Origin of the sequence: Paracoccus haeundaensis (assembly GCF_006239215.1) — a bacterium.
GTDB classification, from domain to species: domain Bacteria; phylum Pseudomonadota; class Alphaproteobacteria; order Rhodobacterales; family Rhodobacteraceae; genus Paracoccus; species Paracoccus marcusii.
In genome coordinates, this window is the sequence record NZ_VDDC01000024.1 from 1 (window position 1) to 55614 (window position 55614).

The 55614-nt window shown below is 69.9% G+C and carries 56 protein-coding genes and 1 tRNA gene (1 of these 57 only partly in view); 31 read left to right on the forward strand and 26 right to left on the reverse strand.

Going from position 1 to position 55614, the window contains the following annotated elements; genetic code table 11:
* The 3 genes from nagA to FHD67_RS13265 all read right to left on the reverse strand — a co-directional run.
* On the reverse strand, positions 1–979 hold a 979-nt coding region (gene nagA, locus FHD67_RS13255; RefSeq protein WP_139598968.1), incomplete at its 3' end, for an N-acetylglucosamine-6-phosphate deacetylase.
* Positions 976–1809, reverse strand: a complete 834-nt coding sequence (locus tag FHD67_RS13260; RefSeq protein WP_139598969.1) for a glucosamine kinase nucleotide-binding domain-containing protein — start codon at positions 1807–1809, stop codon at positions 976–978. The genes nagA and FHD67_RS13260, both read right to left, overlap by 4 nt.
* Before the next feature lie 122 nt (positions 1810–1931).
* Positions 1932–2016: transfer RNA gene (locus FHD67_RS13265), tRNA-Leu, on the reverse strand.
* A 197-nt stretch (positions 2017–2213) separates the two neighbouring features.
* Between FHD67_RS13265 and FHD67_RS13270 the strand changes: the two genes are divergently transcribed.
* The 5 genes from FHD67_RS13270 to gltB all read left to right on the forward strand — a co-directional run bounded on the left by FHD67_RS13270 (position 2214) and on the right by gltB (position 10975).
* Positions 2214–3197 (forward strand): complex I NDUFA9 subunit family protein, encoded by a 984-nt coding sequence (locus FHD67_RS13270; protein ID WP_139598970.1) that lies wholly within the window; start codon positions 2214–2216, stop codon positions 3195–3197.
* Positions 3197–4000, forward strand: a complete 804-nt coding sequence (locus FHD67_RS13275; protein WP_139598971.1) for an undecaprenyl-diphosphate phosphatase — start codon at positions 3197–3199, stop codon at positions 3998–4000. Before FHD67_RS13270 ends, FHD67_RS13275 begins: the two co-directional genes overlap by 1 nt.
* 150 nt (positions 4001–4150) lie before the next feature.
* A complete protein-coding gene (locus FHD67_RS13280; protein ID WP_045982537.1) occupies positions 4151–5635 on the forward strand; it encodes an NAD(P)-dependent oxidoreductase in 1485 nt (494 codons plus the stop codon).
* A gap of 10 nt (positions 5636–5645) precedes the next feature.
* Positions 5646–6440, forward strand: a complete 795-nt coding sequence (locus FHD67_RS13285) for a hypothetical protein (RefSeq protein WP_139598972.1) — start codon at positions 5646–5648, stop codon at positions 6438–6440.
* 2 nt (positions 6441–6442) lie between these two features.
* Positions 6443–10975 (forward strand): glutamate synthase large subunit, encoded by a 4533-nt coding sequence (gltB, locus tag FHD67_RS13290; RefSeq protein ID WP_176695132.1) that lies wholly within the window; start codon positions 6443–6445, stop codon positions 10973–10975.
* 37 nt (positions 10976–11012) lie between these two features.
* On the opposite strand, the gene FHD67_RS13295 is transcribed toward gltB, so the two are convergent.
* Positions 11013–11453, reverse strand: a complete 441-nt coding sequence (locus tag FHD67_RS13295) for an MliC family protein (RefSeq protein WP_084693875.1) — start codon at positions 11451–11453, stop codon at positions 11013–11015.
* Between FHD67_RS13295 and mtgA the strand changes: the two genes are divergently transcribed.
* The 3 genes from mtgA (at position 11445) to queG (ending at position 14015) form a co-directional block, all read left to right on the forward strand.
* On the forward strand, positions 11445–12164 hold the full coding sequence (mtgA, locus tag FHD67_RS13300) for a monofunctional biosynthetic peptidoglycan transglycosylase (RefSeq protein WP_064503569.1): 720 nt from the start codon (positions 11445–11447) through the stop codon (positions 12162–12164). The two genes, FHD67_RS13295 and mtgA, sit on opposite strands and share 9 nt — an antisense overlap.
* 77 nt (positions 12165–12241) lie before the next feature.
* Positions 12242–12928: an FtsZ-binding protein FzlA gene (gene fzlA / locus FHD67_RS13305; RefSeq protein WP_045982541.1), complete on the forward strand. Its 687-nt coding sequence runs from the start codon at positions 12242–12244 to the stop codon at positions 12926–12928.
* 49 nt (positions 12929–12977) lie between these two features.
* Positions 12978–14015 carry a tRNA epoxyqueuosine(34) reductase QueG gene (gene queG / locus FHD67_RS13310; protein ID WP_255352890.1) on the forward strand — a complete coding sequence of 346 codons (1038 nt, stop codon included), beginning with the start codon at positions 12978–12980 and terminating at the stop codon, positions 14013–14015.
* On the opposite strand, the gene FHD67_RS13315 is transcribed toward queG, so the two are convergent.
* On the reverse strand, positions 14012–17524 hold the full coding sequence (locus FHD67_RS13315; protein ID WP_246071297.1) for a calcium-binding protein: 3513 nt from the start codon (positions 17522–17524) through the stop codon (positions 14012–14014). The genes queG and FHD67_RS13315 overlap by 4 nt on opposite strands.
* A 133-nt stretch (positions 17525–17657) precedes the next feature.
* A complete protein-coding gene (gene cobA, locus FHD67_RS13320) occupies positions 17658–18401 on the reverse strand; it encodes a uroporphyrinogen-III C-methyltransferase (RefSeq protein ID WP_139598974.1) in 744 nt (247 codons plus the stop codon).
* A 148-nt stretch (positions 18402–18549) separates the two neighbouring features.
* Here cobA and FHD67_RS13325 point away from each other — a divergent pair, with 148 nt between their 5' ends.
* Together FHD67_RS13325 and FHD67_RS13330 are read left to right on the forward strand one after the other, a co-directional pair.
* Entirely contained in the window at positions 18550–19926 is a 1377-nt protein-coding gene (locus tag FHD67_RS13325) for a cryptochrome/photolyase family protein (protein ID WP_139598975.1), read from the forward strand.
* On the forward strand, positions 19923–20591 hold the full coding sequence (locus tag FHD67_RS13330) for an SDR family NAD(P)-dependent oxidoreductase (protein WP_139598976.1): 669 nt from the start codon (positions 19923–19925) through the stop codon (positions 20589–20591). Before FHD67_RS13325 ends, FHD67_RS13330 begins: the two co-directional genes overlap by 4 nt.
* On the opposite strand, the gene FHD67_RS13335 is transcribed toward FHD67_RS13330, so the two are convergent.
* Positions 20592–21128, reverse strand: coding sequence for a glutathione peroxidase (locus FHD67_RS13335; protein ID WP_139598977.1), 537 nt, complete (start codon positions 21126–21128; stop codon positions 20592–20594).
* A gap of 27 nt (positions 21129–21155) precedes the next feature.
* On the reverse strand, positions 21156–21962 hold the full coding sequence (locus FHD67_RS13340; protein ID WP_246071298.1) for a tryptophan-rich sensory protein: 807 nt from the start codon (positions 21960–21962) through the stop codon (positions 21156–21158).
* A gap of 60 nt (positions 21963–22022) precedes the next feature.
* Between FHD67_RS13340 and FHD67_RS13345 the strand changes: the two genes are divergently transcribed.
* Entirely contained in the window at positions 22023–23045 is a 1023-nt protein-coding gene (locus tag FHD67_RS13345; protein ID WP_046001216.1) for a LacI family DNA-binding transcriptional regulator, read from the forward strand.
* On the opposite strand, the gene FHD67_RS13350 is transcribed toward FHD67_RS13345, so the two are convergent.
* Both FHD67_RS13350 and mobA read right to left on the reverse strand, forming a co-directional pair.
* Positions 23042–23899, reverse strand: a complete 858-nt coding sequence (locus FHD67_RS13350) for a hypothetical protein (RefSeq protein ID WP_139598978.1) — start codon at positions 23897–23899, stop codon at positions 23042–23044. The two genes, FHD67_RS13345 and FHD67_RS13350, sit on opposite strands and share 4 nt — an antisense overlap.
* Positions 23886–24494, reverse strand: coding sequence for a molybdenum cofactor guanylyltransferase MobA (gene mobA / locus FHD67_RS13355; RefSeq protein ID WP_139598979.1), 609 nt, complete (start codon positions 24492–24494; stop codon positions 23886–23888). The genes FHD67_RS13350 and mobA overlap by 14 nt, the downstream gene beginning before the upstream one ends.
* Before the next feature lie 158 nt (positions 24495–24652).
* Between mobA and exbB the strand changes: the two genes are divergently transcribed.
* Genes exbB through FHD67_RS13370 form a run of 3 tightly spaced genes read left to right on the forward strand, consistent with a single transcriptional unit; the run spans position 24653 to position 27075 of the window.
* Positions 24653–25696, forward strand: a complete 1044-nt coding sequence (exbB, locus tag FHD67_RS21075; RefSeq protein WP_046001218.1) for a tonB-system energizer ExbB — start codon at positions 24653–24655, stop codon at positions 25694–25696.
* Positions 25697–25699: 3 nt separating this feature from the next.
* A complete protein-coding gene (gene exbD / locus FHD67_RS13365) occupies positions 25700–26161 on the forward strand; it encodes a TonB system transport protein ExbD (RefSeq protein WP_046001219.1) in 462 nt (153 codons plus the stop codon).
* Positions 26158–27075, forward strand: coding sequence for an energy transducer TonB family protein (locus FHD67_RS13370; RefSeq protein WP_139598980.1), 918 nt, complete (start codon positions 26158–26160; stop codon positions 27073–27075). Before exbD ends, FHD67_RS13370 begins: the two co-directional genes overlap by 4 nt.
* A 170-nt stretch (positions 27076–27245) precedes the next feature.
* Here the strand turns inward: FHD67_RS13370 and FHD67_RS13375 are convergent, their stop codons facing one another.
* The 4 genes from FHD67_RS13375 to FHD67_RS13390 are packed head-to-tail and all read right to left on the reverse strand — an operon-like array spanning position 27246 to position 30817.
* The gene (locus FHD67_RS13375) at positions 27246–28004 is read right to left on the reverse strand and encodes an iron ABC transporter ATP-binding protein (RefSeq protein WP_046001220.1); all 759 of its coding nucleotides are present in this window, start codon (positions 28002–28004) and stop codon (positions 27246–27248) included.
* On the reverse strand, positions 28001–28957 hold the full coding sequence (locus FHD67_RS13380) for an iron chelate uptake ABC transporter family permease subunit (RefSeq protein ID WP_052715321.1): 957 nt from the start codon (positions 28955–28957) through the stop codon (positions 28001–28003). The genes FHD67_RS13375 and FHD67_RS13380 overlap by 4 nt, the downstream gene beginning before the upstream one ends.
* Positions 28950–29918 (reverse strand): ABC transporter permease, encoded by a 969-nt coding sequence (locus FHD67_RS13385; RefSeq protein WP_046001221.1) that lies wholly within the window; start codon positions 29916–29918, stop codon positions 28950–28952. The genes FHD67_RS13380 and FHD67_RS13385 overlap by 8 nt, the downstream gene beginning before the upstream one ends.
* On the reverse strand, positions 29918–30817 hold the full coding sequence (locus FHD67_RS13390; protein WP_046001222.1) for a siderophore ABC transporter substrate-binding protein: 900 nt from the start codon (positions 30815–30817) through the stop codon (positions 29918–29920). The genes FHD67_RS13385 and FHD67_RS13390 overlap by 1 nt, the downstream gene beginning before the upstream one ends.
* A gap of 181 nt (positions 30818–30998) precedes the next feature.
* On the opposite strand from FHD67_RS13390, the gene FHD67_RS20470 reads away from it, so the two are divergent.
* The 9 genes from FHD67_RS20470 to FHD67_RS13435 all read left to right on the forward strand — a co-directional run bounded on the left by FHD67_RS20470 (position 30999) and on the right by FHD67_RS13435 (position 36454).
* Complete coding sequence (locus tag FHD67_RS20470) at positions 30999–31286, forward strand: DUF2218 domain-containing protein (RefSeq protein WP_052715322.1); 288 nt, start codon at positions 30999–31001, stop codon at positions 31284–31286.
* Between the two features lie 109 nt (positions 31287–31395).
* The gene (locus FHD67_RS13400; protein ID WP_127897359.1) at positions 31396–32010 is read left to right on the forward strand and encodes a ribonuclease D; all 615 of its coding nucleotides are present in this window, start codon (positions 31396–31398) and stop codon (positions 32008–32010) included.
* A gap of 39 nt (positions 32011–32049) precedes the next feature.
* On the forward strand, positions 32050–32994 hold the full coding sequence (locus tag FHD67_RS13405; RefSeq protein WP_139599006.1) for a KpsF/GutQ family sugar-phosphate isomerase: 945 nt from the start codon (positions 32050–32052) through the stop codon (positions 32992–32994).
* 2 nt (positions 32995–32996) lie between these two features.
* On the forward strand, positions 32997–33605 hold the full coding sequence (locus FHD67_RS13410) for a hypothetical protein (protein ID WP_139598981.1): 609 nt from the start codon (positions 32997–32999) through the stop codon (positions 33603–33605).
* 40 nt (positions 33606–33645) lie between these two features.
* Entirely contained in the window at positions 33646–34125 is a 480-nt protein-coding gene (gene lptA / locus FHD67_RS13415) for a lipopolysaccharide transport periplasmic protein LptA (RefSeq protein WP_046001226.1), read from the forward strand.
* Positions 34125–34859 carry an LPS export ABC transporter ATP-binding protein gene (gene lptB, locus FHD67_RS13420; protein ID WP_127897355.1) on the forward strand — a complete coding sequence of 245 codons (735 nt, stop codon included), beginning with the start codon at positions 34125–34127 and terminating at the stop codon, positions 34857–34859. The genes lptA and lptB overlap by 1 nt, the downstream gene beginning before the upstream one ends.
* Positions 34860–35038: 179 nt before the next feature.
* Entirely contained in the window at positions 35039–35614 is a 576-nt protein-coding gene (gene hpf / locus FHD67_RS13425; RefSeq protein WP_045984022.1) for a ribosome hibernation-promoting factor, HPF/YfiA family, read from the forward strand.
* Between the two features lie 104 nt (positions 35615–35718).
* The gene (locus FHD67_RS13430; RefSeq protein ID WP_046001228.1) at positions 35719–36183 is read left to right on the forward strand and encodes a PTS sugar transporter subunit IIA; all 465 of its coding nucleotides are present in this window, start codon (positions 35719–35721) and stop codon (positions 36181–36183) included.
* A gap of 82 nt (positions 36184–36265) precedes the next feature.
* Positions 36266–36454, forward strand: a complete 189-nt coding sequence (locus FHD67_RS13435) for a hypothetical protein (RefSeq protein ID WP_127897354.1) — start codon at positions 36266–36268, stop codon at positions 36452–36454.
* A gap of 43 nt (positions 36455–36497) precedes the next feature.
* Here FHD67_RS13435 and FHD67_RS13440 read toward each other — a convergent pair whose 3' ends face one another.
* Positions 36498–37364 (reverse strand): branched-chain amino acid aminotransferase, encoded by an 867-nt coding sequence (locus FHD67_RS13440; RefSeq protein WP_369799449.1) that lies wholly within the window; start codon positions 37362–37364, stop codon positions 36498–36500.
* 156 nt (positions 37365–37520) lie between these two features.
* Between FHD67_RS13440 and FHD67_RS13445 the strand changes: the two genes are divergently transcribed.
* From FHD67_RS13445 to FHD67_RS13465, 5 genes are read left to right on the forward strand one after another with little or no spacing between them, the layout of a single operon-like run.
* Positions 37521–38039 carry a MarR family winged helix-turn-helix transcriptional regulator gene (locus tag FHD67_RS13445; protein WP_046001230.1) on the forward strand — a complete coding sequence of 173 codons (519 nt, stop codon included), beginning with the start codon at positions 37521–37523 and terminating at the stop codon, positions 38037–38039.
* 7 nt (positions 38040–38046) lie between these two features.
* Positions 38047–38748, forward strand: a complete 702-nt coding sequence (locus tag FHD67_RS13450) for a response regulator (RefSeq protein WP_046001231.1) — start codon at positions 38047–38049, stop codon at positions 38746–38748.
* A gap of 27 nt (positions 38749–38775) precedes the next feature.
* A complete protein-coding gene (locus FHD67_RS13455) occupies positions 38776–39582 on the forward strand; it encodes a uracil-DNA glycosylase (RefSeq protein ID WP_139598982.1) in 807 nt (268 codons plus the stop codon).
* Between the two features lie 54 nt (positions 39583–39636).
* Positions 39637–40965 carry an efflux RND transporter periplasmic adaptor subunit gene (locus FHD67_RS13460; protein WP_139598983.1) on the forward strand — a complete coding sequence of 443 codons (1329 nt, stop codon included), beginning with the start codon at positions 39637–39639 and terminating at the stop codon, positions 40963–40965.
* Positions 40958–44308, forward strand: a complete 3351-nt coding sequence (locus tag FHD67_RS13465; protein ID WP_139598984.1) for an efflux RND transporter permease subunit — start codon at positions 40958–40960, stop codon at positions 44306–44308. Before FHD67_RS13460 ends, FHD67_RS13465 begins: the two co-directional genes overlap by 8 nt.
* On the opposite strand, the gene FHD67_RS13470 is transcribed toward FHD67_RS13465, so the two are convergent.
* Positions 44305–45105: a protein-disulfide reductase DsbD domain-containing protein gene (locus FHD67_RS13470; RefSeq protein ID WP_046001234.1), complete on the reverse strand. Its 801-nt coding sequence runs from the start codon at positions 45103–45105 to the stop codon at positions 44305–44307. The genes FHD67_RS13465 and FHD67_RS13470 overlap by 4 nt on opposite strands.
* Before the next feature lie 100 nt (positions 45106–45205).
* On the opposite strand from FHD67_RS13470, the gene FHD67_RS13475 reads away from it, so the two are divergent.
* A complete protein-coding gene (locus tag FHD67_RS13475) occupies positions 45206–45802 on the forward strand; it encodes a YqgE/AlgH family protein (protein ID WP_240542462.1) in 597 nt (198 codons plus the stop codon).
* 150 nt (positions 45803–45952) lie between these two features.
* Here FHD67_RS13475 and map read toward each other — a convergent pair whose 3' ends face one another.
* Entirely contained in the window at positions 45953–46750 is a 798-nt protein-coding gene (gene map, locus FHD67_RS13480) for a type I methionyl aminopeptidase (protein WP_127897348.1), read from the reverse strand.
* Positions 46751–46852: 102 nt separating this feature from the next.
* On the opposite strand from map, the gene FHD67_RS13485 reads away from it, so the two are divergent.
* Together FHD67_RS13485 and FHD67_RS13490 are read left to right on the forward strand one after the other, a co-directional pair.
* Entirely contained in the window at positions 46853–47593 is a 741-nt protein-coding gene (locus FHD67_RS13485; protein ID WP_139598985.1) for a competence/damage-inducible protein A, read from the forward strand.
* Positions 47590–48309 (forward strand): GNAT family N-acetyltransferase, encoded by a 720-nt coding sequence (locus FHD67_RS13490; protein WP_139598986.1) that lies wholly within the window; start codon positions 47590–47592, stop codon positions 48307–48309. Before FHD67_RS13485 ends, FHD67_RS13490 begins: the two co-directional genes overlap by 4 nt.
* A 98-nt stretch (positions 48310–48407) precedes the next feature.
* Here FHD67_RS13490 and FHD67_RS13495 read toward each other — a convergent pair whose 3' ends face one another.
* The 9 genes in view from FHD67_RS13495 to FHD67_RS13535 are tightly spaced (at most 50 nt apart) and all read right to left on the reverse strand, a layout consistent with a single transcriptional unit that may run on beyond the window.
* Positions 48408–49229 carry a tryptophan 2,3-dioxygenase gene (locus FHD67_RS13495; RefSeq protein ID WP_139598987.1) on the reverse strand — a complete coding sequence of 274 codons (822 nt, stop codon included), beginning with the start codon at positions 49227–49229 and terminating at the stop codon, positions 48408–48410.
* Positions 49226–50839, reverse strand: a complete 1614-nt coding sequence (locus tag FHD67_RS13500) for an AMP-binding protein (protein WP_139598988.1) — start codon at positions 50837–50839, stop codon at positions 49226–49228. Before FHD67_RS13500 ends, FHD67_RS13495 begins: the two co-directional genes overlap by 4 nt.
* A gap of 10 nt (positions 50840–50849) precedes the next feature.
* On the reverse strand, positions 50850–51245 hold the full coding sequence (locus FHD67_RS13505) for a RidA family protein (RefSeq protein WP_139598989.1): 396 nt from the start codon (positions 51243–51245) through the stop codon (positions 50850–50852).
* Complete coding sequence (locus FHD67_RS13510; protein WP_139598990.1) at positions 51238–51627, reverse strand: acyl-CoA thioesterase; 390 nt, start codon at positions 51625–51627, stop codon at positions 51238–51240. The genes FHD67_RS13505 and FHD67_RS13510 overlap by 8 nt, the downstream gene beginning before the upstream one ends.
* Complete coding sequence (locus tag FHD67_RS13515) at positions 51624–52754, reverse strand: acyl-CoA dehydrogenase family protein (protein ID WP_139599007.1); 1131 nt, start codon at positions 52752–52754, stop codon at positions 51624–51626. The genes FHD67_RS13510 and FHD67_RS13515 overlap by 4 nt, the downstream gene beginning before the upstream one ends.
* 50 nt (positions 52755–52804) lie before the next feature.
* Positions 52805–53617 carry an enoyl-CoA hydratase family protein gene (locus FHD67_RS13520; RefSeq protein ID WP_139598991.1) on the reverse strand — a complete coding sequence of 271 codons (813 nt, stop codon included), beginning with the start codon at positions 53615–53617 and terminating at the stop codon, positions 52805–52807.
* Positions 53614–54048 (reverse strand): MarR family winged helix-turn-helix transcriptional regulator, encoded by a 435-nt coding sequence (locus tag FHD67_RS13525; protein WP_046001243.1) that lies wholly within the window; start codon positions 54046–54048, stop codon positions 53614–53616. The genes FHD67_RS13520 and FHD67_RS13525 overlap by 4 nt, the downstream gene beginning before the upstream one ends.
* Entirely contained in the window at positions 54045–54770 is a 726-nt protein-coding gene (locus FHD67_RS13530) for an SDR family NAD(P)-dependent oxidoreductase (protein ID WP_139598992.1), read from the reverse strand. Before FHD67_RS13530 ends, FHD67_RS13525 begins: the two co-directional genes overlap by 4 nt.
* On the reverse strand, positions 54767–55614 hold the final stretch of the coding sequence (locus tag FHD67_RS13535; protein ID WP_139598993.1) for a bifunctional salicylyl-CoA 5-hydroxylase/oxidoreductase. The gene runs 1432 nt beyond the window's last position; the window shows 848 of its 2280 coding nt (coding positions 1433–2280); the start codon falls outside the window, past its right edge; its stop codon occupies positions 54767–54769. Before FHD67_RS13535 ends, FHD67_RS13530 begins: the two co-directional genes overlap by 4 nt.

Sequence of the window (55614 nt, forward strand, 5' to 3'; positions counted from 1 at the left end):
TCGCCAGCGCCTGCGCCGGGTCCGCGCCCGCCGCCACCGCGACGCGCACCGCGCGGTCCAGCCGCAGGTCCGCGCCGGCCAACGTGCCGTCCGCCAGCGTCAGCCGCCCGTCGCGCCGCAGGATGCGGCGGCCCTGCAACGGAAATTCGGTCTGCGTGGTGCCCGCGACCGCCATGCAGTCGCTGACCAGGAACAACCCCCCAGGCCGTGCGCGCAGCGCGATGCGCAGCGCCGCCGGGTCGACATGGGTGCCGTCCGCGATGATCCCGGCCTGCGCATCGCCCGACAGGACCGCGCCGACCAGGCCGGGCTGGCGGTGGCCAAGCGGGCTCATGGCGTTGAACAGATGCGTGGCGCAGCGCGCCCCCGCCGCAAAGGCCGCCTGCGCCTGGTCCAGCGTGCAGTCGCTGTGGCCAAGGCTGACGATGATCCCCTCCGCGGTCAGGGCGGCGATCTGGGCGGGGGTGGCGGCCTCGGGGGCCAGGGTCACCATCAGCGCGGGCAGGTCCGCGCGGGCGGCGATCAGGGCGGCCATGTCGTCATCGGTCATCGGGCGGATCAGGGCTGCGTCATGCGCCCCGGCGCGGCGCGGGTCCAGATGCGGCCCCTCCAGGTGCAGGCCCAGAAAGCCCGGCGTGTCGACGCGGGCGGTGGCGATCCCGGCGGCCAGCACGCGGGCCGTGACCTCGGGTCCGTCGGTGATCAGCGTCGGCAGGATGCCCGCGCAGCCCAGATCGCGATGCACCGCGCAGATGCGCGCCAAGGTTGCGGCGTCGGTTCCTGCGCCGACCATCAGCCCGGCGCCGCCGTTCACCTGCAGGTCGACGAAACCGGGGGCCAGGATGCCGGGCATCGGAACCACGCCTGCCGGGCGCGGCACGATGGCCTCGATCACCCCGTCGCGCAGGATCACCGCCATGTCGTCCAGCAGCTGCGCGCCATCGAACAGGGTGGTGGCGGCCAGGGTCTGCAGGGTCATGGCGCCCAGGCCCGTGCCATGTCCAGCGCACCGTCCACGCCGGTGCCGCGGGCGGGAACAACGGGCCAGTCCGCCGCCAGCGCCGCGGCATAGAAGGGGCCCAGCCCGCCGGTGCAGACCACTGGCAGGCGGTCGCCATCCTGCAGCACGCGCACCGCGTCGCCGATCTGGGCCACCGCCTGGTCCAGAATCGCGCGGGCCGCGGGATCGTCCGAGGCGACCAGGCGCGGGGCCAGTTCCGCAAAGCGCGCAGGCGCGGCGCTGGTGCCGAAGGCGATGATCCCCTCGAACCCACCGAATTCGTCGCGCAGCGCGGATAGCAGGGGCGTGTCCGGGACCAGCCCGTCGCCCGCCCGCATCGCCCGCGCCAGCAGGGTGCGGCCCAGGACGGCACCGCTGCCCTCGTCCCCCATCAGAAAGCCGCGCCCCCCGATCTGGCGCAGATGGCCGCCGCGCTGGACCGCCAGCACCGACCCGGTGCCCACCGCGACCAGGATGCCGTCATCCGCGCCAAGCGCGCCACGCGCGGCAGTGACGGCATCGTTCACCACCAGGCTGCGCGCGAAGGGCAGGCGCGCCTGCATCGCGCGGGCCGCGTCCTGCATGCCGCCCCCGGCCAGGCCCAGCACCGCGGTCAGGTCCGCAGGCGAGGCCCCGGCCTGAGCCATCGCCGCCGTCGCCGCGGCCAGCACGCTGGTCACCGCGCCGAATGGATCGGAATTGATGTTTGCCGGCCCGCCCTGACCGCGGCCCAGCACGCGGCCCGCCGCATCGGCAATGGCTGCCCGGCAGCCCGTGCCGCCCCCGTCGATCCCCAGATACAAGCTCATCACGTCCCCATGTTTCGCCAGAGGGAACGCGACCAGCGCGGAAATGAAAAGCCCCAAGGTCGGATCGTCCCGCCGGACAAGCAAAACCCCCGAAAACACGAGGTTTTCGGGGGTTTTGTTTTTGGTGCCCAGGAGAGGACTCGAACCTCCACACCTTGCGGCACACGGACCTGAACCGTGCGCGTCTACCAATTCCGCCACCTGGGCAGGTGGTATGAGCGGCTGATTAAAGCGAGTGCGGGGGGGCGTCAATGGGGGTCGTGAAAGTTTTTCGACAGTTTTTTGCCAAGACCTGCCAAGGCGGTGCGCGAAGCTGCCCGCGACCCTGCGCAGCCTTGCCCGGAACGCGCGTCGGGGGTAAGGATCACGCGACATTCGGCCTATCAGAGGGAGGCGAGACGCCCATGGCGAAACTGGTCACGATCTTTGGCGGATCGGGCTTTGTCGGCCGGCAGGTGGCCCGGCTGATGGCCAAGGAGGGCTGGCGCGTCCGCATAGCCGTCCGCCGCCCCGACGAGGCGCTGTTCACCCGCACCTATGGCGCGGTCGGGCAGGTCGTCCCCGTCATGTGCAACATCCGCGACGAAAACTCTGTCCGGGCTGCCCTGACCGGGGCGGATGCCGCGATCAACTGCGTCAACATCCTGAACGCGCAGGGCAAGAGCACTTTCAAGACCGTGTTCGAGACCGGCGCCGACAACATCGCCCGCCTGTCGGCGGAGATGGGCGTCGCGCGGCTGGTCCATATCTCGGGCCTGGGGATCGATCCCGAATCGGACAGCACGTACATCGCGTCGAAATCGCGGGGCGAGGCCGCGGTGCTGGCCGCGCGTCCCGATGCGGTCGTGCTGCGCCCGTCGGTGATCTTCGGTGCCGACGACAATTTCTACAACCGCTTTGCGGGCATGTCGCGGATGGGGCCGGTGATGCCCATCGTGGGCGGCAACACCCGGATGCAGCCGGTTTTCGTGGGCGACGTCGCCCGCGCGGCGGTGATGGGCGCCACTGGCACCGCCGCCCCCGGCATCTATGAGCTGGGCGGCCCCGAGATCCTGACCACCCGCCAGATCGTGGGGCAGGTGCTGTCCGCCGTCCACCGCCGCCGCGCGGTGGTGAACCTGCCGTTCCCGATCGCGCGACTGGCATCGGCCGCGATGGGCGTGGCGCAGGCGGTCACCGGCGGCCTGTTCACCAGCCCGCTGAGCCGCGACCAGCTGGCCCTGCTGCGCAAGGACAACGTCGTCACGCCCGGCGCCCGCGGTTTCGCGGATCTGGGCATCGTGCCCACGGCGGCCGGGTCCGTTCTGGACGACTATCTGGTGTGCTTCCGCCCGTCGGGCCAGTACGATTCGATCAAGCGGTCCGCCAAGAACCTGCGCGAGCACTGATGGACCACAACACGATCGTCGCCGCCGCCCTCGGGGTTCTCGAGGGCCTGACCGAGTTCATTCCGGTGTCGTCGACGGGCCACCTGCTGCTGGCCGGTCATTTCCTGGGCTTCGATTCGCCCGCCCGGTCCTTCGAGGTGCTGATCCAGCTGGGCGCCCTGCTGGCGATCCTGGGCCTTTACGCCGCCCGGCTGGTGCAGGTGGTGCGCGACGCGCCCCACGATCCGGTCGCCCGGCGGTTCATCGGCGCGGTCCTGCTGGCCTTCGCCCCGGCGGCGGTGATCGGCGCGATGGCGCACGGCTTCATCAAGACGGTGCTGTTCGAGACGCCGATGCTGGTCGCGGTCATGCTGATCCTGGGCGGCTTCGTCCTGCTGTGGGTCGACCGCCGCGCCGCCACCCCCCGCTATACCCGGGCCGAGGACATTCCTTTGTCGATGGCCTTCCGCATCGGCCTGTTCCAGTGCCTTGCCATGATCCCCGGCGTGTCGCGGTCGGGGGCCACCATCGTCGGTGCGCTGCTGATGGGCGCGGACAAGCGGTCGGCCGCCGAATTCTCGTTCTTCTTGGCGATGCCCACGATGCTGGGCGCCTTCAGCCTGGACCTGTGGCAGAATCGCGCGGTGCTGGATGCGGGCGCGATCAACGACATCGCCGTGGGCTTCATCACCGCCTTTCTGGCCGCCGTCGTGGTGGTGCGCTGGCTGCTTGGTTACGTGTCCCAGCACGGATACGGGCTGTTCGCATGGTGGCGCATCGTCGTCGGAAGCCTTGCGTTGCTGGCACTTGCACTGGGTATGTAAGTAATGCTGACCTAATATCGCGGGTGTGCGGACAAAAACTTGGCCCGCGCACCAAAAAAGTGGTGATTAGGTCAGTACTGCTGACTTTTCATCGCAAAAGCCTTGGTTTATTGCGGTTGCCGAAGTCCTTTCAGGGAAGGTAGCGCAGCCATGGCCACGCAGAAGATGCTGACATTCGTCTCGACCCCGCGCGAGATGCCCGAAAAACGCGCCGCTGCCGACCGCAGCGAGGATTTCCACGAGATCTATCGCGAATTCGCCGCAGCCAAGGCCGCCGAACAGTCCAGCCGCTGCAGCCAGTGCGGCGTGCCTTATTGCCAGTCGCACTGCCCGCTGCACAACAACATCCCCGACTGGCTGCGTCTGACCGCCGAGGGTCGGCTGGAGGAGGCCTATCGCGTCAGCCAGGCCACCAACACCTTCCCCGAGATCTGCGGCCGCATCTGTCCCCAGGACCGCCTGTGCGAGGGCAACTGCGTGATCGAGCAGTCGGGCCACGGCACCGTCACCATCGGCGCGGTCGAGAAGTACATCACCGACACCGCCTGGGACAACGGCTGGGTCCAGCCCTTCAAGCCCGCGCAGGAGCGTGCCGAATCGGTCGGCATCATCGGAGCCGGGCCGGGCGGCCTGGCAGCGGCGGACATGCTGCGCAAGCAGGGGTTCCAGGTCACGATCTATGACCGCTATGACCGCGCGGGCGGGCTGATGACCTATGGCATCCCCGGCTTCAAGCTGGAGAAGGACGTGGTGATGCGCCGCAACCAGCTGCTGGCGGACAGCGGTGTCGAGTTCGTGCTGAACTGCAACGTGGGCGAGGACATCAGCTTTGACGCGATCCGCGGCAAGCACGATGCGGTGCTGATCGCCACGGGCGTCTACAAGACCCGCGACCTGGACCTGGACAACGCCGATCACGGCGGGATCGTCCGCGCGATCGACTATCTGACCGCCTCGAACAAGGTCGAGTTCGGCGACGACGTTCCCGATTTCGACGACGGAGAGCTGAACGCCAAGGGCAAGCGGGTCGTCGTCATCGGCGGCGGCGACACGGCCATGGATTGCGTGCGCACGGCCATCCGCCAGGGCGCCCAATCGGTCAAGTGCCTGTACCGGCGCGACCGCGCCAACATGCCGGGGAGCCAGCGCGAGGTGCAGAACGCCGAGGAGGAGGGCGTCGAGTTCGTCTGGCTGTCGGCCCCCGGCGCCTTTGCGGGCCACGTGACCGGCATCGCCGCCGAGGCGCAGGAGCGTGACGTCGACGGCCTGCCGCAGATCGCCTCGGTGCGCATCCAGAAGATGCGCCTGGGTCAGCCCGACGTCACCGGCCGCCAGTCGCCCGAGCTGATCGAGGGCGCCGATTACGACGAACCCGCCGACCTGGTCATCAAGGCCCTGGGATTCGAACCCGAGGACCTGCCCAAGCTGTGGGGCGTGGACGGGCTGGAGGTCACGCGGTGGGGCACCATCAAGGCGAACTTCCAGACGCACCAGACTTCGATCCCCGGCGTGTTCGCGGTGGGCGACATCGTGCGCGGCGCCAGCCTGGTCGTCTGGGCGATCCGCGACGGGCGCGAGGCCGCGGACGCGATCGCGACCTTCCTGACGGGCGATGCCCGCATCGCCGCCGAATAGGGGCATGGCGATGGCGCACCACCATGACACGGGGCGTGCAGCGTGCGGACGGCGGCACGGGGCCGCGGCGGCGCGGGCCGTCCCCGCTGTCGGGATCATGTCGGGCCTGTTGACGCTTCTGGTGCTGGCGGGCGGGATGCTGGCGGCGGGGCAGGCGGGGGCGGCCAGCTTCACGCCGCCCGCAGGCTGCACGCTGAACGTCACGGTGCAGAACCGCAGCTGCACCGTCAGCCAGTACTATACCTGCAATGCCGATCCCGAAGGCTATCAGCACAGCGCCCATTTCGGGCGCGAGGGCCTGTACCACCTGTCCACTATCGACGCCGAGACCCGCTGGATCGAGAGCCAGAGCATGTCGTCCGGCCTGATCGACCGGCTGGTCGAGGAGGCCGACGACCATGCCAGCTTCAGCGAGTTGTTGGCCACGGGGCGCGATGATTTCGACTTCTGGACCCAGACCGATGACGGCCAGCGCCTGCACCACCAGGGCGCCGACACCCTGACCGGAGAGACCGTCACGATCGATGGCCAGGCACTGGAACGGACCCGCTTCCGGCTGACCACCCGCGACGCCGGCGGCGAGGTTCTGATCACCCGCGAGGGCAGCCAGTACATCAGCCGCGAGTTCAACCGCTTCTATGGCGGGACCGAGACCGGCAGCGACTGGACCGGCGCCAAGACCGAGACCGACGACAGCCCCGTGCTGTTCACCTTTCCCGGCGAGGCCGGGTTCGGTTCCACAACCCCACAATTCGACTGCGATCAGTTGCTGACGCAGATCCCGCAGGAAAGGGCCGCATCATGACCATGGACTGGCAAGCACAGGAAGAAGCCCGCCGCGCATGGATGGACCAGAACAGCCTGTACCGCGAGGAGGACGAGCATTCGTCTTGCGGCGTGGGCTTCGTGGTCGATCTGGACGGCAAGGCCAGCCGCCGGGTCGTGCAGAACGGCATCGACGCGCTGAAGGCCATCTGGCATCGCGGCGCGGTGGATGCGGATGGCAAGACCGGCGACGGCGCGGGCATCCACGTCCAGATCCCGGTGCCGTTCTTCTATGACCAGGTGCGCCGCACGGGCCACGAACCCGATCAGAACAAGCTAATCGCGGTCGGCCAGGTGTTCCTGCCGCGCACGAACTTTGCCGCCCAGGAGGCCTGCCGGACCATCGTGGAATCCGAGGTCCTGCGGATGGGGCACTATATCTATGGCTGGCGCCATGTGCCGGTGAACACCGCCGTGCTGGGCGAGAAGGCGAACGCCACCCGCCCCGAGATCGAGCAGATCCTGATCCGCTGCGAGAAGGACATCGACCAAGTCCGCTTCGAGCGCGAACTGTACATCATCCGCCGCCGCATCGAGAAGGCCGCCATCGCGGCGCAGGTGCGCGAGCTGTATTTCTGTTCGCTGTCCTGCCGGTCGATCATCTACAAGGGCATGATGCTGGCCGAGCAGGTCGCTGAATTCTATCCCGACCTGAAGGACGAGCGGTTTGAATCGGCCTTTGCGATCTATCACCAGCGTTACAGCACCAACACCTTCCCGCAATGGTGGCTGGCCCAGCCTTTCCGCATGCTGGCCCATAACGGCGAGATCAACACGCTCAAGGGCAACCTGAACTGGCTGCGCAGCCACGAGATCCGCATGGCATCGTCGGCCTTCGGCGACGCGGCCGAGGACATCAAGCCGATCGTGCCCGCCGGGTCGTCGGATTCGGCGGCGCTGGATGCGGTGTTCGAGGTTCTGGTGCGGTCCGGGCGGTCCGCGCCGATGACCAAGACGATGCTGGTCCCGGAAAGCTGGTCCAAGGCCACGACCGACATGCCCAAGGCCTGGGCGGATATGTACGCCTATTGCAACGCGGTGATGGAGCCGTGGGACGGCCCCGCGGCGCTGGCCATGACCGACGGGCGTTGGGTCTGCGGCGGCCTGGACCGCAACGGGCTGCGGCCGATGCGCTATGTCGTGACGGGTGACAACCTGCTGATCGCGGGCTCCGAGGTCGGCATGGTGCCGGTGGACGAGACCGGCGTGCGCGAGAAGGGCGCGTTGGGACCGGGGCAGATGATCGCGGTCGATATGTGGGACGGCAAGCTGTACCACGACACCGAGATCAAGGATCGCCTGGCCGGCAGCCAGCCCTTTGGCGAGTGGATCGAGAAGGTCACCGAGCTGAACGACATCATGCGCGACCTGCCCGAGGTCGTGCGGTACCAGGGCGACGCCCTGCGTCGCCGGCAGAGCGCGGCCGGGTTCACCCATGAGGATCTGGAGCATGTCCTGGCCCCGATGGCCGAGGACGCCAAGGAATCCATCGCGTCGATGGGCGACGACACGCCGCCTGCGGTCCTGTCGAACCAGTACCGCCCGATGAGCCATTTCTTCCGCCAGAACTTCAGCCAGGTGACGAACCCGCCGATCGACAGCCTGCGCGAGACGCGGGTGATGTCGCTGAAGACACGCTTCGGCAACCTCAAGAACGTGCTGGACGAAAGCAGTGCCCAGACCGAGATCGTGGTGCTGGAGAGCCCCTTCATCGCCAACGGCGAATACGATGAGATGGTCAAGATGTTCGGCGACACCGTCACCGTCATCGACTGCACCTTTGCCGAAGGTGCCGGGCCGGACGCCCTGGGCGAGGGACTGGCGCGCATCCGCGCCGAGGCCGAGGATGCCGTGCGGTCGGGCGCGGGCCATCTGGTTCTGTCTGACGACGCGCAGGGCCCTGGCCGGGTCGCGATGCCGATGATCCTGGCGACCAGCGCGGTGCATTCCTGGCTGACGCGCAAGGGCCTGCGGACCTTCTGTTCGGTCAACGTGCGGTCGGCGGAATGCATCGACCCGCATTACTTTGCGGTGCTGATCGGCTGCGGCGCGACGACGGTGAACCCCTATCTGGCGCAGGATTCGATCGACGACCGGATCGCGCGCGGACTGCTGACCGGGACCCTGGTCGAGAACATGCGCCGCTATCGCACGGCCATCGACGCGGGCCTGCTGAAGATCATGGCCAAGATGGGCATCTCGGTCCTGTCGTCCTATCGGGGCGGTCTGAACTTCGAGGCGGTGGGCCTGTCGCGCGCCATGGTCGCCGAATATTTCCCCGGCATGCAGTCGCGGATCTCGGGCATCGGCCTGCACGGGCTGCAGGCCAAGCTGGAGGCGCTGCACCAGGTCGCCTTCCGCACCGACAACGTGGACATGCTGCCGGTCGGCGGCTTCTACAAGCTGCGGCGGACGGGCGAAAAGCACGCCTGGGAAGCCAACACCATGAAGCTGCTGCAGGTGGCCTGCGAAAAGGCGTCCTATGACATCTGGAAGCAGTTCAGCGCCACGATGCGGACCAACCCGCCCATCCACATCCGCGATCTCTTGGACATCAAGCCCTTCGGCAAGCCGGTGCCGATCGAGGAGGTCGAATCGATCACCTCGATCCGCAAGCGCTTCGTGACGCCGGGCATGTCGCTGGGGGCGCTGTCCCCCGAGGCGCATATGACGCTGAACATCGCGATGAACCGGATCGGCGCAAAGTCCGATTCGGGCGAGGGCGGAGAGGACCCGGCGCACAGCCATCCGCTGCCCAATGGCGACAACCCCTGCGCCAAGATCAAGCAGGTCGCCTCGGGCCGCTTCGGTGTCACCGCCGAATACCTGAACGCCTGCGAGGAACTGGAGATCAAGGTCGCCCAGGGTGCCAAGCCCGGCGAGGGCGGCCAGCTGCCCGGCATGAAGGTCACCAAGCTGATCGCGCGTCTGCGTCACTCGACGCCGGGCGTGACGCTGATCAGCCCGCCGCCGCACCACGACATCTATTCGATCGAGGATCTGGCGCAGCTGATCTATGACCTCAAGCAGATCAACCCGCGCGCCAAGATCACCGTCAAGCTGGTGGCATCGTCGGGCGTCGGCACGATCGCGGCGGGCGTGGCCAAGGCCAAGGCCGACGTGATCCTGATCAGCGGCCATAACGGCGGCACGGGCGCCTCGCCCGCCACGTCGATCAAGTTCGCGGGTCTTCCCTGGGAGATGGGCCTGACCGAGGCGCATCAGGTCCTGGCCATGAACCGTCTGCGCGAGCGGGTGACGCTGCGCACCGATGGCGGTTTGCGCACGGGCCGCGACATCGTCATGGCGGCGATGATGGGCGCCGAGGAATACGGCATCGGCACCGCCGCGCTGATCGCGATGGGTTGCATCATGGTCCGCCAGTGCCAGTCGAACACCTGCCCGGTAGGCGTCTGCACCCAGGACGAGAAGCTGCGCGCCATGTTCACCGGGTCGGCGGACAAGGTGGTGAACCTGATCACCTTCTATGCCCAGGAGGTGCGCGAGATCCTGGCATCCATCGGGGCGCGCTCGATCGACGAGATCATCGGTCGTGCGGACCTGCTGACCCAGGTCAGCCGGGGTGCGGCGAACCTGGACGATCTGGACCTGAACCCGCTGCTGATCACCGTCGATGGGGCGGACAAGATCGTCTATGACCGCACCAAGCCGCGCAATGCCGTGCTGGACACGCTGGACGCCGAGATCGTCAAGGACGCCGCCCGTTTCTTCGAGGACGGCGAGAAGATGCAGCTGTCCTATGCGGTCCGCAACACCCACCGCACCATCGGGACGCGCACGTCGTCGCTGATCGTGCAGAAGTTCGGGATGCGCAACAACCTGCAGCCCGACCACCTGACGATCCGCCTGACCGGCAGCGCCGGGCAGTCGCTTGGTGCCTTCGCGGCCCCGGGGCTGAAGATCGAGGTCTCGGGCGATGCCAACGACTATGTCGGCAAGGGTCTGTCGGGCGGCACCATCGTGGTGCGGCCGCCGATGGCCAGCCCGCTGGTCGCGGCCGACAACACGATCATCGGCAACACGGTCCTCTATGGCGCGACGAACGGGCATCTGTTCGCGGCGGGCCGTGCGGGCGAACGCTTTGCGGTCCGCAACAGCGGTGCAAGCGTGGTGATCGAGGGCTGCGGGTCGAACGGCTGCGAATACATGACCGGCGGCGTGGCCGTCATCCTGGGTCGGATCGGCGCGAACTTCGGTGCGGGCATGACCGGGGGGATGGCCTATCTGTACGACCCCGAGGGGCTGGCGCGCGACTACATCAACCCGGAAACGCTGGTGATGTGCGCCGTGACCCAGGACCACTGGGAGGATCAGCTGAAGGGCCTGATCGAACGGCACCTCAAGGAGACCGGATCGCGTCGCGCCGACGAGATCCTGTCGAACTGGGACCGCGAGAAGGGCAACTTCCTGCAGGTCTGCCCCAAGGAGATGCTGCAGCACCTGTCCCACCCCATCGAGGCGGTGGACCAGACCCGCGCGGTTCCCGCGGAATGACATCCGGCGCGGCCCCCTTGCGGGGCCGCGCTGCGTTTTAGGGCCGGGCGGTGCAGGTGACGGGGTCCGCGTCCGACATGGCGTCGATGAACGTCACCTGGTCGCCCTTGGTCCACCATTCCAGCGCCCCGGAGACATAGCGCGCACCCGATGCCGCGATCACGTTGACGAAGATCCGCGGGCCGTCCTCCAGCGTGACCAGCGCCAAGGCATCGTCCCCCGACGTCACATAGGTCGCCGCCACCTGACGCCCGTCGTCGCAATCATGCGTGACGCTGGTCATGGTGGCATCGGGCGCCAGCGGCAGGGACAGCATCGGCTGTGCCAGCGCGGGGGCGGCAAGGGCCAGCAGCAGGGGCAGGATCGGCGCGGCATGTCGGGTCATGGCATCCTCGGGGCGGTTGTTCGCGGGCAGGGTGGCGCGGGGCCGCGCGGCTGGCAAGGTGCGCTTGACGCAAAGCGCCGCACCATGAGACATGCGGGCATGATCCTGCGCCGCGCCCACCCCCCCAAGACCGAACCGGCCCGATCCGCCCGCAGGCGCGGCAGGCCGATGTTCTGGCTGCGCTTTCTGGCGCTGCGGGCGGTGCTGGTGATGCTGGGGTCGGTGGCGATCTATGGCGTCGTGAACCCGCCGCATACCTGGACGATGGTCGGCGCCGCGCGCCAGCACCCGCTGACCCCGCGCGAATGGACGCGGCTGGCGGACATCGCCCCCGTGATGCGCCGTGCGGTGGTCGCGGCCGAGGACGCGAATTTCTGCAGCCACTGGGGTTTCGACATGGTCGAGATCCGCAAGGTGGTCGCGTCGGGGTCGTCGCGGGGGGCGTCCACGATCACACAGCAGACCGCCAAGAACGCGTTCCTGTGGCAGACGCGCAGCTGGCCGCGCAAGGCCGCCGAAACGATCCTGACGCCGCAGATCGAGGCCTTGTGGTCCAAGGCCCGCATCCTTGAGGTCTATCTTAACCTGGCCGAATTCGGGCCGGGCATCTTCGGCATCCATGCCGCGGCGCGCGACCATTTCGGCACCACCCCCGACCGGCTGACCCCCGTGCAGGCCGCGCGCCTGGCCGCCGTCCTGCCCAACCCGCGCCAGCGCAGCCCGTCGGGGCCGTCGGCGCGGTCGCGGGCCATCCTGGACGGGGCAGAGACGATCGCGCGGGACGGGCGGGCCGCCTGCTTCTGAGGGCTGCGGTTGAAAGCGGCGGGGTCGGGGCGTATCAACGGGGCGTTGCGACAATAAGAAGAAGGTCTCGAGCAGCCATGAACACCAACACGCAGACCACGCGACTGTACCACACCGCCCTGTCCCCGTTCTGCCGCAAGGTGCGGCTGGTCCTGGCCGAGAAGAAGATCGAGGTCGAACTGGTCGAGGAGCGGTACTGGGAGGGATCGCCCGATCTGAAGCGCCGCAATCCGGCGGGCAAGCTGCCGGTGCTGCGCTATCGCGGCAACCTGCTGGCGGAAAGCCAGGCGATCATCGAATACCTGGACGAGGCGGTGCCCGCCCCGTCGCTGATGCCGCAGACCCCGCTGGAGCGCCACGAGGTGCGCCGCCTGTGCGCCTGGTTCGACGACAAGTTCCACACCGAGGTCACCCAGCCCATCCTGAACGAGCGCGTCTGGAAGAAGATCACCCGGTCGGGGTATCCCGACAGCCGCGTGGTCAAGGATGGGCTGCGCGCGGTCAAGGACCACATTGACTATCTGTCGTCCCTGCTGGAGACGCGGCGCTGGCTGGCGGGCAACACGCTGAGCCTGGCGGATTTCACTGCGGCCGCGCATTTCTCGTGCCTGGATTACATCTCGGACGTGGATTGGGACCGGTCCGAGGGTCTGCGCGACTGGTATGCGACCATCAAGTCCCGCCCCGCGTTCCGGTCGGTCTTGGCCGACCAGGTGCCGGGCATCCATCCTGCGCCGCATTATGCCGAGCTTGACTTCGGCTGAGGGCGGGGGGGCCAGCCCCCCATCGCCTGGCGGCGATCCCCCCCGGGGTATTTGGGCAAAGCAGAAGGCCCGGATTCAGGCCGAGGCGCGCGCGGTGGGATTTGCCGCGATGGGCGTCATGCGCCCGGACGGCGTGCCGGAGCTGGCCGGGCGGCTGGCGGATTTCGTGGCCCAGGGGCGGCACGGGCAGATGGGCTGGATGGCCGAACGCATGAGCTGGCGCGGCGATCCGGCGGCGCTGTGGCCCGAGGCGCGGTCGGTGGTGATGCTGGCCGAGCTGTACACCCCCGAGGGCGATCCGCTGGCGGTGCTGGATCAGCGCGACCGCGCCGCTGTCAGCGTCTATGCGCAGGGGCGCGATTATCACGATCTGGTCAAGAAGCGGCTGAAGCGGTTGGGGCGCTGGATGCTGGAAACGGCGCCCGAGCCGGGGCACCAGATCAAGGTCTTTGTCGACACCGCGCCGGTGATGGAAAAGCCCCTGGCGCAGGCCGCGGGCCTGGGCTGGCAGGGCAAGCACACCAACCTTTTGTCGCGCGATCTGGGCAGTTGGTTCTTTCTGGGCGCGATCTTCACGACCATGCCGCTGCCACCGGACGCGCCGCAGGTCAGTCATTGCGGGTCCTGTCGCGCCTGTCTGGACGTCTGTCCGACCGGGGCCTTTCCTGCGCCCTATCAGCTGGATGCGCGGCGCTGCATCTCCTACCTGACGATTGAGCACAAGGGGCCGGTGGACCCCGACCTGCGGGCGCTGATGGGCAACCGGATCTATGGCTGCGACGATTGCCTGGCGGTCTGTCCGTGGAACAAGTTCGCGCAGGCAGGCTCCGAGATGCGCTATCGGGGGATCATCGATGCGCCGCCGCTGGCGGAGCTGGCGGGACTGGACGACGCGGCGTTCCGGGCGCGGTTTTCGGGGTCGCCGATCAAGCGGATCGGGCGCGACCGCTTTGTCCGGAACGTGCTGTACGCCATCGGCAATTCCGGCGACGCCGCGCTGGCACCCGTGGCGCGGGGGCTGACCGGGGACGCCGATCCGGTCGTGGCCGAGGCCGCGTCCTGGGCCGCGGCGCGGCTGGCGCGCTAGAGCAGGAAGTCGTCGCCGTCCAGCGACAGCCGACCGTCCAGCCGGATCAGCATGTCGGCCTGTCGGTCGCCGTTCACGTCGATCAGCAGGTGCGTCTGCTGGCCCACATGCTCCCACCGCAGGGATCGCTGGCCCTGATGCCCGCCCGACCCGGCATAGGTCAGGTTCATCGCGCGCAGGTCCAGCAGATCCTCGCCCGTCCGGAAATCGGTGATCAGGTCGGGGGCCCGGCGCGGGCTGTCCATCGCGCCGAAGAACCGGAACGTGTCGCGCCCCGCACCGCCCTGCATCACATCGCCGCCCATCCCGCCGACCAGCACGTCGTTGCCCGGCCCGCCCAGCATCCGGTCCGACCCCGGCCCGCCGCGCAGCAGGTCGTTGCCCGGCCCTCCGGACAGCCAGTCATTGCCCACGCCCCCGTCCAGCGTGTCGTTGTGCCAGCCGCCGTTCAGGCGGTCATTGCCCAGCCCGCCAACCAGCCAGTCCGCCCCGATGCCGCCATCCATGACGTCGTCGTCCGCATCCCCGAACATGCGGTCGTTGCCGGCCTCTCCGAACAGGCGGTCCGCCCCCGCGCCGCCGGACATGCGGTCGTTGCCGGCCCCGCCGCGAAGGATATCATTGCCCAGATCGCCGTTCATCCAGTCGTTGCCGCCGCCGCCCAGCAGGGTGTCGTTGCCCATGCCGCCGGACATGACGTTGTTGCCGCCCCCCCCCATCAGCAGGTCGAACCCCGTGCCGCCGAACATACGGTCATGCCCGGGGCCGCCGTTCATGCGGTCGTTGCCCGTCCCGCCATCCAGCGTGTCGTCGCCCGCTCCGCCCTGCAGGACGTCATTGCCCACCCCGCCGATCAGGCGGTCGCGCCCGATCCCCGCGGTGAGCGTATCATTGCCCGTGCCGCCGTCCAGCACGTTCCATCCGACCATCGAGATCAACAGGTCGTTGCCGTCCTCTCCGAACAGGCGGTCGTTGCCGGATCCGCCGAACAGGCGGTCGTCGCCCATGCCGCCGAACAGCATGTCATTGCCGCCCTCGCCGTTCAGGACGTCGTTGCCGCCATCGCCGTACAGCGTGTCCCAGCCCCAGCCGCCCCACAACGTGTCCTGGTCATCGCCGCCCCACAGCATGTCATTGCCGTCACCGCCCCACAGCACGTCATGCCCGGCACCGCCCAGCAGGCGGTCGCCCCCCGTCCCGCCGAACAGCGTGTCGTTGCCCTCGCCGCCGTCGAGCTGGTCGTCATCCTCGTTTCCCTCCAGGACATCGTCGCCGACCCCGCCCAGCAGGGTGTCGCGGCCGGTGCCGCCTGACAGGCGGTCTGTGCCGTCGCCCCCCTCCAGGTGGTCGTTGCCCGCCCCGCCGATCAGCAGGTCATCGCCGCCATCGCCGAACAGCCGATCGTCGCCATCCCCGCCCAAAAGCGTGTCGCGCCCGTCGCCCGCCTGCAGGCTGTCATGGCCTGCGCCGCCGTCCAGGTAGTCGATTCCGGCCCCGGCGATCAGCGTGTCATCACCGTCCCCGCCCAGAAGGCGGTTGTTGCCGGACAGATCCTCCAGCCAGTCGTTGCCCACCTCGCCGGACAGCACGTCGTTGCCGTCGCCCCCCGACAGCCGATCGTTGCCCGCCCCGCCATACAGCGTGTCGTTGCCCGAATCGCCATGCAGCGTGTCCGTTCCGTCGCCGCCATAGAGCAGGTCGTCGTCATCGTCGCCGTGCAGCAGGTCGTCGCCCGCATCCCCGAACAGCGTGTCGCGGCCCGGGCCGCCATGCAGGCTGTCATGGCCGTCGCCGCCGCGCAGATAGTCGTTGCCCGCCTCTCCGCGCAAGGTGTCGTCGCCCGCGCCGCCGGAGACGGTGTCGTTGCCCGACCCGGCCATGATCTGTTCGCGCCGGGCGCCGCCGATCAGGTGATTGGCGTCCGCCGTACCGAAGATCCACAGCGCCTCGGTCGAGGGGGGCGGGACGGGGGGCGTCACCACGGGGTCGGTCTCGGGTGCCAGATAGTGGCCCACCGGGAACAGCGCGTTCGAGAAATCGGCCGCGGTCAGGCCGCGCCCGGTGCGGGTGGTGATGTCCAGGATGGTGTCGCCATAGATGATCATCACCCCGTTCGCCGTGGGGATGAAGCGCAGCTGCCAGACACTGCGGATGTTGCCCAGCATCGACATGTCCAGCCGGTCCACCGCGGGGTCATAGTCCAGGATGGTGATCCGCCCGGTCACCCGCGACGGCACGAAGATGTCGGCCCCCGCGCCGCCCATCAGGGTCACCGGGCCCGCGCCCGCGACCAGGATGTCGTTGCCGTCGCCCCCCTCGATCCGGGTGGTGGCGGCGCCGGCGACCAGCAGGTCGCCCCCGGTGCCGCCACGCGCGGTGCCCGCTCCCGCCGTGGCCGTGGCCCCGATCGGGCCGGGCTCGAAGACCAGTTGCGTCACGCCCGTCTCGGTCCCGGAACCGACGAACAGCAGGATGCGGCCGTCGATCACCCGCGCCTCGATGTCGGTGACATCGGCCAGGGTCATCGCGTCGGTGTCGATGATGGTGGTCAGGTGCAGCAGCCGCCCGTCGGGCAGCATGGTGAACACGCTGATCCCGTCATCGGCCCCGCCCGCAAAGACGAAGGCCCGCCCGCCCAGGACCACGGTCTCCAGCGCGGTGGCGTTCTGGAACCGGGTCGTCCCCTCGTCCAGGACGTGATCGACGGTGGTCAGCCGCCCGTCGGCGGTCAGGCGGAACACGGTCAGCGTCCCGGACCCTGTCGCCGCCATCACCACATAGGTGCGGCCGCCGAACTGCACCGCATCCACGTCGGATGGCACGTCATAGCCGGTGCCGCGGTCCGCGCCGTGCACCATGCCCGGCGTCAGCGCGCCCGACGCCGACACCAGATGCGTCGCGATGAAGTTCCCGTTCCCCGAGATCGAGATCAGGATCCGCTGCCCGTCCACGCTGACATCGGTGATCTTGTCCAGGTTCGCGTCGGTCGTGCCCGCCGGGGTGGCAATGGTGGCCTGGCCTGCCCGGACCAGCGCGCCGTCCGCGCCCATCCGGTGGGTGGTCAGCGTCAGCCCGCCGCCCTGCGCCGAATACAGCACCTGCGCCTGGCCCGTGTCCACCTGGCCCAGGGCCGTCACCTGCGGACCCAGGCTGGTGCCGAACAGCCAGCCAAAGGTCGACATCGCCCCGATGTCGCCGCGCAGCGTCACGCCCAGGTTGCTGGCCCCGCCCATCTGGCCCACATGGATCAGCGTGTCGCCACCCATGTGGATCGCGGTGATCTGCGGCGGTCCCTGATAGGTGAAGTCGGCCAGATAGGGGCGGGTGCGCAGCATGGTGATGGGGGCCGCGGGGTCGCTGATTGCATAGGTGCTGATCCCGCCCCGGACCTGGTTCGCCGCCACCAGCAGCAGGCGGCCGTCGGCCTCGACGATCTCGAGGTCGGTCAGATTGGACAGCCAGCGTTGTTCCGTGACGCCAAAGGTCGTCACGTGGCGATACACGATCATGGCAATACTGCGGGTTGTCCGGCCATCGGCGCCGGGAACAGGGGGCAGGTGTTAAGATGGTCTTAACCGCGCCGCCTGGCCAGTCTTGCTTGACGTGCATTTTAGGCAAAGGCCCGCGCCGGGGCGGGAACCCTCAGGCGGGCAGCGCCAGCGGTCCATAGAGGATCAGCCCCGGCTGGCTGGCCGGCCCGTCGCGCGACAGAAGATCGGCCAGCGACGACACCGTTCCGGGCAGCAGGCGCTGGCCGGGATGGCCAACGGCCTCGGCCAGCAGGGCGGGGGTGTCGGGGGGCAGGCCGTGGTCGATCAACCCCTGCGCCATCTTGGGAAAGCTGCGCTGGCCCATGAAGACCACGGTCGTGGTCAGCGGGTCGGCCAGCGCGGCCCAGTTGATGTCGCCGGGCAGCTGGCCGGTGATGTCGGCACCGGTCACGAACTGCACCCGCCGCGCGGTCAGGCGCCGGGTCAGCGGCATGCCCATCGCCGCCGCCGCGGCACTGGCCGAGGTGACGCCGGGCACGATCTCCCAGGGGATGCCGGCGGCGGTCAGGGCCACCAACTCCTCCTCCAGCCGGCCGAAGATGCCGCTGTCGCCCGACTTCAGGCGCACGACGCGGCGCCCGGCCTGCGCATGCTGCACGATCAGCGCGTTCACGGCGTCCTGCTTGGCCGACGGGCGGCCCGCCCGCTTGCCCACGGCGATCAGGTCGGCCTGCGGACCCGCATGGTCCAGCACCGGCCCGGATGCCAGGTCGTCGAACAGCACCACGTCGGCATGGGCCAGCCTGCGCGCGGCCTTCAGCGTCAGCAGGTCGGGATCGCCCGGACCCGCCGAGACAAGCGAGACGAAGCCGGGGGGAAAGCTGGGATCGGACAAGGGCTGTGGGCCTTATGGGCGGGCGGGGTTTCAGCTATACCACCCCGGCCCGGTGTGACAATGCCGCGCGTTTTCTTTGCGCGCGGCACGGGCGATGAAACCATATCGCCGCTGGCGCGTGATCATCCGGGCATCAAGGGAGAATGCGATGACGGTCATCTGTTGGTTCAGGCGGGTTCTGCGGCTGGACGACCACCCGGCGCTGGTCGCGGCCGCCGCCGCGGGCGCGGTGATCCCGCTGGTGATCCTGGATCCGCGTGAGGCAAGCGACCGGCCCGCCAGCGCGCAGCGCCAGGCGATGGCGCTGGCGCCGCTGGACCGCGCGCTGCGCAAGATCGGCAGCCGGCTGATCGTGCGGCGGGGCGATCCGGCCCAAGTGCTGGAACAGGTCCTGCAGGAAACCGGGGCCGATGCGGTGTACACCACGGTGGGGTTTCCCTTCGCCTCAGACGACGGGCTGGCAGAGGTGGTCGAACGCGGCGGGGCGCGGCTGCATCTGCACGACCTGGCCGACCTGGTGCCGCGGGGGTCGGTACTGACCGGGTCGGGCGGGGTCTACAAAGTCTTCTCTCCGTTCTGGAAGGCGGTGCGACAGGTGGACATCGCGCCGCCCCTGGCGCCCCCGTCGCTGTCCGCGCCCGATGCCTGGCCCGACAGCGACGGCACCGACTGGCCCGAGGCCCGCGCCGCGATGGACCGGGGCTGGGATGTCATGGCCGCCCATGTCCGCGCCGGAGAGGAGGAGGCCCATGCCCGGCTGGAGGAGTTCATGTCGGGCGACGTCGCAGGCTACAAGCAGGACCGCAACCATCCCTGGCGTCCCCAGGCCACGTCGGGCCTGTCCGATGCGCTGGCCGTCGGAGAGATCAGCGCCCGGCGCATCTGGTCGCGCTGCCGCGGAGAGTTCGAGCAGGGCATCCCGGGGATCGAGCCGTTCCTGTCCGAGGTTTGCTGGCGCGAGTTCGCGCGCGAGCTGATGTTCGAGACGCCCGACATGGACCGCAGCTGCTGGCGCAAGGAGTGGAACGACTTTCCCTGGCGCGCCGACAATGACGACGCCGAGGCCTGGCGGCGGGGCCGCACCGGCGTGCCCATCGTCGATGCCGGGATGAGAGAGCTGTACGTCACGGGGCGGATGCACAACCGCGTGCGGATGATCACCGCCAGCTATCTGACGAAACATCTGCTGACCGACTGGCGCGTGGGGCTTGCGTGGTTCGAACATTGCCTGGCCGATTGGGACGCGGCGTCGAACGCCATGAACTGGCAATGGGTGGCGGGCTGCGGGCCGGATGCCTCGCCCTATTTTCGGATATTCAATCCAGAAACGCAGGCCGAGAAGTTCGACGGCAAGAGCCAGTACCAGGACCACTGGATGCGCCCCGACGCGCCCGGCGCGCGGGAATTCGCGGCGGCCATTCCACGGGCCTGGGACCTTGACCTGACGAAACGCGCCATGCCGCGGATCTCGCTGGCCGAGGGGCGTGCCCGCGCCCTGACGGCCTATGAGGAGGTGAAATCGTGACACGCGCGCTGATCCTGGGGGCGACGGGCGGCATCGGGCGGGCGCTGTCCGCGCGGTTGGAGGCGCAGGGGGCGCAGGTCACGGGCCTGTCGCGATCAGCCGACGGGATGGACCTGACACGGCCCGGCACGGTCGCGGAACACGCCGCGCGGCTGGCGGGGCAGTCCTTTGACCTGATCGTGAACACGACGGGCGCGCTGGTCATCGACGGGCACCAGCCGGAAAAGTCGCTGGACGCGGTCGATGCGGACGCCATGGCGCGGCAGTTCGCGCTGAACGCCACCGGGGTCGCGCTGGCGATCCAGGCCTTTGGTCCGCTGCTGGTGCGGGACAGGCGTGCGGTGTTCGCGTCGCTGTCGGCGCGCGTGGGCTCGATCGGCGATAACGATCTGGGCGGCTGGATCGGCTATCGCGCGGCCAAGGCGGCGCAGAACCAGATCATCCGCACCGCGGCCATCGAATACCGCCGCCGCAATCGGCACGCGATCCTGGTCGCGTTGCATCCGGGCACGGTCCAGACGCCGCTGACCGCGAAATACGCGTCCCGCTATCCGACCATCACCCCCGACCGCAGCGCCGAGGCGTTGCTGGCGGTGATCGACGGGCTGACGACCGACGATACCGGCAGCTTCTGGGACTGGAAGGGCGCGCGGGTGCCGTGGTGATCAGGTCAGATAGGGCGACGCGGCGCCGATGATCTGACGCCCGCCCGGCTTGACGAACGACCCCCAGGTGCCCGCGATGCGGCCCTGCGGGTCCAGCAGCACCTTGTTGAAGTTCCACTGCGGCACGAATCCCGTCTGCGCCCGCGCCCAGGCATAGAACGGGTGCACGTCCCCCTTGACCACGTGCAGGATGTCGGTCATCGGCAGGGTCAGGCCGTATTGCAGCTCGCAATATTCCTTGGCCTCGGCCCCGCTGGCCAGTTCCTGGTTGAAATCGTCCGACGGCACGGCCAGCACCACCAGCCCGCGTGGGGCATAGGCATCGTGCAGCGCCTGCATGTCGGCCAGCTGGCCCGCAAAGCCGCACATCGACGCGGTGTTGACGACCAGAACCGGGCTGCCGCGCCACTGCGCGGTGTCATAGCTGCCCCCGTCGACGGACGGAAAGGTGAAATGCGGCACGTCCTCTGCCCGCGCGCGGGTCAGGCCCAGGGCGGGCAGGGCGGTGGCAAGGAACAGGAAAAGGCGTCGTCTCATGGGCTTTCTCCTTGGGTGCGGGTCAGTTCATCGGGCGGTGGCAAGGCGACCCGCCAGCGCGGCGGCGCCAAGGGTCGCGATCAGGATCACGGGCCAGTTTCCGGCGCCCCAGTTGGCGACGACGATCCCGGCCAGCGCCCAGATCACCGCCGCGGAATAGGCCCATTCGCGCGGGCGCAGCGACTGGACCGCCAGCGCCAGCGCGCTGACCGCGATCAGGCACAGGATCGCGGCGGTCTGAGCCGACAGCCAGCCGTGGCCGCCCAGCCAGATCCCCACCGACACGCCCGACGCCGCCGTCAGCCAGCCCGCGTAAAGCGCGATGGGCCGCCCCTCCAGCCAGCGGTCGCGGCGACCGGCCCAGATCATCGCGACGATGGCACTGACCAGCATCGCGATGATCATCAGCGTGGCCAGCCCCGGCAGGCGCTGCGCCACCGGCAACCAGAAGAAACCGATGACCAGGCTGACCAGCAGCGGCGCCCGCAGCGGCAGCCAGCCCTCGTCGTCGGCACGGCGCCACAGGCCGAAGGCGGCGCCGGCGATCAGCCACAGATAGATCAGGCCCCAGATCGAGAAGGCCCAGCCCGCAGGCTGGATCGGCGGATCCGGCTGGGGAATCGGAAAGCGGTCGGGATCGTAGCCCGCAAAGCCCGGGAACAGCAGCGGAGAGACGGCAAAGGCCATCGCCGCCAGCAGGACCAGAAGGGCAAGTGTGCGGTTCGGCATGGGCAGGGCTTTCTGCTGGGGCGCGGGGTGCAGGTTGGCGCGTTGTGCGCGTTTGTCAACGTGCAGGGTGGCGCGGCGGTTGCCATGGGCGCGCGTTCGCGCCATGGATAGGGCCCCCGCATCCCGGCGCGACACCGCGCCGCAGCCCGATGGCCCGTGCAGACGATGAAGCTCAAGGATTTCGCCAAGCTGGTGGGCATGTCCGCGACCACGGTCAGCCGCGCCCTGAACGGCCACCCCGAGGTGAACGAGGCGACCCGCGCCCGCCTTGTCGCCGCCGCCCGCCAGCACGGCTATCAGCCGAACGCCCATGCGCGCTTTCTGGCGATGGGCCATGCCAGCACCATCGGCTGCGTGATCCCCATCGGCGGCCGGAACGAGATCGTGAACCCGATCTATGCCGATTTCCTGGCCGGGGTCGGCGAGGAATGCGCCCGCCGCCGGTTCGAGATCAACCTGACCGTCGTCCCCGAGGAGGATCAGCCCGACGCCTATCGCGCGCTGTCGTCCAAGGGTCTGATCGGCGGCGTGATCGTGCAGTTCCCGCGCCATGACGACCCGCGCCCCGCGCTGCTGGACCGGATCGGACTGCCTTACGTGGTGCATGGGCGGGTGACCGGGCATGACGGCCCCTACAGCTGGGTGGACGTGAACAACCTGCGGGCCTTTGAACGCGGGACGGGGTTCCTGCTGCAGCTTGGTCATCTGCGCATCGCGCTGCTGAACGGGGACGAACGGCTGGATTTCGCACGCCGCCGCCGCGACGGATACCTGCGCGCGCTGCGCGATGCGGGCCATGCGCCGCGGCCCGCGCTGATGACCACCGGAGAGATGACGGCCGCCTATGGCTATGCCCAGGCCCGCGCCCTGCTGGCGGGCCCCGAGGCACCGACCGCGTTCCTGTGCGCGGCCACGATGATCGCAACCGGCGTGCGCCAGGCGATCGAGGAGCGGGGGCTGGTCCTGGGCCGCGACGTGTCGGTGCTGACCTTTGACGACGACCTGTCCTATTACGCGAACCGCGATGCGGTGCCGGTGTTCAGCGCCATGCGGTCGCCGGTGCGGGTAGCGGGGGCGCGCTGTGCGGCGCTGTTGATCGACCGGATCACCGGCGGACCCGGTGATCCGGTGCAGGAGCTGCTGGAGGCCGAACTGGTCGTCGGCCGGTCCACCGCGCCGCCGGCCTAGGGCATCGGCCCGTCGCCCGTCCGGGGCATCGCCGCGCGCAGGGCCGCGTCATGGCCGAACCCCAGGATCTGCCCTTCGGCCGCCAGATCGGTGATACGGGGGTCGGGGGCCAGCATCGGCACCAGCGCGTCGCGGTCGTCCAGCGCGCGCAACGTGCGGGCCAGCAGCCCCACCTGCGCTGCATCCAGGCAGGGCCAGCCCGCGACATCCAGCCGCCCCAGCATCGAGGGATAGACCTCGGCCAACACCAGTTCCGCGTCCTGCCATGGCTGGAACGGCCAGACCGCCGTGCCCGCCCGCTGGCGCAGGCGGTTCAGCCAGGGGATGCCCGTCAGGCTCTGCGCGCCGACCGCACCCGCGCCGGCCAGCTGAAAGGGCGATTTCGGGCGCGGGCCGCCGGGGACCGGGGTTTCCGTCACACGGTGCGGTGCCAGGTCGGGATGGGGCGGGGGCCTCAGCCGCGGCAGGTCCGGCGTGGCCAGCCGTCGTCCGTCGCCCCAGAAGACCGGCGCATCCAGCGCCCGGTTCAGCCCCGCCGCCACGTCGCGATAATTGCTGCAGTTGCGCGCGTCGTCACTGTGCTGCGCGTCCAGGTGGTCCCACAGCGTCAGCGCGTCGGCCCGTCCGGTGATCTGGCGCGCCAGCCCCGACGGATGGCCAAAGGCGAAATCCGCCCCGATCAGCAGCCGCGTTCCTGGTTCGGCCAATCCCTGCAGCAGGTGGTGGGCCTGCATCCGCGTCGGCGGGTTGGCCAGCAGGCCGCGGTCGTCGCCGATCCAGATCGAATTGGCCCTTCGTGTCGGGCATCCCGCCGCCGACCAATCCAGGACCACGATCAGGTCAAAACGCGGCAAGACGCGCCTCGGCCAGGGCCAGGTCGGCGGGGGTGTTGATGTTGGCAAAGACCGCGTCCGGCCAGACCGCACGCCCCGGCTGATGGTGTTCGGCAAAGCGGCGGACGCGGCGCTGATCCGCGGCCAGCGTCGCGGCCAGATCGTCGCGCAGCGCCACGGGCCACAGCCCGAAGGTCGGATGATCGCGCGGCCCCTGCGGATCGTCGCCCGCCGCCAACGCAAGCCCCATGGGCCCCCGCGCCGCCCACAGCCGCGCCGCCAGGTCCGGTGGCAGAAAGGGCGAATCGCCCGGCACGGTCAGCACATGCGCGGCCCCCAGGTCCCGCGCCCAATCCATCGCCACCAGCACCCCCGCCAACGGCCCGGGGCGGTCGGGCAGGCTGTCGGGCAGCACGGGCAGACCGAACCGGGCAAAGCGCGCCGGATCGCCGTTGGCGTTCAGCGCCAGCGGCCCGGCCTGCGGGCGCAGGCGGTCCAGCACATGCGCCAGCATCGGCCGCCCGGCCAGCGCCATCAGGGGCTTGTCGCCGCCGCCCATGCGGGTCGCGCGGCCTCCGGCAAGGATCAGGGCGGGGATGCGGGGGGGCGATGTCATGGCGCGACTGTGGCCCCGCCGCATCGGCGGCACAAGGCATCACCGCATTTCCAATAGTTGACAGTTTTGCTTGGTGGGCCGATAACCCCCCGGACCGCCGCAGGCCCGACGCCCTTTCGCGCCCGCCTGCCCGACACCAACTGGATGCAAGGACCGCCATGACCCATCTGCCCAGACAGCCGCTTCGCGCGGGGCTTGCCGCATTTCTGGTCGCCGCGACGCTGGCCGGTGCAGGCCTGGCCCAAGACGTGCCGACGACCCAGGGCCAGCCAGAGGCTGCAGTTCCTGCCGCCCCGCAACCCGCCGCCGACGCGGCCGCACCGGTGGCTGCGCCCGAGGCCGCGGCGCCTACGGCCGTCCCCGACGCCGCGACCCCGGATGACGCTGCAGCGGGTTTGCAAGCCCCGTCCCCGACGCAACCTGCCGCGCCGGGCCAGACCGCGACCCCTGCTGACCCTGCCGATGCGGCGCAACCGGTGCCGGTCGTGGCCGAACGCGACCCCGGCCTGCCGCATGACCTGTCGCCGATGGGCATGTTCCTGGCTGCGGACTGGGTCGTGAAGGGGGTCATGATCGGGCTGGCGGTGGCGTCGGTCATCACCTGGACGATCCTTCTGGTGAAGCTGATCGAGCTGTGGGCCGCCTCGCGCCGGGTCACGTCGGCCACGCGGCGCATCCAGGCCGCGCCGTCCCTGCCGGACGCCCTGGCCGGGATCGGGCGCCGCCGCGATCCGGTGTCGCGCATGATCCGCTCTGCCGCCGAGGAATACCGCCGGTCCGAACCGGCCCTGGCGCAGGCGGGCGATCACGGCATCAAGGAGCGCGTCGCCTCCCAGCTGGACCGGATCGAGGTTGCAGCCGGTCGCCGCATGGCACGGGGCACGGGGGTGCTGGCCACCATCGGGTCGACCGCCCCCTTCGTGGGTCTGTTCGGCACCGTCTGGGGGATCATGAACAGTTTCATCGGCATTTCCGAATCGCAGACGACCAACCTGGCCGTAGTGGCGCCGGGCATCGCCGAGGCGCTGCTGGCCACCGCCATCGGCCTGGTCGCGGCGATCCCCGCCGTGGTGATCTACAACGTCTTTGCCCGCGCCGTCACCGGCTACCGGATGCGTCTGGGCCATGCCGCGGCGGGGGTTCAGCAGATGGTCAGCCGCGACCTGGACTTCCGCGGCCGCGGCCCTGCGGCGGGGGTCTAGGCCATGGCCGGAGGCATCCGCGACACCGACGACCTGGCCGACAACCACGAGATCAACGTCACGCCCTTCATCGACGTGATGCTGGTGCTGCTGATCATCTTCATGGTGGCCGCGCCCCTGGCGACCGTCGACGTGAACGTCGATCTGCCGGTGTCGAACGCGACCCAGGCCGAACGCCCCGAGCAGCCCGTCTATGTCAGCGTCAGGCCCGATCTGAGCCTGGCCGTGGGCGATGACGACGTGGCCCCCGGCGCGCTGGCCGCGGCCCTGACCGCGGCGACAGGCGGCGACCGCGAACAGCGCATCTTCCTGCGCGCGGACCGTGCGGTGGCCTATGGCGACCTGATGGGAGTGATGAACACGCTGCGCGACACCGGCTATCTGAAGATCGCCCTGGTGGGGCTGGACGCCGTGCAGGCCCCGCCCGAGGCCGCGGCCGTGCCCGCCGCGGGTGCCGCGCCATGAGCGGTCGCGCCCTGCGCATGCTGGGCGAGGGGGGGCTGTGGGCGGGTGCCTCGGTCCTGGTGCTGGCGGCGCATGTGGGGGCGGGGATCTGGATCATGGGGCGCGCGGATGCGGGCGCCCCGCCGGGCCTGCCCGATGCGGTCTTCGTCGACCTTGCCCCCGCGATGCCGCCTGCCGCCGACATGCCCCAAGGCGCGGAGGCTGCCGCCGGCTCGGACGCCCGTCCCGAAGTCGAGGCCGAGGAGGAGCCTTTGCCTGAGGAGCCGCAGCCCGAACCCCAGGCCGAGCCCGAACCCCAAGCCGAGCCCGAACCCCAAGCCGAGCCCGAACCCGATCAGGTGGTCGAACCCATCGACCCGGCGACGCTGGACCTGCCCGATTTCCGGCAGTTCGCGCCCCCCGACATTCCGGTCCGGACGGCGCTGGCTCTGGACAGCTCGACCCGCCCGCAGCGGCGTCCCGAGCCGCAACCCGAACCCGAACTGCGCCGCGACCCGGAACCGGCGGCAGAGCGTCAGCCCGAACCGCAACGCCGACAGGCGGCACAGGCCGCCGGGCAGCGCGGTCAGGCCGAGACCAGTCGCCCGGCGGGCAATGCCCAGGGCGGCGGGGCCTCTCGGCAGGCTGCGGCCGATGCCGCATCGCTTTGGGGCGCGCAGGTTGGGGCCTGCATCCAGCGGCGCGCATCGCTGCCCCGGAACGTTCGTCAGGGGGGGCGGGTCAATCTGGCGCTGACGGTCTCGCGAAGCGGTGCCATCCAGGGTGTTGGCATCGCCGGATCGTCAGGAAGCCCGAACGTGGACCAGGCGGCGCTGACCGCCGCGCAGCGCGCAGGGCGCTGTCCCGCAGCTCCTGCAGCGCTGACCGATCCGATCTATTCGTTCACGCTGCCGATCCGTCTGGACGTCCGCTGACCGCAGGGTCGCGCAAGCCGCCCCCATCGAAGGGGCGTCTTGCGCCGGGGGCTGCGCCCCCGCGGTACGGTGCCGTGAGGATCGTCCCGTGCGATCCGTGGCCGGCGCGGGGGGTCCGGGGGGTGCAGCCCCCCGGGGCTCCGCCGGGCTGCAGGCCCCGCAACGGCGCGTCAGACGTGGTGCAGGACCAGCGGGCGGCCCTGATGCGCGCCGACGCGGATCGGCGCGTCGTAGAGGTCCGACAGCACCGCCTCGGTCAGCACCTCGGCCGGGGTGCCTTTGGCGGCCACGCGGCCGTCCTTCATGGCGATCACGTGATCGGCCCAGGCCGCGGCATAATTGATCTCATGCACGACCATCGCCACGCTGCGCCCGCTCTGGTCCACCAGCCCGCGCAGCCGGCCCATCAGGGCGCGGGCATGGGCCATGTCCAGGTTGTTCAGCGGCTCGTCCAGCAGCAGCCAGTCGGTATCCTGCGCCCAGGCCATCGCGATATGCGCGCGCTGCGCCTGACCGCCCGACACCTCGTCCAGGAACCGGTCGGCCAGATCGGTTAGGGCGAAGGTCTTCAGCGCCAGCCAGACCAGCGCCTGATCCTGCGGACCCGGGCGGCCGTTGTGATGCGGCCAGCGGCCGAAGGCCACCAGCTCGGACAGGCGCAGGCGGCTGGCGATGGCGGTCTGCTGGCCCAGGATCGCCATCACCTGCGCCAGCCGGTCGGTCGGTGTCGTGGTCACGTCGTGGCCGGCCACGGTGACCCGGCCCCGCTGCAGCGGCTCCAGCCGGCCGATCAGGCGTAGTAGCGTCGACTTGCCCGCCCCGTTCGGGCCGATCAGCGCCGTCAGCCGACCCTTGGGCAGGGTCGTCGTGATGTCGTGCAGGATCGGCGCGCCGGCGATCGCGTGGCAGACCCCTTCGATCTGGATCATCGGATGCGCCCCTTCAGCAGCAGATACAGGAAAAACAGGCCGCCCGCGAATTCCACGACGACCGACAGCGTGGCGGCCTGGCCCAGCTGGCGTTCGAACAGCCACTGTCCCCCCACCAGCAGGATCGCCGCCGACAGCGCCGCCGCGGGCAGCAGCGCCGCGTGGCGCGCGGTCCGCATCAATCCATGCGCCAGCCCCGCCACGATCAGCCCGAAGAAGGCCACCGGCCCGACCAGCGCGGTCGAGACCGAGACCAGCACCGCCACCAGCCCCAGCACGCCCAACACCATGGCGCGATGGGCCAGCCCCAGGGACACCGCCGGATCGCGTCCAAGCGCCAGCACGTCCAGCCGCGCTGACAGCCGCCACGCGACCAGCACCGCCGCCGCGGTGATCGCCGCCGCCCAAGGCAGCAGCGTGGCATCGACCCGGTTGAAGCTGGCGAAGGTGACGGACTGCACCACGGCGAATTCGTTGGGGTCCAGGATACGGCCCAGGAACCCCGACAGCGACCGGAACAGCACGCCGAGGATCACCCCGGTCAGGATCATCCGCGGCAGGTCCCGCGCACCGCGCAGCAGCAGCGTGCCGAACAGCAGGACGGCCAGGGCGGTCATCACCGCGATCTCGGCCAGGAATTTCGGGCCCGCGGGCAGGGCGGTCAGGCCTGCGCTGCCCAAGGCCATCACAAAGCCCGTCTGCAGCAGCACGTACAACGCGTCGAAGCCCATGATCGAGGGTGTCAGCACCCGGTTCGCGGCGACCGTCTGGAACAGGATCGTGGCGACCCCGATGGCGGTCGCCACGGTGACCAGCGCCGCCAGCTTGGTTGCGCGCAGGCCCAGGATGAAACCGCGATTGCCGCCGCCCAGCCCCTGCAGCATCCAGACCGCCGACAGCGCCGCCAGCAGCAGCGCCATCCCGCCCAGCATGATCCGCGCCCGCTTATCCACGGGCGGCCCCCGACCGGGCGGGGCGGCGATGCAGCAGCCACAGGAACAGAAGCGCGCCCAGCACGCCCAGGATGGTGCCGGCTGGAATCTCATAGGGGTGGATGACCAGGCGCCCCGCCAGATCGCAGCCCAAGACCAGCACCGCCCCGGCCAGCGCCACCACCGGCAGGGATGCGCGCAGGTTGTCGCCCATGATCCGCGCCACCAGGTTCGGCACGACCAGGCCCACGAAGGGGATCATCCCCACCGTCGTCACCACCATCGCGGTCACCACCGACACCACCGCCAGCCCAAGGCGCATCACCGCCGCCGTCGACAGGCCCAGCCCCGTGGCCACCTGATCGCCCAGGCCAAGGATCGCGAAACGGTCGGCCGAGAACCACGCCAGCCCCGCCGCCGCGCCCGCGATCCACAGCAGTTCATAGCGCCCCGAGATCACGCCCGAGAATTCGCCGCTGAACAGCCAGGTGCCGACATATTGCATCAGGTCGCTCTGCCAGCCCACGAAGGTCACGACCGAGCCCAGCACCCCCGACAGGACCAGCCCCGCGATGGGGACCAGCATCACCTCGCGCACGGGCAGGCGGCGGATCACGGCCAGGAACAGCGCGGTCGTGACCATGGCCGACAGGCTGGCCGCGATCATGCGCAGCCACAGGGGACTGGCGGGCCACAGGATGGTGATGGCCAGAAGGCCAAGCGCCGCGCCCTCGGCCGTGCCCGAGGTGTCGGGGCCGACGAAGCGGTTCCTGACCAGCGCCTGGATCAGCACCCCCGCCACCGACAGGGCGGCCCCGGTCAGCACCACCGACAGCGTGCGCGGAAGCCGCGATTCCAGCAGGACCAGCATGGCCTGCGGATCGCGGAAGGCGTCCGTCACGCGGATGTCGGCGGCGCCGACCGTCAGGCTGGCCAGCATCAGCGCGACCAGCGCCGATGCCAGGGCGGGCAGGGGGCGCATCAGTCCGCGAAGGCCTGCGTCAGCTGGTCCAGCACCGCCATGGTCGAGCCGTAGCCCCCGGCCGAGATATAGGTCGCCGCCGGGTCCAGCTGGATCACCTGATCCTGCGTCCAGGCGGTCGTGCCCGCCACCAGGTCCGAGCGCAGCGTCTCCATCGCGCCTTGGCCGTCCTCGCCGATGGCGGCGCCGCGGTCGACGACCAGCAGCCAGTCGGGATCGGCCTGGGCGATGAATTCATGGCTGATCGCCTGCCCGTGGGTGGCGTCGTCCAGCCCCGGCACGGCCTCCTCCAGCCCGGTCGCGTCGAAGATCCAGCCAAAGCGCGACCCTGCGCCATAGGCGGACATCTTGGGGCCGTTGGTCATCACGATCAGCGCGGTGCCCTGGCCATCAGCGGCGGCACGCAGGTCGGCCAGCCTGGCGTCCAGGGTGGCGGTCATTTCCTCGGCCTGGGCGGTCTTGGCGAACAGCGCGCCATAGGCGTCGATCCGGGCGCGGGCATCGGCCAGAAGATCCGGGCCGAAGGTCATGTCGATGGCCGGCGCCACCTGCGACGCCGCCGCCAGCTGGGTCGAGGAGCGGCCGCCGACGATCACCAGGTCGGGCGCCAGCCCCGCCAGCGCCTCCAGATCGGGTTCGAACAGGGTGCCGACGGGGGTGGCGCCCGCCGCCGCATCGCGCAGGGCGGGGACCAGGATGTTGTCGATGCTGCCCGTGGGCGTCACGCCCAGGGCGGTGATCGTGTCCAGCGCGGCCATGTCATAGACCGCGACGCTGTCGGGATTGTCCTGCAGGGTCACGGGTCCCTGGGCGGTATCGACGGTGACCTGGGCCAGGGCCGCGACCGGCGCGGTCATCAGGGCGGTGGCCAACAGGGCGGGCGATGCGATGCGGCGCATGGCGATCCTTTCGATCAAGGTTGCGCGTGGTGGCTGGATCCTGGCTGCACGCCGGGCGGGCTTAGCGCCGTCGCGCGCGCCGCGCAAGAATGTCAGGGTCTTTTTGTCGGAATATCGCGGCGAATTGTTGACTCAATCAATTTGGCATCCTAGCTGCGGCGCATTCGCGAAAGGACATCCCATGCGCATGACTGCCGATTTCCCCACCGCCCGCGCCGCCGCGCTGACGGGCACGATGGCCAAGCATTTCGGTCACAAGATCCCGGTGACCCATGACGACCGCCTGGCGGTGCTGACCTTCGAGATGGGCGTGGCCCGGATCGAGGCGCAGGACGCGTCCCTGCACCTGACGCTGGAAGCCGCGGATACTGAATCGCTGGAGCGGCTGCGCGCGGTGATCGAAAGCCACCTGATGCGGTTTGCGCATCGCGAGGAGCCCGCGCCCCCGGCCTGGACGCCCCCTGCCTGACCGGTCACGCGATTTTCGCTGGATTGGCGGGCCGGTTTCTGGTCGAAGGGGCGCCAAGCCGCGGGTCCGGGGACGGGCCGGGCGGCGCGCAATTCAGGCAGGACCGGCGATGAGCATCCATCTGTACCCGAACGACCTTCCCGACGATCTGGTGCTGGGCCCGGTCGTGGCCATCGACACCGAGACGATGGGCCTTGACCCGCGCCGCGACCGGCTGTGCCTGGTGCAGCTGTCGTCGGGCGACGGCGAGGCGCATCTGGTCCAGATCGACCGGGGCCAGACCGAGGCTCCGAACCTGACCAAGCTGCTGACCGACCCCAAGGTGGTCAAGCTGTTCCATTTCGGCCGTTTCGACATCGCCGCGCTGGAGAATGCGTTCGGGGTGGTCACCTCGCCCGTCTGGTGCACCAAGATCGCCTCGCGGCTGGTGCGGACCTTTACCGACCGGCACGGGCTGAAATACCTGCTGCAGGAGCTGGTGGGCGTCGATGTCAGCAAGCAGCAGCAGACCAGCGACTGGGGCGCGGCCGACCTGTCGGACGCGCAGCTGGAATATGCCGCGTCGGACGTATTGCACCTGCACAAGCTGAAGGATGCCCTGGAGGAGCGACTGAAGCGCGAGAACAGGCTGGGCCTGGCGCAGGCCTGCTTTGACTTTCTGCCCGCGCGTGCCCATCTGGACCTGCTGGGCTGGGGCGAAGAGGGCGACATCTTTCGCCACTGAGCGGGCAACGGGTATTTGGACAAAGAAGAAGGGCAGGGCGTGGCGGATTACATCGAGACGGCGCGACGGGTGATCGGGGTCGAGATCGCAGGGCTGGAGGCCCTGTCGGCGGGTCTGGGCCACGAGTTCTCGCGCGCGGTCGAGATGATCTTGGCGGTGCAAGGCCGGGTGGTCGTGTCGGGCATGGGCAAGTCGGGCCATGTGGGCCGCAAGATCGCGGCGACCTTCGCCTCCACCGGGACGCCCGCACAGTTCGTGCACCCGGCCGAGGCCAGCCACGGCGATCTGGGCATGGTCACCGAATCCGACCTGGCGCTGGTCCTGTCCAACAGCGGCGAGACGCCGGAACTGGCCGACCTGATCGCGCATACGCGGCGGTTCTCGATCCCGCTGATCGGGGTTGCGGCGCGGCCGCAATCGACGCTGATGCGGCAGGCGGACCTGGGGCTGGTGCTGCCCGCCGCGCAGGAGGCCTGCGGCAACGGGATCGTGCCCACGACGTCGACCACGATGACGCTGGCCTTGGGCGATGCGCTGGCCATCGCGTTGATGGAGCATCGCAGGTTCACGCCCGAGCATTTCCGCACCTTTCATCCCGGCGGCAAGCTGGGCGCGCTGCTGGCGAAGGTGGGCGATCTGATGCACACCGACCTGCCGCTGGTCGGGCTTGATGCCCCCATGTCCGAGGCGCTGCTGGTGATCAGCCAGAAGGGCTATGGCGTGACCGGGGTCGTGGACGGGGACGGTCTGCTGGCGGGGATCATCACCGACGGCGACCTGCGCCGCCACATGCAGGGCCTGCTGGACCTGGACGCGCGCGCCGTGATGACGCCCGCCCCGCGCACCATCGCTCCCGGCGCCCTGGCCGAGGCCGCCCTGGCGCAGATGCAGGAGCGCAAGATCACCTGCCTGTTCGCGGTCGAGGACGGGCGCCCCCGCGGCATCCTGCACATCCACGACTGCCTGCGTGCGGGGCTGGTCTGACCATGTCGCGGACCCGCATCGTCCGCTGGCTGCGCGTGCTGCTGCCGCTGGTGGCGCTGGCGATGCTGTCGACGATGTTCCTGTTCAGCCGCGGCTCTGACGTGGAATCGCGCATTCCCTATGCCGAGGTCGATGCCCAGGCCGCAGCGCGTGACAACCGCATTGTCGCGCCCGAATACAGCGGCGTGACCGGCGACGGGGCGCAGTTGACCCTGCGCGCGGCGCAGGTCACGCCGGGCGGGTCCGGCGGGGCGGCGGGGGACGTAGCGCTGGACTGGCTGCGCCCCGACGGGCTGCGCGCGGATCTGACCGCGCCGCAGGGCGGGTTGCTGGACGGGCTGGTGCGGCTGGAGGGCGGCGTGCGCATGACCACCAGCAGCGGCTGGCAGTTGGACACGCCGCAGATCGACGCGCGGACCGATACGTCGGTCCTCCAGGCCGACCGCGGGGTCGAGGCGCAGGCGCCCTTTGGCCGCATCACCGCGGGCCGCATGCGGCTGGCCCCTGCTGCGACCGATGCCGATGCCGGGGCCGCTGCGGGCGATTCGGCGGGCGACGGGGCCGCAGTCTTGAATTTCTCGGACGGCGTGCGTCTGATATACCAACCCTGACACCGGGCCGCTTTCCGCCCGAAGCCCTATCGAGGACCCGATGACCCTTCGCCCCCTGCTGATCGCGCTGGCGCTGGCCGCGCCGCTGCCCGCCTTGGCGCAGACCACCTTCGGGGGGATGCAGGCCGACACCTCGGCCCCGGTCGAGGTGTCGGCCGACAATCTGGACGTCAACCAGGCCGACGGCACCGCGCTGTTCACCGGCAACGTGGTCATCGGCCAGGGAGAGATGCGCCTGTCGGCGGACCGCGTCGCCGTGCAATACGCGTCCGGCGACCAGCAGCGCATCGACAGCCTGACCGCGACCGGCAACGTGACCCTGGTGTCTGGGGAGGACGCGGCCGAGGCCGCCGAGGCGGTCTATGACGTCGCCGCGGGGTCGGTCCTTCTGACCGGGGACGTGCTGCTGACCCAGGGGGGCAACGTGCTGGCCGGAGAGCGCATGACGGTCGACCTGGCGACGGGCGCGGCGCAGGTCCAGGGGCGCGTGCGGTCCGTCCTGCAGCCGGGGTCCAACTGATGACTGACCGTTCCGGGCTGGACGTGCGCGGCCTGCGCAAGTCCTATCGCAACCGCCCCGTGATCCGCGACGTGTCCGTCAGCCTGCAGCGCGGAGAGGTCGTGGCCCTGCTGGGCCCGAACGGGTCGGGCAAGACGACGTGCTTCTACTGCATCGCGGGGCTGGTCACGGCCGATGCCGGGCAGGTGCTGATCGACGGTCGCGACGTCACGCGCCTGCCGATGTTCCGCCGCGCGCGCATGGGCATCGGCTATCTGCCGCAGGAGATGTCGATCTTTCGCGGCCTGACGGTCGAGCAGAACATCATGGCGGTGCTGGAGGTGGCGGTCGACGACCCCCGCCACAGGCGCGACCGGCTGGAGGAGCTGCTGGCCGATTTCTCGATCACGCATCTTCGCGGGGCGCCGGCGCTGGCCCTGTCGGGCGGCGAACGCAGGCGGGCCGAGATCGCCCGCTGCCTGGCGTCCGATCCGGGCTTCCTGCTGCTGGACGAACCCTTTGCGGGCGTGGATCCCATCGCCGTGGGCGAGATCCGCACCCTGGTCCATGCGCTGAAGTCGCGCGGGATCGGCGTCCTGATCACCGATCACAACGTGCGCGAGACCCTGGGCATCGTCGACCGGGCCTATATCCTGCATGACGGGCATGTGCTGATGTCGGGCACGACCGACCAGATCGTGGCCGATCCGCGCGTGCGCGAGGTCTATCTGGGCGACAGCTTCTCGCTGTCCTGAGCGCGCGGAAATCCGATTCAGGGTCACGCCCCCGTGTGGGCCGTTGACAGTCGGCGCGCGCTGTCACCAAATTGAGATATGCGGGTGCGGAGATGCCGCCCCGTTCAACCCGTTCGCGCCCTTGCCGGCACCAGTGGCGGGCAGGCGCCGCGACGACGGGCAACCGGAGAGGAGTGACGATGCGCTATACCATCAGCGGAAAACACATCGATGTGGGTGATGCCCTCAGCACGCATGTAAAGACCGAACTGGGCGCCACGATCGAGAAGTACTCTCAGCGTCCGACCGATGCGGCGGTGACCTTTTCCAAGGACGCGCATCAGTTCATGTGCGATTCGGTCGTGCACCTGTCCACCGGCCTGAACGTGGCCGCGCGCGGGACGGATACCGACATCTATGCCGCCTTCGAGGCCTGCCGCGAGAAGATGGACAAGCAGCTGCGCCGCTACAAGCGCCGCCTGAAGGACCACCACAAGGAACGGCCCGAACCGGTTGTCTTCGGCGAGGCAGGCAGCTATGTGCTGGCCGCCGACGAGGATGCGTGGGAATCGCAGGATGACAGCCTGCAGCCGATCATCATCGCCGAAATGCAAAGCCGCGTGCCCACCCTGTCGGTCGGCGATGCGGTGATGCAGATGGAACTGTCGGGCACCCCTCTGCTGGTGTTCCGCAACGAGAAACACGGCGGCGTCAATGTCGTCCACCGCCGCGACGACGGCAACGTCGGTTGGATCGATCCGCGCGGAAACGGCTGACCGCACGTCCGCGTCCAGACGACGCGGGACGACGGCCGCACTGGATGCCGCCCCCCTGACAGCCATGTCTGGGGGGCGGACAGCTTGGGAAAGACAAAGGCGCCATGCAACTTGCTGAAATCCTCCGGCCCGGGGCGGTCCGTTCCTTGGGACAGGTCACCTCGAAGAAGCGGCTGTTCCAGGAGCTGGCCGATCTGGCCCATGCGGAATACGGGCTGAACGCCTCCGAGGTGCTGGACGCGCTGCAGGAACGCGAAAGCCTGGGGCCGACCGGGGTGGGGCAGGGCGTGGCGCTGCCGCATGCGCGGCTGCACGGGCTGGACAAGGTCGCGGGGCTGTTCCTGCGGCTGGACAAGCCGCTGGATTTCGACGCGGTGGACCGCCAGCCGGTCGATCTGATCTTTGCGCTGCTGGCCCCCGAAAGCAGCGGCGTGGACCACCTCAAGGCGCTGGCGCTGGTGTCGCGCACGCTGCGCGATCAGGACCTGCGCGCCAAGCTGCGCGCCAATGACGACCCCGTCGCGCTGCACGCGGTCCTGTCGGCGGCACAGGGGATCAAGGCCGCCTGAGCCTGCCTTTCGAACAACACTGTTCAAATCGGACCGGATCGGCCCTATAGTCCAGGGGGTGACACCCACGGGAGGGCTGACCATGACCAGACATCATGCCGACAAGCCGCGGATGCAGGGGGCGGCGCGCCTGCGCGAATTCCTGCGCCTGGACCGCGAGGGCGGGATGCACGGCGCCATCCGCGCCCTGCACGCGCGCCCCCATGCCCGGGCCGAGGACAGCCGCAAGGCCGCCGAATACGCCCGCATCGCGCGGGGTCACCTGAAGTGACCCCGACGGGGACCGCCCGCAGGGGCGGTCCCGCATTCAGGCCTCAGGCGCGGACCAGCGCCTCATAGCTTTCGGCCACGTCGCGGGTGATCTGGCCCACCTGGAAATGCCAGTCGCCGATCTGGCCCACGGGCGTCACCTCGGCCGCGGTGCCGGTCAGCCAGCATTCCTGGAACCCCTCCAGCTCGTCGGGCGTGATGCGGCGTTCGTGAACCGTATAGCCTTTGTCCTTCAGCATCTGCACGATGGTCTGACGGGTGATGCCATTCAGGAAGCGATCGGCCAGAGGCGTGTGGACCTCTCCGTCCTTGACGAAGAAGATGTTGGCGCCGGTCGCCTCGGCCACGTAACCCTCCCAGTCCATGAACAGCGCGTCCGAACAGCCCTTGGCCTCGGCCGCGTGCTTGGACATGGTGCAGATCATGTAGAGGCCCGCGGCCTTGGCGGCGGTGGGGATGGTCTCGGGGCTGGGGCGTTTCCACTTGGCCACGTCCAGTTTCGCCCCCTGCCATTTCGCGTCGCCGTAATAGCTGCCCCATTCCCAGGCCGCGACGGCCATGCGGACCGGGTTGCGCGCCGCGGATACGCCCATGTCCAGGCCCGACCCGCGCCATGCGACGACGCGGACATAGGCGTTCTCGAAGCCGTTGGCCTTCAGCACGGCTTCCTTGGCGGCGTCGATCTCCTCGGCGGAATAGGGGATCGGCATGTCCAGCAGGCGGCCCGATTCGATCAGGCGCAGCGAATGTTCGTGGCCCTTGAAGATCTTGCCGTCATAGCACCGCTCACCCTCGAAGACCGAGCTGGCATAGTGCATCGCATGGGTCAGGATGTGTACCTTGGCGTCGCGCCAGTCCACCAGGTCCCCGTCCATCCAGATCTTGCCGTCGCGATCGTCGTAAGCCAGCATCATATGTCTCCATCCGCCGCCCGGTTTTTCGATTCTTGCGCCTGTCAGGGCGGATTTGGCATGTTTGTTACGCAAGATGCTTGACGGCTAGCAATCACGGATTAGAAAGTCAACAACGCTGCCATATCCGGGGCAGGTGACGAACAGAGGGTGCAGATGCAGGAAAAAGCGCGGATCCAGGCGATGATGGGCGAGGACCTGCTGTTCCTGACCGACGACCAGCTGCGCCGCGGGATCGAGGCGATGTTCTTTGCCTATCGCGCCTTCACCGCCGATCCGGACCTGATCCTGGCCGAGCTGGATTACGGCCGCGCCCATCACCGCGCGCTGCATTTCGTCAACCGCGATCCGGGGCTGACGGTCACCTCGCTGCTGGCGGTGCTGGGCGTGACCAAGCAGTCGCTGAACCGCGTGCTGCGCACCCTGATCGAGGACGGGCTGGTCGACAGCCGCATCGGCCGCCGCGACCGGCGCGAACGCCAGCTGCACCTGACGGCCAAGGGCACCGCCCTGGAACGCCGCCTGTCCGAGGCGCAGCGGGCACGGATGCGCGCCGCCTATCGCAATGCCGGACCCCAGGCCGTGTCGGGGTTCCGCCAGGTTCTGGAAGCGATGATGGACCCCGAGACCCGGGCGCAGTATCAGGCGCTGAAGGATCTTCCCGAAGACCGCTGAGGCCGCCATGACGCATACCGACTGCCACCTGCTGATCGTCGACGACGACGAACGCATCCGCGCGCTGCTGGGGCGGTTCCTGCGCAAGAACGGATACATGGTCACCATGGCCCGCGACGCGGTCCAGGCGCGCCGCCTGCTGGCGGGGCTGGAATTCGACCTGATCGTCATGGACGTGATGATGCCCGGAGAGGACGGCCTGGCCCTGACGCGGGCGCTGCGCGAGCGGATCGACACGCCGATCCTGCTGCTGACCGCCAAGGGCGAGACCGAGGACCGGATCAGCGGGCTGGAAAGCGGCGCCGACGATTACCTGCCCAAGCCCTTCGAGCCGCGCGAACTGCTGCTGCGCATCGGTGCGATCCTGCGCCGGGTGCCGGTGGTCGAGGTGGCGCAGCCGAAATACCTGACGCTTGGCGCGCTGCGCTATGACACGGACAAGGGCGAGTTGTGGAACGGCGACGCGCCCCTGCGCCTGACGGGCACGGAAACCGCGCTGCTGCGCCGTCTTGCGGCCAGCCGGGGCCAGCCGGTCAGCCGCGCCGACCTGATCGACGACCTGGGCCGGGGCGGCGGCGAGGACGAGAACGGAGAGCGCGCCATCGACGTCCAGATCACCCGCCTGCGCCGCAAGATCGAGCCCGACCCGCGCGAGCCGCGGTTCCTGCAGACGGTGCGGGGCACCGGTTACATGCTGGTGGTGGACTAGGGCGGCCCGCGGCCCTAGCGTGCGGCGATGAACGATCAGGCCACATATCGGGGAATCACGCTGGACGGGGACAGCGCGCTGGCGCTGCTGGACTGGCAGCTGGAGATGGGCTGCGACGTGCCCATGCTGGATGCGCCGGTCGACCGGTTCGACCTGCCGACCCGCGTGGCGCCCGAGGCCCCCGTGCCCCAGGCCCCGCCGCCGCCCGCCGACGACGATCTGGCCGGCCGCGTGGCCTTGGCGCAGGCACTGGCCGACGGGGCCGGCACCCTGGCCGCGCTGGCCGAGGCCCAGCAGGGGTTCGACGGGATCGAGCTGAAGAAGGGCGCCCGCAATTTCTGCTTTGCCGATGGCAATCCCAAGGCCCGCGTCCTGATCCTTGGAGAGGCGCCGGGCGACGAGGAGGACCGGCAGGGCCGCCCCTTCGTGGGGCGCGCGGGACAGATGCTGGACCGCATGTTCGCGGCCATCGGGCTGTCGCGTGACGGGGTCGATGCGGAACGCGCCTTCTATGTCACGAACGTCCTGACATGGCGCCCGCCCGGCAACCGCGACCCCGAGCCCGATGAAATTGCCGTGAGCCTGCCGTTCCTGCGCCGCCATGTCGACCTGGTGGCGCCCGACCTGATCGTGCTGATGGGCAACATCGCCTGTCAGGCGGCGATCGAGAAACGCGGCATCCTGCGCCTGCGCGGCCAGTGGGTGCAGGCGTTCGGGCGGCCCGCACTGCCCATGACGCACCCGTCCTATCTTCTGCGCAACCCCGCCGCCAAGCGCGAGGCCTGGGCGGACCTTCTGTCGCTGCAGGCGCGGCTGGAATCGCTTTCCGTTTAGGTTTCGTTTGCCCATCATGCGCTATCCCGGCCATCCCATAGATGGACCATCCGCATGCGTTTCCTGTCCCGCAGCCTTCTGGGGCTATTCCTGACCTTCCTGACGCTGGCCCTGCTGATGCTGGCCGCGGGGATCCTGTGGCGTGCGGTGACGCCGGACGGGGACGGACCCGCGGTGCGCGCTCCTGCCGAACAGGTCTATGCCGCGCGGCTGGTCACGGTCGCGCCGGGGGTGGTCCAGCCGCAGATGCAGGTGTTCGGCCAGGTCCTGTCGCGACGCGAACTGCAGCTGCGCGCGGGTGCCGGGGGCCGCATCGTCCAGCTGGACCCCGCCTTGCAGGAGGGCGGCACGGTCGTCGCGGGCCAGCTGCTGGCGCGCATCGACCCGTCCGCCGCACAGGCGGCGCTGGACAGCAGCCAGGCCGAACGCGCCGACGCCCAGGGCGTGCTGGAGGATGCGCGCCGCCGCGTCGACATCGCGGCCCAGGACGTGGCCGCGGCGGACCGCCAGGCCGAACTGCGCGCCGCCGCCGTGACGCGGCAGGAGCAGCTGGCCGACCGCGGTCTGGGCACCAGCCTGGACCGCGAGACCGCCGAACTGGCCGCATCCACCGCCAGCCAGACCGTGATCGCCGCCCGCGCCGCCCAGGCCGACGCGCAAAGCGCCGTGACCGCGGCCGAGAACGCCCTGCGCCGGGCCGAGATCGCCGTGACTGAGGCCCGCCGCGCACTGGCCGACACGGAACTGCGCGCGGGCTTCGACGGGCGCGTCACCGCCGTCACCGCGGTCGAGGGCGCGCTGGTCGGCGTGAACGAACAGCTGGCCACGATCATCGACCCCGCGGCGCTGGAACTGCAGATCCCGCTGTCGCTGGACCAGTTCGGGCGCCTGCTGGGCCCGGACGGTGCCCTGCTGGACCGCGAGGTGACGGTGACGCTGGACGGCAGCGCCGGCGCAGTGGTCGCGCAGGCGCGGCTGGACCGGGCGGCGGCCTCGGTCGCGGAAGGGACGGCGGGGCGGGTGGTCTATGCCCGGCTGGTCCAGGGTGCGCAGGCGCTGCGCCCGGGCGATTTCGTGACCGCGCGCATCGCCGAACCGGCGCTGTCCGACGCGGCGATCATTCCGGCGGCGGCCCTGGGGTCGGATGGCGGCGTGCTTGTCGCGGGGGCGGACGGCCGCCTGCAGGCGACGCCCGTGACCGTGCTGCGCCGGCAGGGCGACGATCTGATCATCGCGGTGCCGGCCGACCTGGCAGGGGCGCGCATTGTGGCCGAACGCGCGCCGCAGCTGGGCACCGGCATCCGCGTCCGCGACGCCGCCGCCCCCGTGCCCGCGCAGGGGCCCGATCAGCGGGCGCAGGGCCGGGGCCCCACCCGTGGATAGGCGCCCGGGCCTGATCGGCACCTTCGTGCGCCATGCCACGCTGGCCAACCTGCTGCTGGCGGTGATGGTGGTGGCGGGCCTCTATTCCGCGCCGCGCCTCAGGGCGCAGTTCTTTCCCGACACGGTCGTCCAGCAGATCCAGGTGGCCGTCCGCTGGGACGGGGCCGGGGCGGATGATGTGGACCGGTCGGTGGTCGGCGTGCTGGAACCCGCGCTGATCGCGGTCGAGGGCGTGTCTTTGACTGAAAGCCAGTCCAGCCAAGGCAGCGCCCGCATCACTCTGGAGTTCGAACCGGGCTGGGACATGTCCCGCGCCACCGGCGAGGTCGAGGCCGCCATCGCCGCCGCGGGCGACCTGCCCGAGGGCGCCGAGGACCCCGAGGTCACGCGCCGCGCCTGGCGCGACGCGGTCACCGACGTGGTGATCTCGGGGCCCGTGGGCCTGGACCAGCTGGGCCGCATCGCGGACGACCTGACCAACCGCCTGTACGCCCGTGGGGTGACGCGGCTGTCCGTCACCGGCCTGTCCGCCCCCGAAACCTTGGTCCAGCTGCGCATGGCCGACCTGGTGCAGCATGACATCACGTTGGACCAGATCGCGGCGACCATCGCCGCCGCCGCCGCGCCGACGCCTGCGGGCGACGTGGCATCGGGCATATCGCGCGTGCGCACGGGGGCCGAGACGCGCACCCCCGAACAGGTCTCGGCTCTGGTCCTGACCGCGCTGCCCGACGGGACGCAGCTGACCATCGGTGACGTGGCGCAGGTGCGCGACACGGGCATCGACCGGGGCGTGGCCTATTTCGTCGACGGCAACCCGGCGGTCACGGTGTCCGTCCAGCGCAGCGCATCGGGCGACGCGATCGGCATGCAGCAGGACGTGCAGGCGGCCGTCGACGCGCTGGCGCCGACCCTGCCGCAGGGGGTCACGGCGGAACTGGTGCGGGCGCGGGCGGAACAGATCTCGGCCCGGCTGTCGCTGCTTTTGGACAATGCGCTGATGGGGCTGGGGCTGGTCCTGGGACTGCTGTTCCTGTTTCTGAACGCCCGCACCGCGATCTGGGTCGCGGCGGGCATCCCGGCGGCGCTGCTGGCGGCGGTGGCGATGATGTACGCGGTCGGCATGACGATCAACATGATCTCTCTGTTCGCGCTGATCCTGACGCTGGGCATCATCGTGGACGACGCCATCGTGGTGGGCGAACATGCCGACTATCGCGCCCGCAAGCTGGGCGAGCCGCCGCTGATCGCCGCCGAACGGGCGGCGGGCGCGATGGGCGCGCCGGTGATCGCATCGACCCTGACCACGATCATCGCCTTTGCCGGGCTGGTGCTGATCGGCGGACAGTTCGGGTCGCTGGTGTCGGACATTCCGCTGACCGTCATTCTGGTGCTGACGGCATCGCTGATCGAATGTTTCCTGATCCTGCCCAACCACATGGCGCATGCGCTGGCCCATCACGGCAAGGACCGCTGGTACGACCGGCCGTCGGTCGTCGTGAACCGCTGGCTGGACCGGTTCGTGGCGGGCGTTCTGCGCCCGCTGGCGCGTCTGGTGCTTGTCGCCCGCTATCCGGTGCTGGCGCTGGTCATGGTGGGCTTTTCCTGGTCCACGGCGGCGCTGATCAGCGGGTCGGTGCCGTGGCGGTTCTTCGATTCGCCCGAACAGGGCAGTGTGTCGGGCAATTTCGCCATGCTGGAGGGGGCCACCCGCGACGACACCCTGCGCGTCATGGGACTGGTGCAGGACGCGGTGGACCGGGTCGCGGCCGAATATGAGGCAGAATTTGGCATCAGCCCGCTGACCCACGTGATGACCCAGGTCGGCGGCAATGCGGGCCGTCCCCTGCCGGGGGCCGAGACTAAGGATGCCGACCTGCTGGGCGCCGTCCAGATGGAGCTGATCGACCCCGATTTCCGCCCCTATTCCAGCTTCGAGCTGGTCGCCGCCTTGCAGGAGGCCATGCCCACCGACCCTCAGCTGGAAACGATCAGCTTTCGCGGCGGGCGGTCGGGGCCGGGGGGCGATGCCATCTCGGTGCTGATGACCGGCGCGGATGCCGCGACGCTGAAGGCCGCCGCCGAGGCGCTGAAGGCGCGGCTGGCCGAGGCGCCCGAGGTCTCGGCGCTGGAGGACAGCCTGGATTACGACAAGGACGAGCTGGCGCTGCGCCTGACGCCCCAGGGCGAGGCCCTGGGCTTTACCACCGACGGGCTTGCGCGCGAGCTGCGCCAGCGCCTTGGCGGGATCGAGGCCGCAACCTGGCCCGAGGGCACCCGCACCGGCGCCATCACCGTGGAACTGGCCGAGGATGACCGACGCGCCGATTTCCTGGACCGGATGCAGATGCGCACCGCGTCCGGGGCCTGGGTGCCCTTGGGCGACATCGTGTCGGTCAGCACCGAGGCGGGCTTCTCGGTCGTCCGCCGCGAGAACGGCGAGCGGATGATCGAGGTCACCGGCGACATCTCGGGCGACGATCCGGCGCGGGCGGCGGCGATCACCGCCGACCTGCAGACCCGCCTGCTGCCCGACATCGCCGCGCAGTTCGGTGTGACCTATGACGTCACCGGCCTGGCCCAGCAGGAGCGCGCGTTCCTGTCCGAGGCGCTGATCGGCTTCGCGCTGGCGCTGACCGGCATCTACATGGTGCTGGCGTGGATCTTTGCCAGCTGGACACGACCCCTGGTGGTGATGTCGGTCATCCCCTTCGGGCTGATCGGCGCGGTCTGGGGGCATGCGGCCTGGGGCCTGCCGCTGAGCCTGTTTTCCGTGGTGGGCCTGATCGGCATGTCGGGGATCATCATCAACGATTCCATCGTGCTGATCTCGACCATCGACGAATACCGGGCCACCCGGGCCCTGCGGCCCGCGATTGTCGATGCGGTCGCCGACCGGTTCCGCCCCGTGCTGCTGACCACGGCCACCACGGTCCTAGGCCTGGCCCCGCTGTTGTACGAACGTTCGTCGCAGGCGCTGTTCCTCAAGCCCACGGTGGTCACGCTGGCCTATGGGCTGGGGTTCGGGATGGTACTGGTGCTGCTGGTGGTGCCGGCCGTGCTGGTCGCGGGCGACGATCTGGCCCGCGCCCGCCGGGCCTTTCGCCGCAGCCTGCGGGCCGGGCCGGTGCGCGTCGTGATGCGCCGCGCGGTGATCGCGGCCGTCGCGGGGCTGGTGCTGATCCTGGGGCCGGTGACGGTGCTGCCCGCGATGGGCTTGGCCGCGCCCGGCGGGTGGCCGGGGGCGGGGGGCGCGCTGCTGGCCTATCTGGCGATGCTGGCGGCGATCATGGCGGGGGCGACCCTGGCGCAGGTCCGGCGGGGGCGCCGCGCATGGGCCTAGTCCGCGGCGCAGCCGGTGGTTTCGGTCGCCCGTCCCCCATCGGCGGGGATCACCGTCAGGCGCAGCGCGTCATGGTCCAGATCGAAGGGCTTGCCCGAGGGGGCGACCATCTCGACCACTGCCTGGGGGCCCGTGGGTCCGGGCAGGATGTCCGCCGCCGAGACCCAGACCTGCGGATTGTCGGTCAGTTCGACCGCGGCCAGCGTGGCCGGGCCCTGCGGCAGGTCCATCGCGACGCGCAGCCCGTCTGCCAGTGGCGTCACCTCGCAGGCGGGGTTGCCGTCCAGGCGCTGCGGCTCCGCTGCAAGGGCGCTGGCGATCACCGGGTCCGACTGCGTGCCCACGGGCGGCGCCTGCAGTTCAAGGTGCACGGGGACGCAGATGTTCTCGCACAGGCCCAGATCGATCTGGGCGGCGATGTCGACGGGCTTGCCGGGGTCCTGCGGATGGGCGGTCAGGGGCAGCACGAGGCGGTCGTGATAGCCCATCTCCAGCGTCTCTCCGGATCGGATGGCCTGGGGCGCGGGCCAGTGCAGGGTGACATGGGACAGGTTCCGTGACCCCGCCCAGTCCAGCTGGGGCGGCAGGCCGGTGTCGCCGGGGCTGCGCCAGTAGGTCTTCCAGCCCGGCTCCAGCAACAGTTCCAACGCCAGAATGCGCGCGCCGCCGGGTTCGGTCCATCCGGGCAGCAGCTGTGCGCCGCGCAGGCCGGGCGGCAGGTCGTCCTGGGCGATGGCGGGTCCGGTCAGGACAAGCACCAGGGCGGTGGCAAGAAGCGGGCGGGGGAAATGTGTCATGCCCTTGTCCTAGCGCCCGCGCAGCGGGGGCGGAAAGTCACAATTCCGCGCAAGCCTTGCAACATCCCGCCCCAGTGCCGATCTGTCATGAAAAGGAGACATGATGACCAGCATCACCGGTGATTCCGCCCAAGACCGCAACCTGACCGGCAAGATCCTGATCGCCATGCCCGGCATGAGCGATCCGCGTTTCGAGCGGTCCGTGGTGTTGGTCTGCGCGCATTCCGACGAGGGGGCGATGGGGCTGGTGCTGAATCGCCCGCTGCCCGAGATCGGCTTTGGCGATCTGCTGGACCAGCTGGGCATCGAGGCCGAGGAGGATGCGCGGCCGATCGAGGTTCGCTTTGGCGGCCCGGTCGAGCCGGGCAGGGGATTCGTGCTGCACAAGGTGGCCGAACACGGGCAGGACCCCGAGGGCCGCTTGCGGATCGGCCAAGCGCTGGCAATGACCACGACGCGCGACATCCTGGTCGAACTGGCGCAGGGCTATGGCCCGGACCCTGCGGTTCTGGCGCTTGGCTATGCAGGCTGGGGGCCGGGGCAGCTGGAGACCGAGATGCTGGCCAATGGCTGGTTGACCGGAGATGGCGCCGAGGACCTGATTTTTGATCTGTCGCACGAGGACAAGTGGCAGCGCGCGCTGCGGGCGCAAGGGATCGATCCGTCGCTTTTGTCGGCGGCGTCCGGCCGCGCCTGAATTTTGCGTCCCGCGCGGTGCCGGGGGGTTCCACCCCCGGACCCCCTGGGGCGGAGGACGCCTTGCGGTGTTTTCATAACCAATGAATGATTGCGACCTCCGGGGGGTCCGGGGGGCGGAGCGCCCCCGGCCACCGCGGGACGCAATCGATCATGCCAGTTCGGGGAAGAACCGGTCCGAAGGGGTAAAGATCTCGCAACCGTCGGCCGTCACGCCGATCGAATGTTCGAACTGCGCCGAGAGCGACTTGTCGCGCGTCACCGCCGTCCAGTCATCGGCCAGGACCTTGGTTTCCGGGCGGCCCAGGTTGATCATCGGCTCGATCGTGAAGAACATGCCCTCCTCCAGCACCGGGCCTTTTCCCGGGCGTCCGAAATGCAGCACGTTGGGCGGCGAATGGAACACCCGCCCGATCCCGTGCCCGCAGAAGTCGCGCACGACCGACATGCGCCGTTCTTCCGCATAGGTCTGGATGGCCGCGCCGATGTCGCCGAAGGTCGCGCCGGGGCGCACGGCCTCGATCCCCTTCATCAGCGCGTCATGGGTCACCTGCAGCAGCCGCTGCGCCTTGAGCGACGGCTTGCCCGCCACGTACATCCGGCTGGTATCGCCGAACCAGCCGTCCAGGATGACCGTCACGTCGATGTTCAGGATATCGCCGTCCTTGAGGCTCTTGTCGCCGGGGATGCCGTGACAGACCACGTGGTTCACGCTGATGCAGCTGGCATGCTGGTACCCGCGATAGCCGATCGTGGCCGAGGTCGCGCCCAGCTCCGTCACCCGACCCCGGATGAAATCGTCCAGCGCGCCGGTGGTGACGCCCGGTGCGACCATCGGCCCCACCTCGTCCAGGATCCGTGCGGCCAGGGCGCCCGCCGCCCGCATGCCTGCGAAATCCCCGGGCATGTGCAGGCGGATGCCTTCCCTCGTGATACGGCCTTCGTCCATCGCTGATCCTTTCTGTCTGCCGCCCTAGATAGAGACGCGCGCCCACTTGTTCCAGCCCCGGCTGCGGGCATAGATGGGGCGCGACACCCAAGGGAGAGCCTGATGCAGTCCGACAACCCCACAGCCGCCATCCTGGTCATCGGCGACGAGATCCTGTCCGGCCGCACCCGCGAAGGGAACGCCCATCACCTGGCCCAGGTGCTGACCGCCACCGGCATCGACCTTCAGGAGATCCGCGTGGTGGCCGACGACACCGACCGCATCGTGGACGCGATCCGCGCACTGGACCGGACCCTGGGCGGGGCATACGACCTGCTGTTCACCTCCGGTGGCATCGGGCCCACGCATGACGACATCACCGCCGATGCCGTGGCCGCCGCCCATGGCACCACGGTCGAGGTCAACCCCACCGCCCGCACTCTGCTGCAGGAGCGCTGCGACCGCATGGGGGTCGAGCTGAACGAGAACCGCCTGCGCATGGCCCGCATCCCCGTGGGCGCGACGCTGATCGACAATGCCGTGTCGGCCGCGCCCGGCTTCTCGATCGGTGCGACCCATGTGATGGCGGGCGTCCCCGAGGTGTTCCGCGCCATGGTCGCCTGGCTGATCCCGCAGCTGCCCGTGGGCCGCCCCGTGCAATCCCTAACTGTCGAGGTCCGCCGCGGCGAAAGTGAGGTGGCCGAGGACCTGAAGGCCGTCGCCGCCGAATATGCCGACCTGTCTTTGGGGTCGTATCCGTTCCGTGACGATACGGGTTGGGGCACCAACCTGGTCGTGCGGGGCCTGGATGCCGCCCGCGTCGATCAGGCCATGGCCGCTCTGCGCGGACGCATCGGGTTGTGAGGCCCGACCCCGATCTGGCCGCCGCCTTCGAGGCGACCTGGCCCGCGTTCGAGACCGTCCGCTGCGGCGGCTTCCTGGTCGGGCGGGGCGCAGGGGCGGGCGGGCGCGTCAGCTCGGCCATCGCAGTCGGTCCGTGGGGCGATGCCGACATCGACGCCGCCTGCGCCCGGCATGCCGCATGGGGCCAGCCGCCGCTGTTCCGGGCCTGGGATGACGACACGGACCTGATCGCCGCCCTGACCGCGCGGGGGCTTGGCGCGCATATCCCAACCCAGGTCATGGCCGCGCCCATCGCTGCGCTGACCGACCGGCCGATCCCGCCCGTCACCGCCTTCGCGATCTGGCCCCCCTTGGCGATCCAGCGCCAGATCTGGGGCGCGGGTAACATCACCCCCGCAAGACAGGCCGTGATCGACCGCGTGCCCCTGCCCAAGGCCGCGCTTTTGGGCCGCATCCGGGACCGCGCCGCAGGCGCAGGCTTCGTCGCGTTGCATGACCGCACCGCCATGGTCCACGCCGTCGAAGTCCTGCCTGCCTTCCGCCGCCAGGGTCTCGCCGGCTGGATGATGCGCCAAGCCGCCGCTTGGGCGCAGGATCTCGGTGCCACACGCATCGGCCTGGCCGTCAGCCGCGCGAACACCACGGCGCAGGCCACCTATGCCAGCCTCGGCTTCACCGCCGCCGGCAGCTACGCCTATTACGGCCCCGCCGCCTGACCCACAGGACCGACCGCGCCCGGACCGCAGGTCCGGGCGCCACCGACGGCCGCGACCCCGGCCCGTCAGGGCCGGTCAGGCGCGGCCGTCCGCCCCGCTCACAGCTCGGTCCGCAGCTCCCACAGGTCGGGGAACAGCACCACATCCAGCATCCGCCGCAGATAGTTCACCCCCGACGTGCCCCCCGATCCGCGCTTGAAGCCGATGATCCGCTCCACCGTCGTCACATGGTTGAACCGCCAGCGGCGGAAGTAATCCTCGAAATCGACCAGCTTCTCGGCCAGCTCATAAAGCTCCCAATAGCGGCCCGGATCGCGATAGACCGCCGCCCAGGCCGCCCGCGCCGCCGCGTCCGGCGCATGGGGCGCGTCCAGCGACGTGCGTGCCGCCACGTCGAACCCCGCCGCCCGCAGCCGCCCCAGAACCTCGTCATAGAGCGACGGCCGCGCGGCCTCCGCCCGCAGCGCCTCGGCCAGGTCGGGACGATGCGCATGAGGCGCGATCATCGCCATGTTGCGGTTGCCCGCGACGAATTCGATCATCCGGTACTGATGCGATTGGAACCCGCTGCTTTCGGCCAGCGCGGGGCGAAAGGTCGAATACTCCGACGGCGTCATGGTGCGCAAAACGTCCCAGGCTGAATTCAGCTGCTCCATGATCCGCGCCACGCGGGTCAGCATCTTGAAGGCGGGCCGCAGATTGCCCGCAGCGATCCGGTCGCGCGCCGCTCCCATCTCCAGCAAAGCCAGCTTCATCCACAATTCGGACGTCTGGTGCTGGATGATGAACAGCATCTCGTCATGCGCATCCGACAGCGGAGCTTGCGATGTCAGCAGCCGGTCCAGCCCCAGATAATCGCCATAGGACATGCGCCCGTCGAAGGACATGCGCGCGCCTTCCTGTGCAGGGTCGATACTCATTGCTTCAGCCTGAACCTCTGGATCTTGCCGGTCTGGGTCTTGGGCAGGGCCGCGCAGAAGACCACACGGCGGGGATATTTGAAGGGCGCGATCACGTCCTTAACATGCCGCTGCAGCCGCTCCGCAGTCGCGGTGTCGGGGGCGACGCCGGGGGCCAGCACCACATGCGCCTCGACGATCTGGCCGCGCTCAAGGTCCGGCGCGCCGATCACCGCGCATTCCAGCACGTCCGCATGCGCCAGCAGTGCCGCCTCCACATCCGGCCCCGCGATGTTGTAGCCCGACGACACGATGATGTCGTCGCAGCGCGCCGCGAAATGGAACCGCCCGTCATCATCCTGCCAGAAGGTGTCGCCGGTCAGGTTCCAGCCGCCCTGCACATACTCCGCCTGCCGCGCATCGTTCAGATAGCGGCAGCCGGTCGGCCCGATCACCGCCAGCCGCCCCATCTCTCCGCGCGGCACCTCCTGTCCCGCATCGTCCACGATCCGCGCGCGGTATCCCTGCACGGGCCGGCCGGTGCAGCCCGGATGGCTGTCGTCCAGCCGGTTGGTCAAGAAGATGTGCAGCATCTCGGTCGCGCCGATCCCGTCCAGCATCGGCTTGCCGGTGCGGTCGTGCCAGTCCTGCCAGATCGGGGCGGGCAGGGTTTCGCCCGCGCTGATCGCCACGCGCAGGCTGGACAGGTCCGCCCCCTGGTCCATCGCGCGCAGCATCACCCGGTACGCCGTGGGCGCGGTCACGCAGATCGTGGCGCGGTGGCGTTCGATGATCTCGATCATGTTCGGGGGCGAGGCGTTCTCCAGCAGCACCGCGCTGGCCCCAAAGCGCAGCGGGAACACCGCCAGCCCGCCCAGCCCAAACGTGAACGCCAGCGGCGGCGAGCCCACGAAGACATCGTCCGGCGTCACCCCCAGAACCTCGCGCGCATAGCCGTCGGCGATGATCAGCAGGTCGCGGTGGAAATGCATCGTGGCCTTGGGCTCGCCCGTCGAACCCGACGTCATCCCCAGCAGCGCCACGTCATCCCGCCCGGTCCGCACCGCCTCGAACCGCACGGGCTTCGTCAGCGCCGCCCGGTCCAGCTCCGCATCATGGTTCGCGGTGCCGTCGAACCCCACCACCGTCGTCAGCGTCGCCGACCCCTTGGCCGCCGCCACCAGCTCATCCATCAGCCGCGTGTCGCACAGCGCATGGGTCACCTGTGCCTTGTCGATGATCTGGGACAGCTCCTTGGCGCGCAGCATGGGCATGGTGTTCACGACCACCGCCCCCGCCTTGGTCGCGGCCAGCCAGCAGGCGACCATCGCAGGGTTGTTGGCCGACCGGATCAGCACCCGGTTGCCCGGCCGCAGCCCATAATCCGCGACCAGCGCATAGGCCAGCCGGTTGGTCCAGTCCGACAGCTCCTTGTAGGTCCGCGCCCGCCCGTTGCCGACCAGGGCGACCCGGTCGCCGAACCCGCGATCGACCATGCGGTCGGTCAGCTCGGCCCCCGCGTTCAGCCAGTCGGGATAGTCGTATCCGGACAGGTCGATCCGCGGCCAGGCCTCCGGCGGGGGCAGGTTGTCGCGCGTGAAGCTGTCCTCGTGCCCGCTTGGTCCCAGCATGATCGTCCCCCTATTCCGGCACCACGGCGGTGGCCTCGATCTCGACCTTGGCGCGGTCCTCGACCAGCGCCACGACCTGCACCAGCGCCATGGCCGGGTAATGCCGCCCGATCACGTCGCGATAGGCCGCCCCCACCTCGCGCAGCGCGCCCAGATATTCGTGCTTGTCGGTGACGTACCAGGTCAGCCGCACCAGATGCTGCGGCCCCGCGCCGCCCTCGGCCAGGACCGCCACGATGTTCTCCAGCACCTGCCGGACCTGGCCCGCGAAATCGTCGGTCTGAAAGACCTGATCCGCGTCCCAGCCCACCAGCCCGCCGGTAAAGATCATCCGCCCCCGCGCCATGATGCCGTTGGCATAGCCCGAGGCGCGCTTCCACGTCGCCGGATGCAGGGGTTCATGCATGATGCGCCTCCAGGGTCTGTCGCATGGCGTCGGGCCAGGGCGAGGGGGTGAAGTCGCGGTCCATCCAGACCACCGTGGTCCGCGCCTCCACCCGGTCCTCGCCGCGGACCAGGAACCGCGCGCTGGACCGGCCCAGATGCTCGACCACCAGCGTCCAGTCCAGCCGGTCGCCAAGCCGCGCGGGCTTGCGGAACGCCATCTCCAGCGCGACGGTGGGCATGCCCTGGCCGGCCGCCATCATCGGGCCAAAGCCATGCCCCACGACCTCCAGAAAGAAGTTCTCCACCATGTGGTTCACCATCTCCGCATAGCGGGGATAGAAGACGATCCCCGCCGGGTCGCAGTGGCAGAACTCGATGGGAATGGTACGGGTATAGGTCATGCGCCCTCCAGGATGCTGCGGGCGATGACGACGCGCTGCACGTCGCTGGCCCCCTCATAGATGCGCAGGGCGCGGATCTCGCGGTACAGGCTCTCGACCGTGCTGCCGGTGCGCACGCCGTCGCCGCCATGCAGCTGCACGGCCTGGTCGATGACCTCCTGCGCGATCTCGGTGGCGTACAGCTTGGCCATCGCCGCCTCGCGCGTGACGCGGGGCGCGCCCTGGTCCTTGGCCCAGGCTGCGCGATAGATCAGCAGGGCGGCGGCGTCGATCTTCAGCGCCATGTCGGCCAGATGCCCCTGGACCATCTGCAGCTCGGCCATCGGCGCGCCCTGGATCTGGCGCGAGCGCACCCGCGCCAGCGCCTCGTCCAGTGCCCGGCGCGCGAAGCCCAGGGCCGCAGCCCCGACCGTGGGGCGGAAATGATCCAGCACCGTCATGGCGATGCGGAACCCCTGTCCCGGCTGCCCGATCAGCGCCTCCCCCGGCAACCGCACCCCCGTCAGCCGCAGATGCGCCAGCGGATGGGGGGCCATCACGTCGATGCGCCCGACCACCTCCAGCCCCGGCGTGTCCGTAGGCAGCAGGAAGGCCGACAGCCCCCGCGCACCCGGGGCCTCCCCGGTCCGCGCGACGATCACATAGACATCCGCGATCCCGCCATTCGAGATATAGGTCTTCTCCCCGTCCAGCACCCACCCGTCGCCATCCCGGCGCGCCGTGGTCGCCAGCCGCGCCACGTCCGACCCGGACGCAGGCTCGGTCAGCGCAAAGCCCGAAATCGCCCGGCCCGCCCGCGTCCGTGCCAGCCATTCCCGCTGAACCGGGCTGCCGAACAGCGTCACCGCCCCCATGCCTAGGCCCTGCATGGCAAAGGCGAAATCGGCCAGCCCGTCATGGCGCGCCAGCGTCTCGCGGATCAGGCACAGCGCGCGCACGTCCAGCGGCTCGCCCCCCGAATGCGCCAGCCAGCCGCTATCGCCAAGCGCCCGCACCAGGCCCCGGCAGGCCCCGTCCACATCGCCGTGATCCACCGGCAGCGCGCCCAGGGCCCAGTCCTCCAGCCCCTGGGCCAGCGCGCGATGCCTGTCCTCGAAGAACGGCCAGTCCAGAAAGCTGCGATCCATCGTCTTCTTCACCCAAATATCCCGGGGTCCGGGGCAGAGCCCCGGCGCCCTCAATTGCCCTCGAAGACCGGCGTCTGCTTGGCGACGAAGGCCCGATAGGCCCGCTCGAAATCGCGCGTGGTCATGCAGATGGCCTGGGCCTGCGCCTCGGCCTCGATCGCCTGGTCCAGACCCATGGTCCATTCCTGCAACAGCTGCGTCTTGGTGATGCCATGCGCCCAGACAGGCCCCGCCGCGATCGCCCGCGCCAGATCCATCGCGGCGGCAAAGACGTCGTCATGCAGGCTGTTCCAGAACCCCCACCGCTCGCCCTCCTCGGCGCGCAGCACGCGGCCGGTGTAGAGAAGCTCCGCCGCGCGCCCCTGTCCCACGATACGCGGCAGCATCGCGCAGGCGCCCATGTCGCAGCCCGCAAGCCCCACCTTCGTGAACAGGAACGCGGCTTTGGCGGACGGTGCCGCCAGCCGCAGGTCGCTGGCCATGGCCATGATCGCGCCCGCGCCGACGCAGACCCCCTCGACCGCGGCGATCACCGGCTTGCCGCAATGGATCATCGCGCGGACCAGCTCTCCGGTCATGCGGGTGAAGGCCAAGAGCTGCGGCATCTCCATGCCGACCAGCGGGCCGATGATCTCACGCACGTCACCGCCCGAACAGAAATTCCCGCCATTCGAGGCCAGCACCACCACATCCACGTCCGACGCGTGCGCCAGCCGCCGGAAACAGGCACCCAGTTCGGCATAGCTGTCGAAGGTCAGGGGGTTCTTGCGTTCGGGGCGGTTCAGGCGGATCACCGCGACGCGGTCCGTGACCTCCCACAGGAAATGTTCGGGCGCCAGATCGGCCATGGGGACAAGTTTCATTCGGGCCTCCCGGCGCGGGACAGGATGTCGCGCAGCGCCTCCAGATCGGTTTCGGACAATCGACCCAGGATCGCGTCGACCTCGGCCTCATGGCCCAGGGCCATGATCTCGAACGCCTCCAGGCCTTCGGGCGTCAGGCGCACGCGGATGCGGCGTCGGTCGCCGTTCTCGGCCTCGCGGCGGACCATGCCGTCGGCCTCCAGCCGGTCGACGACCGCCGTGGCATTGCCGTTCGACACCAGCAGCAGGCGCGACAGCTCGGACATGGTCACGCCCTCGCGCCTGCGCCACAGCGCCGCCATCACGTCGAAGCGGGGCAGGGTCGTGCCATGCGCGCGGCGCAGATAGTCGCGCAGGTGGTTCTCGGCCCCCCGCGTGACGCCCAGAAGGCGGATCCAGGTCTTCAGTCGCCGCTTGGACAGGTCGGTCATGCGCTCTCGCCTCCGTCCAGGACGATGGCCTGTCCGTTCACCCCCGCCGCCGCGTCCGAGGCCAGCCACAGCGCCGCGCCGGTCACCTCGGCGGGCGCGATCAGGCGGCCCTGCGGGTTTCGGGCGGTCAGCGCGGCCAGCGCCGCGTCGCGGTCGCGCCCCGTCTTGGCCATGATCCCGTCCAGCGTGCGTCCGGTCATCTCGGTGTCCAGATAGCTGGGGCAGATGGCGTTGGCGGTGATCCGCTTCGACGCCACCTCCAACGCGATCGACCGCACCAGCCCCATCACCCCATGCTTGCTGGCCGCATAGGCCGAAGCATAGGCCGCCCCCCGCAGCCCCGCGGCCGAGGACACCGCGATCAACCGCCCCCCCGGTCCCATCTGCGACAGCGCCTGCCGAAAGGTCAGGAAGACGCCCGTCAGGTTGACCGCCATGATGCGGCTGAACTGGTCCAGCGTGGTGCGGGCAAAGGGCGCGGCCTCGGCGATGCCGGCATTGGCGATGACCACCTGGCAGGGGCCGGCGGCGTCGAAGATGCGGCGGACCTGATCCTCGTCGCTGACATCGCCCGGCACGGCGCGGATCAGGCCGCCCGCCACCGCCTCAAGCCGCGCGGCATCACGGCCGGTGATGACGACCTCATGGCCCTGGGCGGCAAAGGCGCGGGCCATGTCGGCGCCGGTGCCGCTGCCGCCGCCGGTGATCAGGACGCGGGTCATGCGCGGATCTCCTCGGCCTGCTTGGCGGCCAGGCGGCGCGCCTGATCGCGGCCCGCGTGATAGGGCAGGGGCCAGTCCGCCCCATCGCCAAGCGCCGTCGCCGCATGCAGCGTCCAATAGGGATCGGCCAGATGCGGCCGCCCGATGGCAACCAGATCGGCGCGCCCGGCCATCAGGATGCCGTTGGCCTGATCGGCATCGGTGATGTTGCCCACCGCCATCGTGGCCAGCCCCGCCTGGTTGCGGATGCGGTCGGAAAACGGCGTCTGGAACATCCGCCCATAGACGGGCCGCGCATCGGGCGTCGTCTGCCCCGCGGACACGTCGATGATATCCGCCCCCGCCGCATGGAAAGCCTGCGCGATGGCGACCGATTCGTCGGGCGTCACGCCGTCCTCGGTCCAGTCCGTGGCCGAGATGCGCACCGACATCGGCCTGTCCTGCGGCCAGACGGCGCGCATGGCGGCGAACACCTCCAGCGGCCAGCGCAGGCGGTTCTCCAGGCCGCCGCCATAGTCATCCGAGCGCCGGTTCGACACCGGCGACAGGAAGCCCGACAGCAGATAGCCATGCGCCGCATGCAGTTCGATCATGTCGAAACCCGCCGCATCGGCCATGCGGGTGGCGGTCACGAACTGCTGGGTCACCGCCTCCATGTCGGCGCGGGTCATCTCCTGCGGGACGGCATTGCGGTCGGACCAGGGCAGGGCGGAGGCCGCCATGATCGGCCAGTTGCCCTCCGCCAGCGGCTGGTCCATCCCCTCCCACCCGATGCGGGTGGAGCCCTTGCGGCCCGAATGGCCGATCTGGCAGCAGATCCTGGCATCAGTCTCGGCATGGACGA

Bases quoted from the DNA above. Each gene is read 5' to 3' on its own strand.
- FHD67_RS13505 (WP_139598989.1), bottom strand. From the start codon at position 51,245: ATGCATGAACCCCTGCATCCGGCGACGTGGAAGCGCGCCTCGGGCTAT.
- FHD67_RS13485 (WP_139598985.1), top strand. From the start codon at position 46,853: ATGCAGTCCGACAACCCCACAGCCGCCATCCTGGTCATCGGCGACGAG.
- FHD67_RS13440 (WP_369799449.1), bottom strand. From the start codon at position 37,364: ATGCTGGCTTACGACGATCGCGACGGCAAGATCTGGATGGACGGGGAC.
- FHD67_RS13525 (WP_046001243.1), bottom strand. From the start codon at position 54,048: ATGACCGACCTGTCCAAGCGGCGACTGAAGACCTGGATCCGCCTTCTG.
- exbB (WP_046001218.1), top strand. From the start codon at position 24,653: ATGACCCATCTGCCCAGACAGCCGCTTCGCGCGGGGCTTGCCGCATTT.
- FHD67_RS13475 (WP_240542462.1), top strand. From the start codon at position 45,206: ATGATGACCAGCATCACCGGTGATTCCGCCCAAGACCGCAACCTGACC.
- FHD67_RS13510 (WP_139598990.1), bottom strand. From the start codon at position 51,627: ATGACCTATACCCGTACCATTCCCATCGAGTTCTGCCACTGCGACCCG.
- FHD67_RS13470 (WP_046001234.1), bottom strand. From the start codon at position 45,105: ATGACACATTTCCCCCGCCCGCTTCTTGCCACCGCCCTGGTGCTTGTC.
- FHD67_RS13315 (WP_246071297.1), bottom strand. From the start codon at position 17,524: ATGATCGTGTATCGCCACGTGACGACCTTTGGCGTCACGGAACAACGC.
- FHD67_RS13295 (WP_084693875.1), bottom strand. From the start codon at position 11,453: ATGTCTCATGGTGCGGCGCTTTGCGTCAAGCGCACCTTGCCAGCCGCG.
- FHD67_RS13455 (WP_139598982.1), top strand. From the start codon at position 38,776: ATGAACGATCAGGCCACATATCGGGGAATCACGCTGGACGGGGACAGC.
- FHD67_RS13495 (WP_139598987.1), bottom strand. From the start codon at position 49,229: ATGAGTATCGACCCTGCACAGGAAGGCGCGCGCATGTCCTTCGACGGG.
- lptB (WP_127897355.1), top strand. From the start codon at position 34,125: ATGACTGACCGTTCCGGGCTGGACGTGCGCGGCCTGCGCAAGTCCTAT.
- FHD67_RS13400 (WP_127897359.1), top strand. From the start codon at position 31,396: ATGAGCATCCATCTGTACCCGAACGACCTTCCCGACGATCTGGTGCTG.
- FHD67_RS13275 (WP_139598971.1), top strand. From the start codon at position 3,197: ATGGACCACAACACGATCGTCGCCGCCGCCCTCGGGGTTCTCGAGGGC.
- FHD67_RS13375 (WP_046001220.1), bottom strand. From the start codon at position 28,004: ATGATCCAGATCGAAGGGGTCTGCCACGCGATCGCCGGCGCGCCGATC.
- FHD67_RS13390 (WP_046001222.1), bottom strand. From the start codon at position 30,817: ATGCGCCGCATCGCATCGCCCGCCCTGTTGGCCACCGCCCTGATGACC.
- FHD67_RS13370 (WP_139598980.1), top strand. From the start codon at position 26,158: ATGAGCGGTCGCGCCCTGCGCATGCTGGGCGAGGGGGGGCTGTGGGCG.
- FHD67_RS13515 (WP_139599007.1), bottom strand. From the start codon at position 52,754: ATGGATCGCAGCTTTCTGGACTGGCCGTTCTTCGAGGACAGGCATCGC.
- FHD67_RS13445 (WP_046001230.1), top strand. From the start codon at position 37,521: ATGCAGGAAAAAGCGCGGATCCAGGCGATGATGGGCGAGGACCTGCTG.
- map (WP_127897348.1), bottom strand. From the start codon at position 46,750: ATGGACGAAGGCCGTATCACGAGGGAAGGCATCCGCCTGCACATGCCC.
- gltB (WP_176695132.1), top strand. From the start codon at position 6,443: ATGGACTGGCAAGCACAGGAAGAAGCCCGCCGCGCATGGATGGACCAG.
- FHD67_RS13270 (WP_139598970.1), top strand. From the start codon at position 2,214: ATGGCGAAACTGGTCACGATCTTTGGCGGATCGGGCTTTGTCGGCCGG.
- FHD67_RS13280 (WP_045982537.1), top strand. From the start codon at position 4,151: ATGGCCACGCAGAAGATGCTGACATTCGTCTCGACCCCGCGCGAGATG.
- FHD67_RS13410 (WP_139598981.1), top strand. From the start codon at position 32,997: ATGTCGCGGACCCGCATCGTCCGCTGGCTGCGCGTGCTGCTGCCGCTG.
- FHD67_RS13500 (WP_139598988.1), bottom strand. From the start codon at position 50,839: ATGCTGGGACCAAGCGGGCACGAGGACAGCTTCACGCGCGACAACCTG.
- FHD67_RS13340 (WP_246071298.1), bottom strand. From the start codon at position 21,962: ATGGCGCGAACGCGCGCCCATGGCAACCGCCGCGCCACCCTGCACGTT.
- FHD67_RS13520 (WP_139598991.1), bottom strand. From the start codon at position 53,617: ATGAAACTTGTCCCCATGGCCGATCTGGCGCCCGAACATTTCCTGTGG.
- FHD67_RS13335 (WP_139598977.1), bottom strand. From the start codon at position 21,128: ATGAGACGACGCCTTTTCCTGTTCCTTGCCACCGCCCTGCCCGCCCTG.
- FHD67_RS13285 (WP_139598972.1), top strand. From the start codon at position 5,646: ATGGCGCACCACCATGACACGGGGCGTGCAGCGTGCGGACGGCGGCAC.
- FHD67_RS13325 (WP_139598975.1), top strand. From the start codon at position 18,550: ATGACGGTCATCTGTTGGTTCAGGCGGGTTCTGCGGCTGGACGACCAC.
- fzlA (WP_045982541.1), top strand. From the start codon at position 12,242: ATGAACACCAACACGCAGACCACGCGACTGTACCACACCGCCCTGTCC.
- FHD67_RS13530 (WP_139598992.1), bottom strand. From the start codon at position 54,770: ATGACCCGCGTCCTGATCACCGGCGGCGGCAGCGGCACCGGCGCCGAC.
- FHD67_RS13385 (WP_046001221.1), bottom strand. From the start codon at position 29,918: ATGCGCCCCCTGCCCGCCCTGGCATCGGCGCTGGTCGCGCTGATGCTG.
- FHD67_RS13450 (WP_046001231.1), top strand. From the start codon at position 38,047: ATGACGCATACCGACTGCCACCTGCTGATCGTCGACGACGACGAACGC.
- FHD67_RS13260 (WP_139598969.1), bottom strand. From the start codon at position 1,809: ATGAGCTTGTATCTGGGGATCGACGGGGGCGGCACGGGCTGCCGGGCA.
- exbD (WP_046001219.1), top strand. From the start codon at position 25,700: ATGGCCGGAGGCATCCGCGACACCGACGACCTGGCCGACAACCACGAG.
- FHD67_RS13460 (WP_139598983.1), top strand. From the start codon at position 39,637: ATGCGTTTCCTGTCCCGCAGCCTTCTGGGGCTATTCCTGACCTTCCTG.
- FHD67_RS20470 (WP_052715322.1), top strand. From the start codon at position 30,999: ATGCGCATGACTGCCGATTTCCCCACCGCCCGCGCCGCCGCGCTGACG.
- mobA (WP_139598979.1), bottom strand. From the start codon at position 24,494: ATGACATCGCCCCCCCGCATCCCCGCCCTGATCCTTGCCGGAGGCCGC.
- lptA (WP_046001226.1), top strand. From the start codon at position 33,646: ATGACCCTTCGCCCCCTGCTGATCGCGCTGGCGCTGGCCGCGCCGCTG.
- FHD67_RS13435 (WP_127897354.1), top strand. From the start codon at position 36,266: ATGACCAGACATCATGCCGACAAGCCGCGGATGCAGGGGGCGGCGCGC.
- FHD67_RS13345 (WP_046001216.1), top strand. From the start codon at position 22,023: ATGAAGCTCAAGGATTTCGCCAAGCTGGTGGGCATGTCCGCGACCACG.
- hpf (WP_045984022.1), top strand. From the start codon at position 35,039: ATGCGCTATACCATCAGCGGAAAACACATCGATGTGGGTGATGCCCTC.
- FHD67_RS13430 (WP_046001228.1), top strand. From the start codon at position 35,719: ATGCAACTTGCTGAAATCCTCCGGCCCGGGGCGGTCCGTTCCTTGGGA.
- mtgA (WP_064503569.1), top strand. From the start codon at position 11,445: ATGAGACATGCGGGCATGATCCTGCGCCGCGCCCACCCCCCCAAGACC.